General features: G+C 64.8%; 58 protein-coding genes (2 of these 58 only partly in view). 15 read left to right on the top strand and 43 right to left on the bottom strand.

Translation table 11 applies throughout. The annotated features are described in order from the left end of the window. Positions 1-740, bottom strand: the 5' portion of a protein-coding gene (locus JGU72_RS11795) for an oxygenase MpaB family protein (RefSeq protein ID WP_199684092.1). 190 nt of this gene lie to the left of the window's left edge; only the first 740 of its 930 coding nucleotides appear in the window; it begins with the start codon at positions 738-740; its stop codon lies beyond the left edge, outside the window. 78 nt (positions 741-818) lie between these two features. Between JGU72_RS11795 and JGU72_RS11790 the strand changes: the two genes are divergently transcribed. Continuing rightward, positions 819-1,457 carry a TetR/AcrR family transcriptional regulator gene (locus tag JGU72_RS11790; RefSeq protein WP_199684091.1) on the top strand — a complete coding sequence of 213 codons (639 nt, stop codon included), beginning with the start codon at positions 819-821 and terminating at the stop codon, positions 1,455-1,457. Here the strand turns inward: JGU72_RS11790 and JGU72_RS11785 are convergent. Next, entirely contained in the window at positions 1,447-2,088 is a 642-nt protein-coding gene (locus tag JGU72_RS11785) for a TetR/AcrR family transcriptional regulator (protein ID WP_307828395.1), read from the bottom strand. The two genes, JGU72_RS11790 and JGU72_RS11785, sit on opposite strands and share 11 nt — an antisense overlap. Before the next feature lie 107 nt (positions 2,089-2,195). On the opposite strand from JGU72_RS11785, the gene JGU72_RS11780 reads away from it, so the two are divergent. Then, the gene (locus tag JGU72_RS11780; protein WP_199684581.1) at positions 2,196-3,644 is read left to right on the top strand and encodes a cytochrome P450; all 1,449 of its coding nucleotides are present in this window, start codon (positions 2,196-2,198) and stop codon (positions 3,642-3,644) included. Between the two features lie 7 nt (positions 3,645-3,651). Here the strand turns inward: JGU72_RS11780 and JGU72_RS11775 are convergent, their stop codons facing one another. The 3 genes from JGU72_RS11775 to JGU72_RS11765 are packed head-to-tail and all read right to left on the bottom strand — an operon-like array spanning position 3,652 to position 6,591. Further along, on the bottom strand, positions 3,652-4,884 hold the full coding sequence (locus JGU72_RS11775; protein WP_233531884.1) for a hypothetical protein: 1,233 nt from the start codon (positions 4,882-4,884) through the stop codon (positions 3,652-3,654). Beyond that, the gene (locus tag JGU72_RS11770; RefSeq protein ID WP_199684088.1) at positions 4,881-5,096 is read right to left on the bottom strand and encodes a hypothetical protein; all 216 of its coding nucleotides are present in this window, start codon (positions 5,094-5,096) and stop codon (positions 4,881-4,883) included. The genes JGU72_RS11775 and JGU72_RS11770 overlap by 4 nt, the downstream gene beginning before the upstream one ends. A gap of 31 nt (positions 5,097-5,127) precedes the next feature. Further along, positions 5,128-6,591, bottom strand: a complete 1,464-nt coding sequence (locus JGU72_RS11765; protein WP_307828394.1) for a flavin-containing monooxygenase — start codon at positions 6,589-6,591, stop codon at positions 5,128-5,130. Positions 6,592-6,706: 115 nt separating this feature from the next. Here JGU72_RS11765 and JGU72_RS11760 point away from each other — a divergent pair, with 115 nt between their 5' ends. Then, positions 6,707-7,807, top strand: coding sequence for an LLM class flavin-dependent oxidoreductase (locus JGU72_RS11760; RefSeq protein ID WP_199684086.1), 1,101 nt, complete (start codon positions 6,707-6,709; stop codon positions 7,805-7,807). A gap of 4 nt (positions 7,808-7,811) precedes the next feature. Here JGU72_RS11760 and JGU72_RS11755 read toward each other — a convergent pair whose 3' ends face one another. Further along, complete coding sequence (locus JGU72_RS11755; protein ID WP_199684085.1) at positions 7,812-9,185, bottom strand: NADP-dependent succinic semialdehyde dehydrogenase; 1,374 nt, start codon at positions 9,183-9,185, stop codon at positions 7,812-7,814. Between the two features lie 59 nt (positions 9,186-9,244). On the opposite strand from JGU72_RS11755, the gene JGU72_RS11750 reads away from it, so the two are divergent. Both JGU72_RS11750 and JGU72_RS11745 read left to right on the top strand, forming a co-directional pair. Next, on the top strand, positions 9,245-10,891 hold the full coding sequence (locus JGU72_RS11750) for an acetolactate synthase large subunit (RefSeq protein ID WP_199684084.1): 1,647 nt from the start codon (positions 9,245-9,247) through the stop codon (positions 10,889-10,891). Between the two features lie 38 nt (positions 10,892-10,929). Continuing rightward, positions 10,930-11,658 carry a pirin family protein gene (locus JGU72_RS11745; protein ID WP_199684083.1) on the top strand — a complete coding sequence of 243 codons (729 nt, stop codon included), beginning with the start codon at positions 10,930-10,932 and terminating at the stop codon, positions 11,656-11,658. Between the two features lies 1 nt (position 11,659). Here the strand turns inward: JGU72_RS11745 and uvrC are convergent, their stop codons facing one another. After that, entirely contained in the window at positions 11,660-13,675 is a 2,016-nt protein-coding gene (gene uvrC, locus JGU72_RS11740; RefSeq protein WP_199684082.1) for an excinuclease ABC subunit UvrC, read from the bottom strand. A gap of 111 nt (positions 13,676-13,786) precedes the next feature. Between uvrC and JGU72_RS11735 the strand changes: the two genes are divergently transcribed. Further along, on the top strand, positions 13,787-13,981 hold the full coding sequence (locus tag JGU72_RS11735; protein ID WP_199684081.1) for a CbtB domain-containing protein: 195 nt from the start codon (positions 13,787-13,789) through the stop codon (positions 13,979-13,981). Here JGU72_RS11735 and JGU72_RS11730 read toward each other — a convergent pair. After that, positions 13,961-15,154: a sensor histidine kinase gene (locus JGU72_RS11730; RefSeq protein ID WP_199684080.1), complete on the bottom strand. Its 1,194-nt coding sequence runs from the start codon at positions 15,152-15,154 to the stop codon at positions 13,961-13,963. The genes JGU72_RS11735 and JGU72_RS11730 overlap by 21 nt on opposite strands. Further along, positions 15,151-15,837, bottom strand: a complete 687-nt coding sequence (locus JGU72_RS11725; RefSeq protein ID WP_199684079.1) for a response regulator — start codon at positions 15,835-15,837, stop codon at positions 15,151-15,153. Before JGU72_RS11725 ends, JGU72_RS11730 begins: the two co-directional genes overlap by 4 nt. Here JGU72_RS11725 and ggt point away from each other — a divergent pair, their 5' ends adjacent. Continuing rightward, complete coding sequence (ggt, locus tag JGU72_RS11720; protein ID WP_199684078.1) at positions 15,838-17,784, top strand: gamma-glutamyltransferase; 1,947 nt, start codon at positions 15,838-15,840, stop codon at positions 17,782-17,784. Between the two features lie 16 nt (positions 17,785-17,800). Here the strand turns inward: ggt and JGU72_RS11715 are convergent, their stop codons facing one another. The 7 genes from JGU72_RS11715 to JGU72_RS11685 form a co-directional block, all read right to left on the bottom strand. Continuing rightward, positions 17,801-18,244 carry a PH domain-containing protein gene (locus JGU72_RS11715; RefSeq protein ID WP_199684077.1) on the bottom strand — a complete coding sequence of 148 codons (444 nt, stop codon included), beginning with the start codon at positions 18,242-18,244 and terminating at the stop codon, positions 17,801-17,803. Then, the gene (gene ribH, locus JGU72_RS11710) at positions 18,241-18,723 is read right to left on the bottom strand and encodes a 6,7-dimethyl-8-ribityllumazine synthase (RefSeq protein WP_199684076.1); all 483 of its coding nucleotides are present in this window, start codon (positions 18,721-18,723) and stop codon (positions 18,241-18,243) included. The genes JGU72_RS11715 and ribH overlap by 4 nt, the downstream gene beginning before the upstream one ends. Next, positions 18,720-19,976, bottom strand: a complete 1,257-nt coding sequence (locus JGU72_RS11705; protein ID WP_199684075.1) for a bifunctional 3,4-dihydroxy-2-butanone-4-phosphate synthase/GTP cyclohydrolase II — start codon at positions 19,974-19,976, stop codon at positions 18,720-18,722. The genes ribH and JGU72_RS11705 overlap by 4 nt, the downstream gene beginning before the upstream one ends. 60 nt (positions 19,977-20,036) lie before the next feature. Beyond that, the gene (locus JGU72_RS11700) at positions 20,037-20,642 is read right to left on the bottom strand and encodes a riboflavin synthase (RefSeq protein WP_199684074.1); all 606 of its coding nucleotides are present in this window, start codon (positions 20,640-20,642) and stop codon (positions 20,037-20,039) included. A 4-nt stretch (positions 20,643-20,646) separates the two neighbouring features. Further along, on the bottom strand, positions 20,647-21,633 hold the full coding sequence (ribD, locus tag JGU72_RS11695) for a bifunctional diaminohydroxyphosphoribosylaminopyrimidine deaminase/5-amino-6-(5-phosphoribosylamino)uracil reductase RibD (protein ID WP_199684580.1): 987 nt from the start codon (positions 21,631-21,633) through the stop codon (positions 20,647-20,649). 78 nt (positions 21,634-21,711) lie between these two features. Then, entirely contained in the window at positions 21,712-23,418 is a 1,707-nt protein-coding gene (locus JGU72_RS11690) for an HNH endonuclease signature motif containing protein (RefSeq protein WP_199684073.1), read from the bottom strand. 44 nt (positions 23,419-23,462) lie between these two features. Beyond that, entirely contained in the window at positions 23,463-23,948 is a 486-nt protein-coding gene (locus tag JGU72_RS11685) for a MarR family winged helix-turn-helix transcriptional regulator (protein ID WP_199684072.1), read from the bottom strand. Between the two features lie 24 nt (positions 23,949-23,972). Here JGU72_RS11685 and JGU72_RS11680 point away from each other — a divergent pair, with 24 nt between their 5' ends. After that, the gene (locus tag JGU72_RS11680; protein ID WP_199684071.1) at positions 23,973-24,521 is read left to right on the top strand and encodes a pyridoxamine 5'-phosphate oxidase family protein; all 549 of its coding nucleotides are present in this window, start codon (positions 23,973-23,975) and stop codon (positions 24,519-24,521) included. Here JGU72_RS11680 and JGU72_RS11675 read toward each other — a convergent pair. After that, complete coding sequence (locus tag JGU72_RS11675) at positions 24,444-25,079, bottom strand: TetR/AcrR family transcriptional regulator (RefSeq protein ID WP_199684070.1); 636 nt, start codon at positions 25,077-25,079, stop codon at positions 24,444-24,446. The two genes, JGU72_RS11680 and JGU72_RS11675, sit on opposite strands and share 78 nt — an antisense overlap. Before the next feature lie 94 nt (positions 25,080-25,173). On the opposite strand from JGU72_RS11675, the gene JGU72_RS11670 reads away from it, so the two are divergent. After that, on the top strand, positions 25,174-26,463 hold the full coding sequence (locus JGU72_RS11670; RefSeq protein ID WP_199684069.1) for a glycosyltransferase: 1,290 nt from the start codon (positions 25,174-25,176) through the stop codon (positions 26,461-26,463). Here JGU72_RS11670 and rpe read toward each other — a convergent pair. Then, a complete protein-coding gene (rpe, locus tag JGU72_RS11665) occupies positions 26,450-27,130 on the bottom strand; it encodes a ribulose-phosphate 3-epimerase (RefSeq protein WP_199684068.1) in 681 nt (226 codons plus the stop codon). The genes JGU72_RS11670 and rpe overlap by 14 nt on opposite strands. Before the next feature lie 40 nt (positions 27,131-27,170). Between rpe and JGU72_RS11660 the strand changes: the two genes are divergently transcribed. Continuing rightward, a complete protein-coding gene (locus JGU72_RS11660) occupies positions 27,171-27,626 on the top strand; it encodes an SRPBCC family protein (RefSeq protein ID WP_199684067.1) in 456 nt (151 codons plus the stop codon). A gap of 2 nt (positions 27,627-27,628) precedes the next feature. On the opposite strand, the gene JGU72_RS11655 is transcribed toward JGU72_RS11660, so the two are convergent. Genes JGU72_RS11655 through def form a run of 4 tightly spaced genes read right to left on the bottom strand, consistent with a single transcriptional unit; the run spans position 27,629 to position 30,932 of the window. Then, entirely contained in the window at positions 27,629-27,973 is a 345-nt protein-coding gene (locus JGU72_RS11655) for an MmcQ/YjbR family DNA-binding protein (protein ID WP_199684066.1), read from the bottom strand. Between the two features lie 49 nt (positions 27,974-28,022). Then, positions 28,023-29,462: an RsmB/NOP family class I SAM-dependent RNA methyltransferase gene (locus JGU72_RS11650; RefSeq protein ID WP_199684065.1), complete on the bottom strand. Its 1,440-nt coding sequence runs from the start codon at positions 29,460-29,462 to the stop codon at positions 28,023-28,025. Beyond that, the gene (gene fmt / locus JGU72_RS11645; protein WP_199684064.1) at positions 29,459-30,382 is read right to left on the bottom strand and encodes a methionyl-tRNA formyltransferase; all 924 of its coding nucleotides are present in this window, start codon (positions 30,380-30,382) and stop codon (positions 29,459-29,461) included. Before fmt ends, JGU72_RS11650 begins: the two co-directional genes overlap by 4 nt. Position 30,383: 1 nt before the next feature. Then, positions 30,384-30,932, bottom strand: coding sequence for a peptide deformylase (gene def / locus JGU72_RS11640; RefSeq protein ID WP_199684063.1), 549 nt, complete (start codon positions 30,930-30,932; stop codon positions 30,384-30,386). Between the two features lie 186 nt (positions 30,933-31,118). Here def and JGU72_RS11635 point away from each other — a divergent pair, with 186 nt between their 5' ends. Continuing rightward, entirely contained in the window at positions 31,119-31,325 is a 207-nt protein-coding gene (locus JGU72_RS11635; protein ID WP_199684062.1) for a hypothetical protein, read from the top strand. Positions 31,326-31,420: 95 nt separating this feature from the next. Here the strand turns inward: JGU72_RS11635 and JGU72_RS11630 are convergent, their stop codons facing one another. Both JGU72_RS11630 and JGU72_RS11625 read right to left on the bottom strand, forming a co-directional pair. Continuing rightward, on the bottom strand, positions 31,421-32,416 hold the full coding sequence (locus tag JGU72_RS11630) for an esterase/lipase family protein (RefSeq protein WP_199684061.1): 996 nt from the start codon (positions 32,414-32,416) through the stop codon (positions 31,421-31,423). A gap of 68 nt (positions 32,417-32,484) precedes the next feature. Beyond that, entirely contained in the window at positions 32,485-33,156 is a 672-nt protein-coding gene (locus tag JGU72_RS11625) for a PadR family transcriptional regulator (RefSeq protein ID WP_374101105.1), read from the bottom strand. Between the two features lie 99 nt (positions 33,157-33,255). Between JGU72_RS11625 and JGU72_RS11620 the strand changes: the two genes are divergently transcribed. Then, positions 33,256-33,786, top strand: a complete 531-nt coding sequence (locus tag JGU72_RS11620; RefSeq protein ID WP_307828392.1) for a GNAT family N-acetyltransferase — start codon at positions 33,256-33,258, stop codon at positions 33,784-33,786. Here JGU72_RS11620 and JGU72_RS11615 read toward each other — a convergent pair. From JGU72_RS11615 to mihF, 6 genes are all read right to left on the bottom strand, one after another. Further along, positions 33,743-35,731, bottom strand: a complete 1,989-nt coding sequence (locus JGU72_RS11615; protein WP_199684060.1) for a primosomal protein N' — start codon at positions 35,729-35,731, stop codon at positions 33,743-33,745. The genes JGU72_RS11620 and JGU72_RS11615 overlap by 44 nt on opposite strands. 12 nt (positions 35,732-35,743) lie before the next feature. Continuing rightward, the gene (gene metK / locus JGU72_RS11610) at positions 35,744-36,958 is read right to left on the bottom strand and encodes a methionine adenosyltransferase (RefSeq protein ID WP_199684059.1); all 1,215 of its coding nucleotides are present in this window, start codon (positions 36,956-36,958) and stop codon (positions 35,744-35,746) included. Between the two features lie 109 nt (positions 36,959-37,067). Then, positions 37,068-38,312 carry a bifunctional phosphopantothenoylcysteine decarboxylase/phosphopantothenate--cysteine ligase CoaBC gene (coaBC, locus tag JGU72_RS11605; protein ID WP_199684058.1) on the bottom strand — a complete coding sequence of 415 codons (1,245 nt, stop codon included), beginning with the start codon at positions 38,310-38,312 and terminating at the stop codon, positions 37,068-37,070. Positions 38,313-38,333: 21 nt separating this feature from the next. After that, positions 38,334-38,633 (bottom strand): DNA-directed RNA polymerase subunit omega, encoded by a 300-nt coding sequence (gene rpoZ, locus JGU72_RS11600; protein ID WP_199684057.1) that lies wholly within the window; start codon positions 38,631-38,633, stop codon positions 38,334-38,336. A 57-nt stretch (positions 38,634-38,690) separates the two neighbouring features. Beyond that, entirely contained in the window at positions 38,691-39,272 is a 582-nt protein-coding gene (gmk, locus tag JGU72_RS11595) for a guanylate kinase (protein ID WP_199684056.1), read from the bottom strand. 49 nt (positions 39,273-39,321) lie between these two features. Further along, positions 39,322-39,642: an integration host factor, actinobacterial type gene (mihF, locus tag JGU72_RS11590; RefSeq protein WP_199684055.1), complete on the bottom strand. Its 321-nt coding sequence runs from the start codon at positions 39,640-39,642 to the stop codon at positions 39,322-39,324. Positions 39,643-39,969: 327 nt separating this feature from the next. On the opposite strand from mihF, the gene JGU72_RS11585 reads away from it, so the two are divergent. Then, positions 39,970-40,848: a TIGR03564 family F420-dependent LLM class oxidoreductase gene (locus JGU72_RS11585; protein ID WP_233531883.1), complete on the top strand. Its 879-nt coding sequence runs from the start codon at positions 39,970-39,972 to the stop codon at positions 40,846-40,848. On the opposite strand, the gene pyrF is transcribed toward JGU72_RS11585, so the two are convergent. Genes pyrF through pyrR form a run of 7 tightly spaced genes read right to left on the bottom strand, consistent with a single transcriptional unit; the run spans position 40,845 to position 49,549 of the window. Next, positions 40,845-41,675 carry an orotidine-5'-phosphate decarboxylase gene (gene pyrF, locus JGU72_RS11580; protein WP_307828391.1) on the bottom strand — a complete coding sequence of 277 codons (831 nt, stop codon included), beginning with the start codon at positions 41,673-41,675 and terminating at the stop codon, positions 40,845-40,847. The two genes, JGU72_RS11585 and pyrF, sit on opposite strands and share 4 nt — an antisense overlap. Beyond that, complete coding sequence (gene carB / locus JGU72_RS11575) at positions 41,672-45,004, bottom strand: carbamoyl-phosphate synthase large subunit (RefSeq protein ID WP_199684053.1); 3,333 nt, start codon at positions 45,002-45,004, stop codon at positions 41,672-41,674. The genes pyrF and carB overlap by 4 nt, the downstream gene beginning before the upstream one ends. Positions 45,005-45,006: 2 nt before the next feature. Continuing rightward, positions 45,007-46,143, bottom strand: a complete 1,137-nt coding sequence (gene carA / locus JGU72_RS11570) for a glutamine-hydrolyzing carbamoyl-phosphate synthase small subunit (RefSeq protein ID WP_199684052.1) — start codon at positions 46,141-46,143, stop codon at positions 45,007-45,009. Then, positions 46,140-46,667, bottom strand: coding sequence for a PH-like domain-containing protein (locus tag JGU72_RS11565; protein ID WP_199684051.1), 528 nt, complete (start codon positions 46,665-46,667; stop codon positions 46,140-46,142). The genes carA and JGU72_RS11565 overlap by 4 nt, the downstream gene beginning before the upstream one ends. A 1-nt stretch (position 46,668) precedes the next feature. Further along, on the bottom strand, positions 46,669-47,970 hold the full coding sequence (locus tag JGU72_RS11560) for a dihydroorotase (protein WP_199684050.1): 1,302 nt from the start codon (positions 47,968-47,970) through the stop codon (positions 46,669-46,671). Beyond that, on the bottom strand, positions 47,967-48,908 hold the full coding sequence (locus JGU72_RS11555) for an aspartate carbamoyltransferase catalytic subunit (RefSeq protein ID WP_199684049.1): 942 nt from the start codon (positions 48,906-48,908) through the stop codon (positions 47,967-47,969). The genes JGU72_RS11560 and JGU72_RS11555 overlap by 4 nt, the downstream gene beginning before the upstream one ends. Further along, entirely contained in the window at positions 48,905-49,549 is a 645-nt protein-coding gene (gene pyrR, locus JGU72_RS11550; RefSeq protein WP_199684048.1) for a bifunctional pyr operon transcriptional regulator/uracil phosphoribosyltransferase PyrR, read from the bottom strand. Before pyrR ends, JGU72_RS11555 begins: the two co-directional genes overlap by 4 nt. A gap of 156 nt (positions 49,550-49,705) precedes the next feature. On the opposite strand from pyrR, the gene JGU72_RS11545 reads away from it, so the two are divergent. Next, the gene (locus JGU72_RS11545) at positions 49,706-51,775 is read left to right on the top strand and encodes a serine/threonine-protein kinase (RefSeq protein ID WP_199684047.1); all 2,070 of its coding nucleotides are present in this window, start codon (positions 49,706-49,708) and stop codon (positions 51,773-51,775) included. Here the strand turns inward: JGU72_RS11545 and nusB are convergent, their stop codons facing one another. Genes nusB through JGU72_RS11530 form a run of 3 tightly spaced genes read right to left on the bottom strand, consistent with a single transcriptional unit; the run spans position 51,776 to position 53,977 of the window. Beyond that, positions 51,776-52,273: a transcription antitermination factor NusB gene (gene nusB, locus JGU72_RS11540; protein WP_199684046.1), complete on the bottom strand. Its 498-nt coding sequence runs from the start codon at positions 52,271-52,273 to the stop codon at positions 51,776-51,778. It abuts the gene before it with no gap. Further along, positions 52,274-52,837: an elongation factor P gene (efp, locus tag JGU72_RS11535; protein WP_199684045.1), complete on the bottom strand. Its 564-nt coding sequence runs from the start codon at positions 52,835-52,837 to the stop codon at positions 52,274-52,276. A gap of 36 nt (positions 52,838-52,873) precedes the next feature. After that, positions 52,874-53,977 (bottom strand): M24 family metallopeptidase, encoded by a 1,104-nt coding sequence (locus JGU72_RS11530; protein ID WP_199684044.1) that lies wholly within the window; start codon positions 53,975-53,977, stop codon positions 52,874-52,876. Between the two features lie 61 nt (positions 53,978-54,038). On the opposite strand from JGU72_RS11530, the gene JGU72_RS11525 reads away from it, so the two are divergent. Next, positions 54,039-54,572 (top strand): B-4DMT family transporter, encoded by a 534-nt coding sequence (locus JGU72_RS11525; protein WP_199684043.1) that lies wholly within the window; start codon positions 54,039-54,041, stop codon positions 54,570-54,572. A 15-nt stretch (positions 54,573-54,587) separates the two neighbouring features. On the opposite strand, the gene aroB is transcribed toward JGU72_RS11525, so the two are convergent. The 3 genes in view from aroB to aroC are tightly spaced (at most 26 nt apart) and all read right to left on the bottom strand, a layout consistent with a single transcriptional unit that may run on beyond the window. After that, the gene (gene aroB / locus JGU72_RS11520; RefSeq protein ID WP_463315438.1) at positions 54,588-55,700 is read right to left on the bottom strand and encodes a 3-dehydroquinate synthase; all 1,113 of its coding nucleotides are present in this window, start codon (positions 55,698-55,700) and stop codon (positions 54,588-54,590) included. Further along, on the bottom strand, positions 55,697-56,251 hold the full coding sequence (locus tag JGU72_RS11515) for a shikimate kinase (RefSeq protein ID WP_199684576.1): 555 nt from the start codon (positions 56,249-56,251) through the stop codon (positions 55,697-55,699). The genes aroB and JGU72_RS11515 overlap by 4 nt, the downstream gene beginning before the upstream one ends. A gap of 26 nt (positions 56,252-56,277) precedes the next feature. Continuing rightward, positions 56,278-56,718: the 3' portion of a chorismate synthase gene (gene aroC, locus JGU72_RS11510; protein ID WP_199684042.1), read on the bottom strand. 750 nt of this gene lie beyond the right edge of the window; only the last 441 of its 1,191 coding nucleotides appear in the window; its start codon lies beyond the right edge, outside the window — the gene reads right to left on this strand; the stop codon is at positions 56,278-56,280.

The raw sequence follows: 56,718 nt of genomic DNA, 5'->3' as shown, positions 1-56,718 counted from the left end.
GCAACCACGGCTTGGAATGCGGCCTCGTCCCGGCGCCGCCATCGCATCCCGTACAACTCCCTGATCCGCGGCGGCAGGCTGCCCTGGACGACGAGCGCATTGACGTTGGACACGACTTCGGGCTTCATCCGGAACCCTTCGGACCGCAGTCCCGCCAGGTAGGAACCCACCAACTCCGCCTCAGCAGTGAGAAACAGTTCGTCGGACTCCAGGTATGCGTCGAAGTACGCGCGGAACTCCGGATACGTTGCCGGCGCGGCGGACCGGGGCATGCCGAACAGTTCCGCCCACCGGACGTAGTCCTGCCACAGCTGCTCGCGCTCACGATCGGTCAGCCGACGTACCAGCAGGTCGTGCATGCGTTCCGCCGAATCGAACGTGAATGCCATCGTCATGAACATCAAATGCGGATCGAACGCGCTGTACGGCGTGCCTGCCGGGTGGTGCGCGCCGGCGTCCTCGGGTAGCGAGCCAACCACTTTCGTGTGCTTGCGGGCCGTGAAAGCAAGTGCCCGGTCGGCCTCCTCCTTCGTGCCGAGAAACACTGCCTCGAACATGTGACCGGTGATCGCGAGCCGCGTATACGGAGTGTCGCGATGTTCGGTGTGCGCCGCTGTGCCCACATACAACCGCGGATTCGCAGCGCCGATCACCAGTGCGCGCAAGCCGTAGGTGTACCCGACCGCGCGCTTGCTCATGACCCGCACAACCGCGGAGTCACGCTCGAAATAGCCCGACATGAGTTTGTCCTCTCGGTTCTGGCAAGAGTCTCCCCCAGAATTGGAATTGTGGCAAGACGCTATGCCAGAATGACGGTCATGGCTGCACAACGCGCATATGCGGGCGTCCCCGCGACCGAACGCCGGGCGTTGCGCCGCGCTGCCCTGCTCGAAGCGGCGCTGGAAATAATCGGTACGCAGGGTTTCGCGAAGTTGACCGTCGCCGGCTTGTGCGCGCAGGCGGGTCTGAACGAGCGGTACTACTACGAGAGCTTCGCGACGCGTGACAGCGTGCTGCACGAGGTGTTCGATTCGGTCGTCGCCGAGCTTGCGCAAGCCATCATGGCAGCCGTAGAACTCGCGCCCGATGACGCGGAAGCCAAGGCCCGCGCGGCAATTCGCGCAGCGGTCGAATTACTGACCGACGACCCCCGTAAGAGTCGCGTCGCGTTCGTCGAAGGGCTGAGCAACGAAGGTCTCGCAGCGCGCAGAACTGAGGTCATGACTACGTTCGCACATCTGGTCGCCCACGCCGGCCAGGAGTTCTACGGCCCGGAGGCAACGCTCAAGGCGGGTAAACGCGCCGAGTTCGCCGCGGTCCACCTCGTCGGCGGTCTCTTCGAAACTGTCACGGCGTGGCTCGGCGGCGGCCTCGACATCACAAAGGACGAGCTGATCGAGCAGTCGGCAGATCTCTTCGTGGCGATCGGCGACCACCTCAGGTCCGCTACGAACTGATGTCCTCGTCCGGCAGGTAGTACTTGCCGAGAATCGCACCGAAGTGCGAAACCTGCTCGACGATGTCGTCGGCAGACCCCTCGATGACGCCTGCACGCCACGCCGCGACGAGTTCCAAGAAACCGCCGACACCCATCAGCACCGACTGCCGGAATTCCCTCCGGTCGACGTCGGACTTCAAATACTGCATACCGATTTCGACCATCACATCGGCGACGTCGATCAGCAGACGGTGTCGCCGGTGCTCCAGATTCGCGCTCCCCGAATGGTCACCGAAGAGGATCTGCGCACGACTGGGCTCTTGGACGAAGCCGTCCAACACGCCGCGGACGGCCGACCGCAGCGCATCCAGCGGTGGCGCGCCGGCCTGTGCCGCCACCGATTGCAACATCGAACTCGTGACCCGATCTCGTGCGCGATCCCATACCGCGACCAGCAATTCGTCACGGTCGGCGAAGCTTTCGTAGAAGTAGCGGTCGATCAGGCCGGCTTTGGCACAGACGCCGCGCATCGTCACCGAGGCCCAGCCACCGTCCGCCCAGATCTCGGTCGCCGCAGCCATCAGGCGTTCGCGGCGGTCCGTTCGGCGCTCGTCGGCCGTCCGGCCACCCCAGGTCTGCGCGCGTGTCACTCCGCCATCTTGACAAACGATCGTCCATGGTGGGTAATTGAAGGCAGGCGCCATCAGTTGAGAGTGGCGTCACAGTGCTTCGCAACGACGCGAAAGGACATCTGCCGATGCTGTCGACGATTGCCCGCAAGGCCAAGACTTCCGCCTTCGAACTGACCACGCACTACCCGTCACCTGTCGAACCGCTGGCACAGCCGCCGGTCGGCAGTGATCTGGTTCCTGTCATGGGTCAACAGGGCGCCCCGATCATCGGCTACAGCCTTGTCGCGCTGATGGATGTCCTGAAATTCGCCCGCAAGAACTACGAGACGTACGGACCCGTCGGATGGGCAGGACTGATGGGTCGCAAGGTCGTGGTCGCGATCGGACCGGATGCAGCGCAAGCGATCCTGCTCGACAAGGAGAAGACGTTCTCCGCCGAAAAGGGCTGGATGTTCATGATCGGGCCGTTCTTCCACGGCGGCGTCATGCTCATGGACTACGACGAGCACATCTACCACCGGCGAATTCTGCAGCAGGCGTTCACCCGGACCCGTCTCGTCGGCTATCTCGACCTGATGACACCAGGCATCACACGTGGGCTCGACAGTTGGCAGCCAGGGCACGATTTCCCGCTTTACTCCAACACCAAGCAACTACTCCTCGAGTTGGCAACCGAGGTCTTCGTCGGCACCGAACTCGGGCCCCAAGCCAAGCGGCTCGAGCGCGCATTCGAAGATGCCGTGCGGGGCGGGCAGGCAGTGATCCGGACGAATGTTCCCGGCGGAATGTGGTCGAAAGGTTTGCGCGGCCGGAAGGTTCTCGCCGACTATTTCCGCCGCGAACTGCCGGCCAAACGCAACGGCGGAGGGAACGACCTTTTCAGCGTCCTGTGCCACGCGGCAAGCGAGGAGGGGCATACGTTCACCGACGAGGAAATCGTCGACCACATGATCTTCGTGCTGATGGCGGCCCACGACACGAGCACGCTCGCGCTGTCGATGATGGGTTACCTGTTGGGCAAGCATCCCGAGTGGCAGGTGCGACTACGCGCGGAATCGTTGGCCCTGGGGAAACCCACTCTCGACTACGACGACCTCGATCGGCTGCCGTCACTCGATCTGGTGTTCAAAGAAACGCTGCGCATGTTTGCTCCTGTGGGACAACAGCTTCGGGAAACTCTGCGCGACACCGAACTGCTCGGTCACTTCATCCCCGCCGGCACTCCGGTGATGTATGCCCCGTACCCGTCGATGCGGATGGAGCAGTGGTGGAGCAATCCGGACGTGTTCGATCCGGAGCGTTTCGCCCGCCATGAGGAGAAGAGCCACCGCTATGCGTGGTCGCCCTTCGGCGGCGGAGCCCACAAATGCATCGGTCAGCAATTCGCGAACATGACAGTGAAGGGCGTCATGCACCAGATGCTGCTGCGCTATCGATGGAGTGTTCCGTCCGGATATGAGCTGCCACTCGGCTGGGGAACCGGACCGACTCCGGTTGACGGTCTGCCGATCCATTTGAAGGCGTTGACCGCCGTCGAGCGTCGCCAGGCCGACACCGACAAGCAGACAGCGTAACCGCCGTTCAGTCGCGTGCAGCCAGGCTTGCCAGCAACGGCGCGACCTGTTCGGTCAGTCCGAGAGCGGCCGCGTGTTCATGGATGCACGCGCGGTCCGCGTCGGTGACCGTCGCCTGAAAGCGCGACGCCATCTGCGCCTGGAGGTCGGGTTCCTGCCCGGCAGCCAAGCGCAGAACCGACGGCCACAAACCGTGTTCGGTAGCCAGTGCGGCGACGCCGTCGAACTCGCTGACATCGATGTCGGTCAACATGCGGACAGCGCGGCTCTGCACGCCGGGCGCTGTCCGCTCGGCGACGTCGAGCATGCCGCGCCAGACGTCGGGATTCCGCTCGGCGACCGCCGTTCTGATGACTGCGAATAGCACGTCGTCGTCCTCGATCACCGGGTTGGTTGCTAGCGAGTCCAGTGCCGATGGGCTGAGATGGCCTGCGAAGGTGAGCAACTCGGGTGCTGCGCCTTCGTCGAGGTAGGACTTGAACAAGTCGGCGAGCACGAGCGGATCGGTCTCGGCGAACATGACGTCGCCGACAGTCGAGATGAGGTCGGCGTCGATGCGGAACAGGACCGACAACGCATCCAGGCGAAGGTCGGTCGGGCCCTCGGCTGCGGCCTGGATGATGTCGGAAACACGAGCCGGATTCGACTCGACGATTACGCGGAGGATGTCACTGATGATCGCGCCGTTGTGGACGAAAGCACCCGCACGCATCAACCCCTCGTTGTCGTCGATGCCCTGCTCCACAGCCCGGATCAATTCCGGCGTCGCAGCCTCGACGAACTGTGCTGCGGTGATGTAGTCCTTGCGGCGCAACACCTCCCGCGCGATGGCTACGACGGGAGCATGATCGTCGATCACCGGCGCGAGCTTCACGACTGCACGCGGATCGATGTACGGCGCAGCATCGGCTGCGTAGTCGACCTGCAGAAGAGCCAGCGCGGAGCTGGCCTTCTTCGGATGTGCGAGCCCGACCGCACCGGCGGCACGGCCGGCCATCGTCGCCGGCACGGTCTTCTGGACGATCGGGAGCGCGATCTTCAACGGCACGATCGGGACAAGCGCACTGATTCTTTTGAACACCTCGGCGTGCTCGTCGTAAAGCGTGTTCGCCATCCGATGCCGGATCGCGTCGACGTTCTCGGCGCCGAGCGACTCGAGATGCTTCACCTTCTCGACAGGGACATGGAGGGTGCGAGCGAGCATGACGACCGCAGCGCGTGTGATGAGGTCGGCCATCATTTGCCCCCGAACATGATCTTGCGCGCGGCGCCGCGAAACAGCCGCGGTAACGCGCCGAGTGTGGCGTCGATCGACTCGTCCAGCGTCTGCTTTTCCAGCTCGCGCGCCGCGCGGAACATGGTCAGCAGCTCCTCGCAATCCTGCTCGGACACCAACTCCAGAACCGGAAGATCGCCACCGAGTTCTTCCTCGAGGTCTGCCTTCGCGCTCATGAACCGCTCCCCTCCCCTTGTTGCCGTGCGGTCACACGTACTCGTACGCGGTTTCGTCGAAAGACGCCGTCCGCTTGCGGTATTCGGTCTGCAGGCCCGGCCAGTTCGTGCTGACCCGACCGCTCGAATTGCGATACCAACTGCTGCACTGCGACCACACACCGTCGACGAGGCGCTCCTGCAGTCCGGCGTCGAACTCCTCGGCCACGGACTCGCGCACCATGATCGGACGCTGCTTCTGCTGCGCGTGCGTGATCGCCTGACGAATATAGCGAGCCTGGCATTCGAGCATGAACACGATGGATCCCGAGCCGAGGTTGGTGTTGGGACCGTACATGAGAAACAGGTTCGGGAAGTCCGGCACCGAGACTCCGAGATACGCACGCGCACTGTCGGACCACTGCTCGCGCAAATCCCGGCCACCAAGTCCGGTGATTCCCATCGGTGCGAGAAAATCGCTCGCCGTGAATCCGGTCCCGAGAATGATCACATCGACTTCCCGTGTTGCTCCGTCGGCTGTCTTGATTCCGGTCGGCGTGATCTCGGCGATGCCGTCGGTGACCACCTCGACGTTCGGCTCGGTCAGCGACGGTAGATAGTTGCTGGAGAACAGTATTCGCTTGCAGCCGACCGGATAGTCCGGCCACAGCTTGGCCCGTAGCGTTTTGTCCTTCACCTGGTGCCGAAGGTGTGCGCGGCACAGTCGCTTGACTGTGGCGGAGAGTGCCTTCGAGTACAGGAACGCCGAACCGAGGGCTTCGGTCACGCCCCACCAGCCGCCGCGCTCGATGAGCTGAGTCGCGGGGACGCGCGTGAAGATCTTGTGATGCACCTTCGAGAACTCGGTGTCCATGCGCGGCAACACATATGGTGGCGTGCGCTGGAAGAGCGTCAATTCGGCCACCTGCGGCTGAATCTCGGGCACGAATTGAATCGCGCTCGCACCGGTCCCGATTACCGCCACCCGCTTGCCCGCGAGGTCGACGTCGTGGTCCCACTCCGCGGAATGGAACATCGGACCGGTAAAGCTGTTGCACCCCTTGATATTCGGAAAAGCAGGTCGCGAAAGCTGGCCGACCGCCGAGATCAGGACATCGACCTCCGTGATGTCGCCGTTGGTGGTGTGAACCGACCAGCGTCCCGTCGTTTCGTCGAAATCGGCTGCCTTGACCTCCGTTTCGAATCGCACGTGCGGCCTGACGCCGTACGTGTCGGCGGCTCGCCGCAGGTAGTCGAGAATGTCGGGCTGCGCCGAGTAGCGCCGCGGCCACTTCGGATTTCGTCCGAAGGAGAACGAATAGAACGGGGACGGGACGTCGCACGCCGCGCCCGGATAGGTGTTCTCCCGCCACACGCCGCCGACCTCGTCGCCGCGTTCGAAGATCACCAGGTCTTCGTAGCCCGCGTTCTTCAACTCGATCGCGGCCGCCAGACCGCCGAACCCTGTACCGATGATCGCGATCTTCGGCTCGTCAACGCCACCACTTGCCGGCACAACTACCTCCATCGCAGTGAAGCCCCGGCGCTAACCGTACGCGGCGGACCGACGGGAATACTGCAATACGAGTGCAGGTTCAAGTAGTTGAACTTTGAACTAGATGGAGGAAGTCATGCAGTTCGGAATCTTCACCGTCGGCGACGTGACGACCGATCCCACCACGGGCAGAACGCCATCCGAAGCTGAGCGCATCAAGGCGATGGTCGCCATGGCCCAGAAGGCCGAAGAAGTGGGGCTGGACGTCTTCGCGAGCGGCGAGCACCACAATCCTCCCTTCGTGCCGTCCTCACCGACAACGATGCTCGGGTTTATCGCTGCCCGCACCGAGCGCATCATCCTCTCGACTGCCACAACACTGATCACCACTAACGACCCGGTGAAAATCGCCGAGGACTTCGCGATGCTGCAGCATCTCGCCGACGGCCGCGTGGACCTCATGCTCGGCCGCGGTAACACCGGACCGGTCTACCCCTGGTTCGGCAAGGACATTCGCGACGGCATCGACCTTGCCATCGAGAACTACCACCTACTGCACCGCCTGTGGCGCGAAGACGTCGTCGACTGGTCGGGCAAACACCGAACACCGTTGCAGGCCTTCACTTCGACACCACGGCCGCTGGACGGCATCCCGCCGTTCGTCTGGCATGGATCGATCCGCAGCCCCGAGATCGCGGAGCAGGCCGCCTACTACGGCGACGGCTTCTTCGCCAACCACATCTTCTGGCCGAAGGAACACTTCCAGCGGCTGATCGAGCTGTACCGCACGCGGTACGCGCACTACGGTCACGGCGCTGCGGAGCAGGCGATCGTCGGGCTTGGCGGCCAGGTGTTCATGCGGAAGAACTCCCAGGATGCGATCGACGAGTTCCGGCCGTACTTCGACAACGCACCGGTTTACGGGCATGGCCCGTCGCTCGAAGAGTTCACCGCCGAAACTCCCCTGACCGTCGGCACCCCCGATCAGGTCATCGAAAAGACCCTCACCTTCCGGGAGAGCTTCGGCGATTATCAGCGCCAGTTGTTCCTGGTCGATCACGCCGGACTGCCGTTGCATACCGTTCTGGAGCAGATCGAGTTGCTCGGCAGCGAGGTCGTTCCGGTACTGCGTCGAGAACTGGACGCGAAGAAGCCCGCCCACGTTCCCGAGGCGCCGACGTACGCGAGCCAACTGGCCGCGCGCACCGCAACGAGGGTGGCGCGCGGCCGGAGCTGATCGGTCAGCCCACCCACACCGTCTTGATGTTGCAGAACTCGCGGATTCCGTGGGCTGACAGTTCGCGGCCGGTGCCGGACCGCTTGACGCCGCCGAAGGGCAACTCGTTGTAGGAAATCGTCATCCCGTTGATGAAGACGCCTCCCGCTTCGATGTCGTCGATGAACCGTTGCTGCTCGCCATCGTCGGTGGTCCAAGCGTTCGCACCGAGGCCGAAGGTCGTGGCGTTGGCGATATCGATGGCCTCGTCGATGTCGGCTGCTCGGTACAGCGACGCGACCGGTCCGAACACCTCAGCCGTGTACATCTCCATCTCCGGCGTGATGTCGCCGATCACGGTCGCCGGGTAGAACCAGCCCGGGCCGTCGAGGCGCTTGCCACCGCACATAACCGTGGCGCCGTCGGCCACGGCCTGGTCGACCAGTTCTTCGACATCCTTGCGGCCCTGCTCGGTCGCGAGCGGTCCGATGTCGGTGTCGGGGTCCTTCGGGTCCCCAACCCGCAACGCGTTCATCCGATCGACGAACAACTTCGCGAACTCGTCGTAGACGTCTGCGTGCACGATGAAACGCTTTGCCGCGATACATGATTGGCCGTTGTTCTGCACCCGTGCCGTCACCGCCACTTCGGCGGCCTTCGCGAGGTCCGCCGATGGCATGACGACGAACGGGTCGCTGCCGCCCAACTCGAGCACGGTGTGCTTGACCTCGTCGCCGGCGATGGCTGCGACGGAACGTCCGGCCGGCTCGCTGCCCGTAAGCGTCGCGGCGACGACACGTGGATCCCGCAGGATTCCCTCCACGGCACCCGACCCGATCAGCAGGGTCTGGAAGCAGCCCTCCGGAAAGCCGCCGCGCGCAATGACATCGGCGAGATAGAGCGCCGATTGCGGCACGTTCGACGCGTGCTTGAGAATGCCGACGTTACCGGCCATCAACGCGGGTGCCGCAAACCGGACGACCTGCCAGAGCGGGAAGTTCCACGGCATCACAGCGAGGACGACGCCCAGCGGCTGATACTGCGCGTACGCCTGCGACGCGCCGACCTTCGTCGCGTCGGTGACTTCGTCGGCCAGCATGGCCTCGGCGTTGTCAGCGTAGTGGCGAAAGCCCTTGGCGCACTTGAGCGCCTCGGCTTTCGCGGACTTCAGGGTCTTGCCCATTTCGAGCGTCATCAACGCCGCAACGTCGTCGGCTTCCGCCTCGAGAAGGTCGGCTGTCGCGTGCATCCACGCGGCGCGCTCCGCAAACGTGGTTTTGCGATAACTTCGCCACCGCTCGCTGGCGCGCGCAAGCGCAGCCTCGATTTCGTCGGAGGTGGCGGCGGCGAAAGTCTTCACCGTCTCGCCTGTGGTCGGGTCGATCGTGGCGATGGACACGCGTCAATCCCTTCATCTCGAAGATCGAACTACTTCCAGCCTGCCACTATCGTGGCACTATGACGACAGCCGCCGAACTAATGGTCCAGTGTCTGGAAGCCGAAGGCGTCTCGCTTGTCTTCGGAATTCCGGGCGAAGAGAACATCCGCTTCGTTCAGGCCCTGAGCAAGTCCGAGATTCGCTACATATTGACCCGCCACGAGCAGGCGGCGTCCTTCATGGCGGAGATGTACGGCCGAGTCACCGGACGCGCCGGTGTCGTCTCCGCGACGCTCGGACCGGGCGCGATCAACATGCAGTTGGGCGTCGCCGACGCCACCACCAACAGCACTCCGCTCGTAGCCATCTCGGCCCAGGTCGGGCAGGACCGCGAGTACAAGGAATCGCATCAGTACGTCGATCTCGTCACGATGTTCGCGCCGATCACCCGCTGGTCGGACGGAGTCCCGACGCCCCGCGCGATCCCCGAGATGTTCCGCAAGGCGTTCAAAACAGCCGAGTCCGAACGGCCCGCCGCGGTGTATCTGGCAATCCCGGAACACATCGATGTCGACCAGGAGGAGTACGACCTCGCTCCCCTGCCCCGCAACGTCGTCCGGGCCGAATCCCCGTCACCGAGCCAGGTCGACCGGGCCGTCGAGATACTTCGCTCCGCGCGCTGCCCTGTCGTATTGGCCGGGCACGGTGCTGCCCGCAACGATGCGGCCGCTGCGCTCGTGCGATTCTCCGACGACCATGACGTGCTGGTCGCCAACACTTTTCACGGCAAGGGCGTCATGCCCGACGATCACCCGAACAGCATGGGGACGATCGGTTTCATGCGGCGGGACTACGTCAACTTCGGATTCGACGAAGCAGACGTGATCATCGCCGTTGGCTACGAGCTACAGGAGTTCGATCCGGTTCGGATCAATCCGAACGGTGACAAGAAGATCATTCACGTCCACCGGTTTCCCGCCGAAGTCGATATGCACTACTCGGTCGACGTCGGAATCGTCGGCGACATCAGCGCATCGCTCGACGCCCTGAACAAGGGTCTCGGCGACAAGCGGTTCCAAGCCGGCACGGCCGCCCCCGGCGCCGGAATGCTGGCAGCCGAACTCGAACGCGGAGGGAAGGACTCGCGATTTCCGCTGGCACCGCAACGCGTTGTCGCCGACACCCGCGCAGCACTCGACCGAAGCGACATCGTGCTCGTCGATACGGGTGCGGCGAAGATGTGGATGGCCCGCCTGTACCCGACCTACGAGCGCAACACGTGCCTGATTTCCAACGGCTTGTCGACGATGGCCTTCACGTTGCCCGGCGCCCTGGGCGTCTCGCTGGCCCTACCGGATCGTAAGGTTCTGGCCGTGATGGGCGATGGCGCCTTTCTGATGAACTCCCAGGAAATCGAGACAGCGGTCCGCGAGCGGATTCCCTTGGTCGTGCTGATCTGGGAAGACAACGGCTACGGGCTCATCGAATGGAAAATGGACCTGGAACTGGGCGCCCATTACGACGTCGCCTTCACGAATCCGGACGTCGTCATGTACGCGCAGAGTTTCGGCGCGAAGGGATACCGCATCGAGTCCGCCGACGAACTGCTCCCGACGCTTCGGACCGCCCTCGCCTCCGACGGCGTGTCGATCATCGCGTGTCCCGTCGACTACTCAGAGAATCTTCGCCTGACCGAATCGCTCGGGCAGCTCGACGAGACGATCTGACGGGGAATTTCGCGGAAGTAATTGAACTTGCAACTACTATGGGCACACAGACAGACGTGCGGGTGATCAGGTCGGCGGATCGCGGCCACTGGTGGAATGAGTGGCTCGATTCCCGGCAATCGTTTCCCGCCACGGGCAACTTCGACTTGGCAGCCAACGCCCACGGTCTGCTCATGGTGCACAACGAGGACACGATCCAAGCCGGTGAGGGTTTCGACACACACCAGCATCGCGACATGGAGATCATCACCTGGGTGCTGGAAGGGACTGTGGTCCATCAGGATTCGGCCGGAAACTCCGGGCTCATCTATCCAGGTCTTGCGCAACGGATGAGTGCCGGAACAGGCATTCGGCACTCGGAGAAGAACGCCTCGAACCACTTGCAGGGCGAACGGGTTCGAGTCGTCCAGATGTGGATCTCGCCGGACACCACGGGCACAGCGCCAAGCTACGAAGAACGCGAAGTCGATGCCGGTCCGTTCGTCACGATCGCCTCCGGCATGGCTGCTCACAGGAACTCGTCGGCAATCCGGATCGGCAACAAGCACGCGGCATTGCATGTCGCCCGGCTCGACCCCGGCCAGTCGATCACCATTCCCGACGCGCCTTTCGGGCACGTCTTCGTCGCGAACGGCAGTGCTCTGTTCGAGGGCTATGGCCAGGTGAGTCAGGGCGACACAGTGCGCCTCACCAGCACAGGTGGGCACCGGATAACCGCGGCGGAACGTTCGGAGATCCTGCTCTGGGAAATGCACGCGAGCACCTAGGTCAGGCGTCCTCCGACAGAGCCGCGAGCACCGCCTTCGCCGTCGCCGGCCCGATTCCGGGCACCTCCGAGATTTCTTCGACCGTTGCCTTCTTCAAACGAGCGACCGAGCCGAAGTGCAAGACCAGTGCGGTCCTGCGTGTCTCCCCCAGCCCACGAACCGAATCGAGCGCGGATGCGGTCATCCGCCTGGACCGCTTGCTGCGATGGAAGGTGATCGCGAAGCGGTGCGCTTCGTCGCGCACCCGCTGCAACAGGTAGAGCGATTCACTTGTCCTGGGCAGAATCACCGGATCGCTCTCCCCCGGCACCCAGACTTCTTCGAGTCGTTTCGCGAGTCCGATGACCGCCACGTCGGTGATCCCGAGTTCGTCGAGCACCTCTGCCGCGGCAGCGACCTGCGGCGCACCGCCATCGACGACGAACAGATTCGGCGGATACGCGAACCTGCGCGGCCGGCCGGTCTGCGGATCGATGCCCGCCCCGATCGCAACTTCCGGGCCGACCTCGCCGCCCGCATCGTCACCGGTCAGCTCACCGGTCGTGAAGTCGCGACGCATTCTGAGGAAGCGTCGCCGGGTGACTTCGGCGATGCTGGCGACGTCGTCCGACCGCCCCTCGCCCGCAGCCTCCTTGATCGCGTAATGGCGATAGTCCGACTTGCGCGGTAGGCCGTCTTCGAAGACGACGAGAGAAGCGACCACGTCGGTACCCTGCACATGGCTGACGTCGACGCACTCGATGCGCAGAGGCGCGGAGTCGAGGTCCAGCGCCTCCTGAATGCCTTGCAGTGCAGCCGATCTCGACGTCAAATCGCTCGCCCGCTTGAGCTTGTGCTGCGCCAGCGCTTCCTGCGCATTTCGCTGGACCGTTTCGGCGAGTGCCTTCTTGTCGCCGCGCTGTGGAACTCGCAGTTGCACAATCGAACCGCGCAGTTCCGACAACCACTGCTGCACCTCGTCGGAGTTCGGCGGCAGCGCAGGAACCAGGACCTCACGGGGCACGACCGCGGCCGGCTCGGCCAGCTCGTCTTCCTGCCCTTCGACCAATGCGACCTGCTCGCCGTAGAACTGCGTCAGAAACTGTTCGACCAGCACCGGCAGATCACGCTCGGTGTCTGTGCCCGGATCGATCGCCTCACCGGCCTTTTCGACCACCCAGCCCCGCTGGCCACGCACTCGGCCACCGCGGACGTGGAACACCTGGACGGCTGCCTCCAGTTCGTCGGTAGCGAATGCCACGACGTCGGCATCGGTGCCGCTACCGAGAACGACCGCCTGCTTCTCGAGCGCTCGCCGCAACGCCCCGACATCGTCGCGCAGTCGCGCGGCCGTCTCGAAATCGAGTTGCTCGGAGGCATCCTGCATCCGATGCTCCAGATCGCGGACGAGCTTGTCGGTCTTACCCGCAAGGAAGTCGCAGAAGTCCTCGACGATTCTGCGATGCTGGTCGGCATCGACCCGGCCGATGCACGGCGCCGAGCATTTGTCGATGTAACCGAGCAGGCACGGCCGTCCGATCTGGTTGTGCCGCTTGAAAACACCAGCCGAACAGGTCCGCGCGGGAAATACCCGCAGAAGCAGGTCCAGCGTCTCCCGAATCGCCCACGCATGCGAATACGGACCGAAGTAGCGCACTCCCTTGCGGCGCGCGCCGCGATACACGAACAGCCGCGGGTACTCCTCGTTCAGCGTTACCGCAAGGACGGGATACGACTTGTCGTCCCGATAACGCACGTTGAACCGCGGATCGAACTCTTTGATCCAGTTGTATTCGAGCTGCAGTGCCTCGACTTCTGTCGACACAACAGTCCACTCGACGCTCGACGCAGCCGTGACCATCTGCCTGGTCCGCGGATGCAACGACGCAATGTCCGCAAAGTACGAATTGAGCCGACTACGCAGACTCTTCGCCTTACCGACGTAGATGACCCTGCGATGCTGATCGCGAAATCGGTACACCCCCGGTTCGATCGGAATCGATCCTGGCGCGGGTCGATAAGTAGAGGGGTCGGCCACGAATCCAGGTTAGTCGCGCCGTCCGACAGCGTTTTCGGTGGTCACTCTCGATCTTGAGAGGTACGCTCGAAAAGTTCGCGCCCCTGTGATGTCGATCACCACGGAGAAGCCATGGCACTCGTACATACCGCACCCTCCGCCGCCGAGGCGACCCGCGCAGCCCTGGTTGCCGTCGGCGTCGTGCTGTTCGCACTGCTTGCGCTGTACCTGGTCGGGTTCGACCAGGGCGCGATCTCACGAAGCGGCATGTACCTGCACGAGCTGATGCACGACGGGCGGCACCTTCTAGGACTGCCCTGCCACTAACGGCGCGCTGACCGAGACCCGGGTCCCGTCGGCGCCGGAGCTGAGTGCAACAGCCCCGCCCAGCGATTCGACGCGGACGAACACCGAAGCAAGTCCGATGTGCCCCTCAGTAATTCGCTGTTCCAATACCGCCGGGTCGAAACCGGCGCCGTTGTCGGAGACCGTCAGCGTGAGATCTTCTTCCGACATTGCCAGCTCGATGTGCACCGTCGTTGCATGCGCATGTTTGTAGACGTTCGACAGCAGCTCTCGCGCGACTCGATAGAGCAGCGACTGCACTTCCGGGCGGCCGACTTCTGCTAGCTCGGCACGTATCTCGAAGGCTCCACGCCGCTCGAAGTCGCGCACCAACTCCCGCAAGGCCTCCGTCAGACCCAGCTGCGCCAGCACCTGCGGGTGCAACGCCGTCACAATCGATCGCAGCTGCGCGGCCGTGCTCTGAATCGCCGCATCGACGGCATCCAGTGCCGAGTCGGGGTTGCGCTCCGCGGCCTCCTCCACACCGAGCCGGGCCGCGAACAGGTTCTGCAGCGGTCCGTCGTGGAGTTGCTCCGCCAACTCTTGGCGCTGCCGCTCGTCGGCCTCCATCGATTCACTCACCAGCCGCTTCCGAATGTCGAGCAGCGCAATCACGTTCGACGACCGACGGACGAGCACGAAGCACAGGGCCGTGGTCGCCATCGCGAGCCACAACAGGAAGCCGAAATACAGGTAGATCTCGTTGGGCAAACCCATCGTGTCGTCGCGCTTGGAGTAGACGATCCAGACCGAGAGATAACCGAAAGCTGTGCTCGTGCCGAGCAGGGCGGTCAGCTCGGGCCGCAGTTGGAACGCGACCGAAATCGGCAACAGGAAGAACACCGGCAGCAGCAGCGAGGTCGCACCACCGGACGTCAGGCACAGGGCCAGGATTGCCAGGACGTCGACCACCGTCGACACCCACGCGGCCCACGGGCGCACAGGCTGTCGCAACACGATCAGTAGCCAGAGCAGGGCCGCCACTGCGTAGGTGCCGAGAATGCTGCCGTAGACGACAGGCAGCCAATGCGATATTTCGGCGATCGGGCCGAGCAGGATGATGAGTCCGATGAGGGGCAGGCGCAGCACCGCGGTCAGCCGCACTGACTCGGTCGTGTAGTGCTCGACCACCCGCTCTCGTTGCGGGCGGGTCACTCCAGCAACCCGCGGCGCATGGCTTCGGCGACGGCGGCGGCACGGTCGCTGACGCCCAGCTTCTCGTACAGCCGCTGCACATGCGTCTTGACCGTCGACGGCGCGAGAAACAGCTCGCCGGCAATCGACGGAATGCTGTTGCCGCGGGCGATGAGGTTCAGCACCTCCAGCTCCCGCTTGCTCAGTGAGGGACCTGCCGTCTCACTGCGACGCCGGATCTCACCGGCCAAGCCGACAGCCATGCTGGGCGCCAGCACATCTCGCCCCTTGGCGCATTCGAGTACACCGGCAACGATCTCGGCCCTGGTCGATTCCTTCGGCAGGAACCCGGCCGCACCCTCCTGCAGAGCGTGGAACACGATTGCCGACTCGTCGTGCGCCGACAAGAGCAGCACCCGCGTCGCCAGTCCGTCCCGCCGGACCGCCGCCGCAACCTGTGCGCCGTCCAATCCCGGCATCCGGTAGTCGACCAAGGCCACCTGCGGCGCGTGCTCCTTGATCAGCGCCAGCGCCGCGAGCCCGTCGTCCGCCTCCGCAACCACGTCGATCACACCACTCGAAACCAGTGCTCGCACAACGCCGTCGCGCAACAACGGGTGATCGTCGGCGACCACCACCCGCACTTTTTCAGTCACGTTCTCGAGCTTGCCACGAAGCGCGCGTTCGCGAACTAGGTTGGACATATGAACCAGCGCGGACTGCGGGCCACCCTAGTTGCCGGCCTGGCCTTGGGAATGCTGACCGGGTGCTCGTCGAGTGACGACGAAGCAACGCGGGAACCATGTACGAGCGAACCGAACGGCACAGCCATATCCAAGGTCGCCGAGGCACCTGCGGGCAGCACGACGCAGAACCTGTCGACCAATCCGGAGATCGCCTCGGGCTATCGATCGGACATGGCCGCAGTTGAAACAGCGTCGTTCGCGGTGTCGACGGCGAACCCGTTGTCGACCGCAGCTGCATGCGAGGTCTTGCGCGACGGCGGTACCGCCGCCGACGCGCTGATCGTCGCCCAGACGGTGCTGGGGCTCGCCGAACCGCAGTCGTCCGGCATCGGCGGCGGTGCGTTCCTGCTCTACTACGACGCAGAGAAGAACACCGTCGACGCTTACGACGGTCGCGAAACTGCACCGGCGGCCGCGACCGAAAACTACCTGCAATGGATCAGCGACACCGACCGCACCCTGCCGAAACCCGATGCGCGCGCGAGCGGCCGGTCCATCGGTGTTCCCGGTGCCGTTCGGATGCTCGAGCTGGCCCATCAGGAACACGGCCGGAAGCAGTGGCGCGAATTGTTCGACCCGGCAATCTCACTCGCCGATCAGGGCCTGGAGATCAGCCCGCGGCTCGCCCAGCAGATCGCCGAGTCCGCACCGAATCTCGCGGTCGACCCCGCCGCACGTGACTACTTCCTGCTGCCCGACGGAAAGCCCAAGCCCGCCGGTGAAAAGCTGACCAATCCCGCGATGGCCAAGACACTCGGAGCGATCGCCTCCGACGGCGCCAACGCGTTCTACACGGGCTCGATCGCGCAGGCGATCGTCGATGCGACCGACACGTCGACCGGCGACCGCACGCCAGGCGAAATGACGCTCGAGGACCTCGCCGGGTATCAGGCCAAGAAACGGACCGCGTTGTGTACCGGCTACCGCGACCACGAGATCTGCGGCATGCCGAATCCGTCGTCAGGCGGCACAGCGGTCGCGTCGACGCTGGGAATTCTGTCGAACTTCGACCTGGGTGCGCTCATGCCCACCGATCTCGACCGCAACGGCGGCGTCCCCGATCCGAAGGCAGTCCACCTCATCGCCGAGGCCGAGCGGTTGGCGTACGCGGATCGAGACAAGTATGTCGCCGACTCCGATTTCGTTCCGCTACCGGGCAACTCGACCGAAACGCTGCTGAACGAGGCCTACTTGAAGCAGCGCGCGGCACTCATCGATCCGGGCAAGAGCATGGGGCAGGCGCAGCCAGGAGACTTCGGACCGGTCCCGCTCGGCATTCCCGGCCAGGTGCCGGAACACGGGACGAGCCACATTTCCGTCGTCGACAAGTACGGAAACGCCGCGTCGATGACGACGACCATCGAGTCTGCGTTCGGCTCGTTCCACATGGTCGACGGGTTCTTGTTGAACAACCAGCTCACAGACTTCTCCGCGGCGCCGACCAGCTCGGACGGCACGCCACTCGCCAACCGGGTCGAACCGGGCAAGCGCCCCCGCAGTTCGATGTCGCCGACCCTCGTATTCGATCGCAGCCCTGACGGCGTCCGTGGCCCGCTCGAGCTGGTCGTCGGCTCGCCCGGCGGTTCGGTGATCATCCAGTTCGTGGTGAAGACGCTCGTCAACATGCTCGATTGGGGACTCGACCCCCAGCAGGCGGTTTCGGCGGTGGCCTTCGGTGCCGCGAATACGCCGGTCACGGGCGTCGGCGGTGAGCATCCGAACATCGATGCCACCAACGACGGTGCGGCCGACCCACTTGTCTCGGCGCTGCGGGCGATGGGTGATCAAGTGTCTGTAGCGCCGCAGACCAGCGGTCTGAGTGCACTGCAGCGCACCGACTCGGGATGGATCGGTGGCGCAGATCCGCGGCGCGAAGGTGCTGTGACGGGAGATGTCACAGGCTGAGTCTCCAGATTCGCGACTAGCTCTCGGCGCTCGCGTACTTGTCGCCCAAGACGCGGAAACTTCGAACCGCGTCTACCGCGAGGCCGCGGTCGTTCGCCTGGATCGCCATAACCGGGATGTATTCGTCGTCGGGTAATTCGATCCGTGCCCATGCGGCACCGTCGGGAAACGACAGCCCCTGAATCAGATCCCAATCGATCCGCTTCTCCCCCGCCACGTTGCGTACCCACACACCAGAGTCGTTAGCGCGCAATCGCGGACGGGTGAAAAGCAGGGCGATTCCGGCGAGTCCGAAGCCCAGCAGCACCATCGCGACCTGATCGGCGACAGTGAAGTAGACACCGGTATCGGAGTTTCGCAGCAGCAAAGCGATGATCGCAAAGGCGAGCACAAGGAAAACGGCGGTACCGATCGCGTATCGCGTCGACCGTTTGGGCCGGATCTCGAGTTCGTAGGTCACGCCGACACTTTCTGCAGCGAACGCAGCGTCAGCGCGGCATCGATTGCCGCGCTGGCAGCCTGCTCGCCCTTGTCTTCCGCCGAACCAGGCAGACCAGCGCGATCCAGCGCCTGCTGCTCGGTGTCGGTCGTCAGGACACCGTTGCCGATCGGCGTGCTCTCGTCGAGCGAAACGCGCGTGAGTCCAGCGGTGACCGCATCGCATACGTACTCGAAATGTGGTGTGCCACCACGGATCACCACGCCCAATGCGACAACCGCATCGTGACTTCGCGCCAAAGCTTGTGCGACGACCGGTAATTCACCGGCGCCTGCGACGCGAACGACTGTCGCGTCGAGAATGCCGACCCCTTCCGCCGTCCGCAGCGCGCCCGCTACCAGCGCGTCGCAGATCTCGGTGTGCCAGCGGGCAGCAACGATTGCGAGCTTGACGTCCGCTGCACCGGAGAGGGCAAGGTCAGGTACACCCGTACCACTCATCGGACGTTTCCTCCATGGTCGAAATCGTCGAGCCCGATCAAGTCGTGGCCCATGCGGTCGCGCTTGGTGCGCAAATACGTGAGGTTTTCGGTGTTTGCGCGCACCGGCATCGGTACGCGGTCGGTGATGTGCAGGCCGTAACCGTCGAGACCGACACGCTTCGCCGGGTTGTTGGTCAGCAATCGCATCGAAGAGATCCCGAGGTCGACGAGGATCTGCGCGCCGATGCCGTAGTCGCGAGCGTCTGCCGGTAGGCCGAGCTGCAAATTTGCGTCGACGGTGTCGTGCCCGGAATCCTGCAGCTGATAGGCCTGCAGCTTGTGCAGCAGCCCGATCCCACGGCCTTCGTGGCCACGCATGTACAGGACAACGCCGCGGCCTTCCTGCGCAACCATGTCCAACGCCGCGTCCAGCTGCGGACCGCAGTCACAACGTAGCGAGCCGAAAACGTCACCGGTCAGACATTCCGAGTGCACCCGGACCAGAACGTCGTTCCCCTCGCCGTCGTCGCCGGGAATGTTGCCGCGAACCAGTGCCACATGCTCGACGTCGTCGTAGATGCTCTGGTAGCCGACGGCCCGAAACTCGCCGTGCTTGGTGGGAATCCGCGCCTCCGCGACGCGCACGACGTGCTTCTCGTGTTTGCGACGCCACGAGATCATGTCGGCGATCGAGATGAGCGCGAGGTTGTGCTCGTCGGCGAAGATCCGAAGCTCTTCGGTCTGGGCCATGTGGCCCTCGTCCTTCTGGCTGACTATCTCGCAGATCACGCCGGCCGGACGCAGGTCTGCCATCCGGGCGAGGTCGACCGCAGCTTCGGTGTGACCGGGGCGACGGAGTACGCCGCCCTCCTTCGCGCGAAGTGGAACCACGTGACCAGGACGGGTGAAGTCGTGCGCATTCGAATTGGGGTCTGCCAAGAGGCGCATCGTCGCGGCGCGGTCGGACGCCGAAATTCCGGTGCCGATGCCTTCGCGCGCATCGACGGTGACCGTGTAAGCCGTGCCGTGCTTGTCCTGGTTCGTCGCGTACATCGGCGGGAGCCCGAGGCGGTCGCAGTCGTCACCGGCGAGCGGGACACAGAGATACCCGGACGTGTAGCGAACCATGAAGGCGACGAGTTCGGGAGTTGCCTTTTCCGCAGCGAAGATGAGGTCGCCTTCGTTCTCGCGATCCTCGTCGTCGACCACGACAACCGCCTTACCTGCGGCAATGTCGGCGACAGCCCGCTCGATGCTATCGAACCTGGTCACGTCTGGGTTCTCCGCTCATTCTTGTATCGGCACTCGATTGTTACTTAACACTACGACTGCTCAACCGCGTTGCTGCAGGCGCTCGACGTACTTTGCGATCACATCGACCTCGAGATTCACCGGTGTACCTACCGGCGCGCGTCCCAGCGTCGTCAGTTCCAGCGTCGTCGGGATCAGCGAGACCTCGAACCAGTCGCCGTCCGTACCCGCTCCCAGCGCGGAGACCGTCAGCGAGATTCCATCGATTGTGATGGAACCTTTCTCGACGACGTACTTGGCGATCTGGTCGGGCAGCGCGACCCGGACGACCTCCCAATGCTCCGACGGCGACCGCGAGATAATCGACCCGGTGCCGTCGACATGCCCTTGGACGAGGTGCCCGCCGAGTCGGCTGTTCAGCGCCGCCGCACGCTCCAGATTCACGGAGCTTCCGATGTGCAACGCGCCCAGGCTCGAACGGTTCAGCGTCTCGGCCATGACGTCCGCGGTGAAGCTCGTGCCGTCGAGGACGTCGACGACCGTCAGGCACACACCGTTCACGGCGATCGAATCACCGTGACCCGCATCGGACGTGACGAGCGGTCCGCGGACGGTGAATCGCTGGGAGTCCCCGAGGTCTTCCTTCCCCGTGATTTCGCCGAGCTCTTCGACTATTCCTGTGAACAATGCGTCACTCCTCCGGTACCAAACTCAGCATCACGTCAGTTCCAATGGGCTCGATGTACTCACGTCGAAACCGCAGGGCTTCACCGATATTCCCGACTCCCACATCCCCCAGCGCCGACTGCCCGGCTCCGAGTACGACCGGTGCGATGTAGGCGACGATTCGGTCTATCAGCCTGGCCTGCAGAAATGCGCCGGCGAGAGTGGGCCCGCCCTCGAGCAGGACGTCGGTGTGGTCGGCGAGGGCGGCCACAACTTCTCGCGGATCGTGTGTCCGGACGAGCAGCGTCGGAGCGGCGTCGTCGAGGACTCTGGCAGACGCCGGGATCTCGGTTCGACCGACAACGACCCTGGTCGGCTGGTTCGGAGCGAGATTGCCGTCGGAAAGTCGCGCGGTGAGCCACGGGTTGTCTGCCTCGACAGTTCCGGTGCCGACGATGATCGCGTCGAGCTTTGCTCGTTCGGCGTGGACGTGGGCCCGCGCCTCGGGTCCGGTGATCCACTGGCTCGAGCCGTCGCGCGCCGCGCTGCGACCGTCGAGGCTGGCGGCGTATTTCCAGGTGATGTGGGGTCGGGCGTGCTTCTGCTTGAACAACCAGGCGCGGAGCGGCCCCTGTGCGACTTGGTCGGCCATGAGTCCCTGCTCGGTGCGGATCCCCGCCCGCTCGAGCGCCTCGGACCCGCCCGCGGCTGCAGGGTTCGGGTCGGCAATCGCGAAATGGACGGCGCTGATCTCCGCGTCGATGAGCGCCTTCGTGCACGGCGGCGTGCGGCCGTAGTGATTGCACGGCTCGAGGGTGACGAATGCCGTTGCGCCGCGGGCTTTGTCGCCGGCTTGTTGCAGCGCGATGACTTCGGCGTGCGGTCCGCCGGTTGGCTGCGTGGCACCGATACCTACAACTGAGCCGTCCGGGTCGACAATGACCGCGCCTACCGGCGGGTTCGGGTACGTGCGGCCGCGCACTGACTCGGCAGCATCGATGGCCAGCCGCATCGCCGCGGCGGGCGCGGTCGGAGAAGACGGCACGAGCAGAGTTTATGTCGACGTGGTCGAGCGGCGGTCGCCGCACCATCAGAACGGTGGGGGTTCGTCGGGGTCGGGTGGGTCCTCTGCCGGTGTAGGTGGTTGGGGCTTTACGCGTGTGCGGCGCACCTGCACCCCCGCCACCTCCAGGATGAACCGCAGCTGCTCCTCCACGGTGATCCCGGTCCGGTTCATTTCCTGCAGCAAGGTCGGGTCGGAGCACACGACCCAGCCACCCTTGTCGGTCGACTCCGGCACCTCGACTGGTTTCGGGCAGACCTCACCAATCTCTGTTGTCGGCCAGAGAAACCCGGCCCCGGTCGGTTCGGTCGCAATCAGTTCACCGGTCGGGGTCCTCCACTCCAACCGACCGTCACCGAGTTGACGGACCCGCCACCCGTTACCCCCGTTCTCACCCGCGGTCTTCAACCGATGATGACGACGACACAAACACGCCCCGTTGCTGCGGATCGTGCGACCACCCGCGCGAGGCCGACGGTGGTTGTACCGCTCGCAATGATCGATATCGCACCGCGCCGCCGCCACCACGCATCCCGGGAACCGGCACGTCCCATCGCGGGCCCGGATCCAGCGAGCCAACCCGGCACTCCACTCGTACCGCAACGCCCCCGGCGACTCCGGGTCGTCCCACACCCCCGACCCCGCACACGAACCGACCGCCGCCACCGCCCGGCCCGCAGCGGTCCGGCCCGCAGTGGTCCGCGGACGTGCTGGTTGCGGAACCCGATCAGTCGGTGCGGCGGGAGTCGCGTCCTGCACAACCCGCTCGGCGGGAACCTCCGTGGCACCGTCCTGACTCGCGTGGCGTTCCTGCTCCACCGCCGCGTCGATGGCCGCCATCACCCATTCCCACCGCCCGTCCACAGCCAACATCCGGGCCAGATCCGCATCCACCACACCCAACCCCGCGACATACCCCGGCCACTCCCGCAACCCGAGCAACGTCTCCACCGACACCCCCACCTGAATCAACGGCTTCCGCACCGGACACGGCTCGACCCCCGCCACCGGACACGACACCCCCTGCCCACACCCACACACCAACCGGCCCGACCCGTCCGCCAACACCACCAACGCATCAGCGCGCCGCTGCGCAAACGACCGCGGATCCTTCCCACACACCTCCTGTGCCAGCTCCACCAACCGCGCCGCCACCGTCTGCGCACCCCCGACCGGTAACAACCCGTCCAGAAACGCCATCCCATCCGCCGTGGCCCGCACCCGCACATCCCGATCCTCGACCCGCCGCTCCCGGCGACCCTTCTCCCCCGACGGATCCGCCGCCGCGATCCAACGCCGCCCGTTGACCCGCAACCGACCCGGATTCGACGACCGCGCCGCATCCACCAACCGGCCCTCCAACCGGGCAATCAACTCCACCGACAGGTTCATCGTCAACTCCACCAGCACCCGCACCCGCGCCAGATCGATATCCCCCACCGCGAACGCTGCCCGCGTCAACGGCAACCCCTGCAACGCCAACCCGACATCGATGAACGAATTCGCCACTCCCTCCGTCACCCGCAACGCCGCCGCCGCTTCCACCCCCGCCGTCTCCCCGGCATCGCGGGCGTTCACCCCACGGTTGCGGTCCCACACCACACGACGCCGATACAGCTCGGTGACCGCGTCCACCTCACCGCACTGAGCCACCGCCGCCGACCGGTGCCGATCGCGCAGGACATCCAGCAACTCCACATCCCGCACCGCCCCCCACACCCCACCCTCGCTCATGTGTTCGATACTAAACCGACCCACCGACACAAATGCCGACCCGATCAATCCCCCTCACGAACCTGCCGCTCGCGGTAGGACTGCGCCCGATCCACACCCTCGACGACTGCCACCAATCCCTGCCGAACGCCAGCAATATCGATTCCCAGCCCCCCGAACTCAGCCTCGAGCTCGGCACGAATCTCGCGGGTCCGCGAGACCATTCCGACACCCCGCGACGTGAGACGCGTCAGCGTCTGCCGCCGATCGACAGGGTCGGGCACTCGTTCCACATAGCCGCGCTCCTCGATCTCCCGCACCCGCTTCGACGCGGCCTGCTGCGAAATGCCAAGGCGTGCAGCCAGAACCGAGGGCGTCTGCGGACCTCCGATAAGGTGCTGCACCAAGTAGCCGTCGCTCTCCCGAACGCCGTCGTACCCCGCGGTGCGCAATCGCGCCAGTACTTGTTCGTTGACCAGTCGGGCCGCAATCGAGATGAGCACCGGCAGGTCGAGCGTCGAGAGATCGACCAGAGCATTGTCATCCGCCATAATCCACAACTATAGTTGTGCACTATGAAATCCGCATACGAACACGTAGTTCCGCGAGCGCAACGAATCATCGACGAGGTCGTCTACGCGACCGTCACGACCGTCAACGGGAACGGCGAACCCCGTTCGCGGATCGTGCACCCGGTCTGGCGCCTGCCGTCGAACCCCGGACAGGCGCTGGGCCTCGTCACGAGCCGGCCGACCGCACTCACGCACAAGCACCTGACTTCGAATGCAAACGTCAGCTGCTCGTACTGGTCCCCGGCGCACGACGCGGTCTACCTGGACTGCCGCGCGCGCAGCGCGACGCAGGAGGAACTGCAGTCCGCGTGGGACCTCGTACTGGCGACTACGGGCCCGACCGCATTCGACCCCGAGCCGATCTATCGAGAGCCTTCGCCTGCGAGCTTCTCGGCAATCCTGTTGCAGCCATTCCGGATTCGCGTCGTCGAAGCTGTCAACCTCGCAACCGCCGGACCGTATCCCTACTGGAGCTCAGCCACGATCGAGCACGGCGTCGCACATAGCCTCACCGATCCAGTCGACGGCCTCCGTGTGGGACCAGCCGCGTAGGCCGGTCAGCAGGTTCCACACCTCGAGGCTGTTGAGGGTCCAAATCCGGTCACGCGCACGGTCGACGTCGAGACCTCGCCGCAATGCGCCGAGGTCGCTGATTCGTTGCGCGACCATGCCGGTCCCGACCAATCGCTCACCATTGACCGTGACGATGTGCGCGGCCAAGTCAGGATCGCTCCCTGCTCCGTTCGCGATGACGACGAGCAGTGGCCCGAGCCGTTCCATCACCGCCCCGCCCAGCGTCGCGTATCCACGAAGGAATCGCGCCGCGTCTTCTTCCGTATAGAGCGCCCGCACGTCGGGCCGGTCCTGCATCGGAATCGGTTCGTCGTCGCCCACCAGACGGACGTCGTAAACATGCTTGAGCAGAGCGGGTTTGGTGCCGAAGACGTTGTACACGGTCTGCGCCGACACACCCGCAGACGCCGCTACCGCGGCAATCGTCGTGGCCGTGTACCCACGTTCGAGAAACAGCGCGTGGGCTGCATCAGTGATGCGGCGGCGCGTCAGTCGGACCTGCTCTGCGCGAATCGGGCTGACGTAGGGACGATCCAAATTAATTTTATCCTCACTAAATTGAACCGACCTTGACTACAACCAGTACACCTCAGTACAACACCCGTCCGGTAGTAGTTCAAGGAGTTCCCGCATGGCCACATTCCTGTTCGCCTCGGTCGCCATCGAGGCACACACCACCAATCCACTGCCGATCGCGGCGCGTCTCGTGGAGCGCGGCCACACCGTGCTCTGGTACTCCGGCAAAGCCTTTCACGATCGGATCGCCGCAGTCGGCGCAGTCCCGATGCCGTACGTGGACGCACTCGACTTCAGCGGCGGAGACCTGTTCGATTTCTTCCCTGAGTTCGTCGGCCAAGCGGGACCGAAAATGATCGGGAAGGCTTTCGCCGACATCTTCGTCGGACATGCACCGCAGCGCGTCGCGGACCTACGCCGAATCACCGCTGCGCATAAGGTCGACGCGATGCTCACCGAAGGATTGAGCTTCGGCGTCGGCATGCTGTCCGAGCTGGACGGCATTCCATGGGCAACCTTCGCGGACGGCCCGCTCACCTACGGCGACGCCGACACGCCACCGTTCGGCCCCGGCTTGCTTCCCATGGGCGGACCCGTTGGGCGTCTTCGGAATCGGCTGATCAAGACGGTCGCAGCAAAGACGATCTTCGCGGACGCCGAACGCGCGTACCGTCGCATCCGAACCGACCTCGGACTCCCCCGCGACCGTCGCACGGCGCTGGAATCGCTCAGTTCACCGATGCTGCATCTGCAGGCGTGCACGCCGTCCTTCGAGTATCCACGGAAAGCTCTTCCGGCACATGTGCATTGGATCGGCGGTCTGCGCCCTGACCCCAAGGAATGGCAACGTCCCGCGTGGTGGTCGAGGCTCGAGCGGTCCGACCGCCCTGTCGTTCACGTCACTCAGGGCAGCCTGCGCCCCGACCTGACCGAACTGATCGTGCCCACGCTCCGCGCGCTAGCGAACGAGCCGGTCCTGCAGGTCGTCACCACCGGCGGTGCATCCGTTGCGGACGTGGAAGCGGCGCTCGGCGGTCCGCTTCCAGCGAATGCCATTGTGGTGCCATGGATTCCGTACGACGAACTGTTGTCGAAAGCGCAGGTCTTCGTCACCAACGGCGGCTACACGGGTGTCACGCTCGCCCTGGCCCATGGCGTTCCGATCGTGCAGGCAGGTACCACCGAGGAGAAGGCCGAGAACGCGGCACGAATCCAGTGGTCCGGCGTCGGGCTGCGCCTTGGCAAGACGCATCCGTCGCCGGACAAGGTTCGTGGTGCGGTTCGCAGAGTGTTGTCCGAGCCGTCGTTCCGCGACGCGGCAGGCCGGATTCAGGCCGAGATGGCGCAGCATGACGCCGCGAACGAAGCCGCGGACCTCCTCGAAGGACTCGCTAGGCGAGCGTGAGGTGCGGCGAGGCCGCAGCAGCCTTCTGCCGCAATGCGCGGACGGCTGCTGCGGGATCGCTCGCCCCGTAGACGGCGGAGCCTGCGACGAAGCAGTCGACGCCTGCCTCGGCCGCCGCTTCGACGGTGTCTTCGTTGATCCCGCCATCGATCTCGACGATCAGGCGCAGCTCCCCGGAATCGACGAGCCGACGTACTGTCCGCGCCTTGTCCAGGACCGAGGCGATGAACGACTGACCACCGAAGCCGGGCTCGACGCTCATCACCAGGAGCGTGTCGAAGTTCTGGAGAATCTCGAGATAAGGCTCGATCGGGGTGTTCGGCTTGATGCTCAAACCAGCTTTCGCGCCCGCGGCCCGAATGTCTCGTGCGACGGCAACTGGATCGTCGGTTGCCTCCGCGTGGAACGTGACGTTGTATGCGCCCGCTTCGGCATACGGTGGCGCCCAGCGACCTGGGTTATCGATCATGAGGTGGCAATCGAGCGGAATATCGGTTGCCTTGAGCAGGCTCTGCACGATCGGAAGGCCCAGCGTCAGGTTCGGTACGAAATGCGCGTCCATCACATCGACGTGAAGCCACTCGGCCCCCTCGACGGCCCTCGCTTCGTCGGCAAGACGAGCGAAGTCGGCGGACAGAATGGACGGCGCGATCATCGGTGCAGGCACGCGGGAAAGTTTAACGTCAGTGTTCGATAGCCTGTCGGGCATGGGTCACGTCAGCCACAGCGCCGAAACGAAGGCACCGATCGAGGTCGCATTCGAGTACTGCTCCGACTACAAGAACGTTCCGAAATGGATGTTCGGCGTCAAAGAGTTCGTTCCGGTCACCGAGTTGACCCGCGGCGTCGGCGCGGCCTTCGACACAGGTATCAACCTCGGGCCGACGACGTTGCACGTACGAATCGAGACGACGAGGTTCGAAGAGAACTCGTTCATCTCCTTGCACACGGTCAAAGGCATCGAGGCGACGACGACCTGGAACTTCGAGGCCGTCGACGACGAGACGACGAAGATCAACGCAGTCGTCGACTACAAAGTCGGCGGCGGCTTCGCCGGAAAGGCGCTCGATCGTGTCATTCAGGCGGTCGTCGGGCCGGCAATTCGCCACGTGGACAAGCACCTTCGCGAGCAGATCGTGAAGCACTACGCGACAAAGAAGTAGGCCTAACTCCCGTCGAGTTCTTTGACCAACTTCTTCGGCGCTTTGATCCGCCACGCCTCTTCGACGAGCTCGGCGACCTGGTCAGGTTGCGCATGCTCGAGGTCGACGAGGATCGAGCCGTATCCGTCGTAGTGCGGAGTTGTGTAGTAGGCCTTGTCGCCAGAGGCCAGCAAAGCCTCTTTCTCCTCGAGGCTGCACATGAGCACAACTCCGCCCTCGGCTTCGGATCGCAAGCGCGCGAAACCTTTTCCACTCACCTTGAGTGATGGCGTGTTGTACCAGGCCGCTTCTTCGACACCGGGCAGTTCGCTTGCGATCCGCACGACGTCGTCCCATGTCATTCCCATGCGCCAAGTCTTACGCACACAGTGCGTGCACGCTTGCACGAATGGGAACTCAGACCGACGGCTTACGCAACGCAGCCATGAACATCGCATCGGTGCCGTGCCGGTGCGGCCACAGCTGCACACTCGGTCCGTCGCCCAGGTCGGGGACATCGCCCACCAGCGGCCGCGTATCGAGTTCGACGACGCCATGCCGGCGGACCGCGTCGGCGACCACACCTACCGTCTCCGAGAGATGCGGCGAACAGGTCGAATACAGGACGACCCCGCCCGGACGCACCAGTTCGATAGCGGCGCCGAGCAGTTCACGCTGCAACCGGACCAGTTCTGCGACATCGGAAGAAGTTCTGCGCCAGCGGGATTCGGGGCGACGCCGCAGCGCGCCGAGTCCGGTGCATGGTGCGTCGACCAAGATCCTGTCGTAGCCGGGCGTGAGCCCCGAGGACCGACCGTCGACGACATGCACATCGACCGGCAGTTCCCGAGTGGTCTTCCGGATCAGTTCGGCGCGATGCGCGGCAGGTTCGACCGCGTCGAGCCGGAAGCCGTCGATCCCAGCGAGTGCTCCGATCAGGGCGGCCTTGCCACCCGGCCCCGCGCACAGGTCGAGCCACCGACCCGCGTCTGTGCCTTCAACGGGCGCAACCGTCAGTGCCCGCGCGACGAGCTGACTGCCCTCGTCCTGCACGCCCGCGAGGCCATCGCGGACCGGCTCCAATGCGCCAGGGTCACCACCGTCCAGGTACACCGCGTACGGCGAGAATTTGCCTTGCTCACCACCTGTGATGAGCGCAAGCTCTTCCGCCGAGATCTCCCCCGGTCGTGCGACGAGGTGCACCACGGGTCGCGCGTCGTCCGCAGCGAGAACGTCGCGCAACTCCCCCGCGCGAGTGCCGAGAGCATCGGCGAAGGCCTGCGCGATCCACTTCGGATGCGCGAATTCGAACGCCGCGTTGCCGATCGGGTCCTTCGTAGCATCGGGTGCAAGCGCGAGTGTCCACTCGTCGGCGGATTTCTCGCTCGCACGACGCAGGACAGCGTTGACGAAACCTGCTTTCCCACTTCCGGATTCGACACGGACGAGGTCGACCGATGTCGCGACCGCTGCGTGCGCGCCGATGCGCGTCCGCAGCAGTTGGTACACCCCGAGTCGCAGAACGTCGAGCAACGGACCGTCGATCTCGGCGACCGGTCTGCCCGCACACTTCTCGATCACCGCGTCGAGGAACCCCTGGGCCCGACACGTGCCGTATGCGAGTTCGGTGGCGAGCGCCGCGTCGCGGCCAGAGATCCGCCGCTCACGCAGTAGCGCCGGCAGAACAAGATTCGCGTAGGCGTCACGCTCACGGACTGCGCGCAGAACGTCCCGAGCAGCGAGGCGAGGTTCGTCGCGCGCAACGGCGGCATTGGGACTGACCGGCTTCTTCGGTCTCCGGGTGCGGTCACCGGGCCGCGAGCCCGATCCTCGCGACGGCCGTCGCGACTCGTTCACTCCGCCACCGCGTCCGTGCCGAGCCGTGCTCCACGTATCCAGTCCAATGCCTTCATCATCTTCTTCCCTTGGGGCTGAACAGCATCCAGTCGGACGGCAGTGGTGCCGGTGCCGATGAACACGCCCGCCTTTGTCACTTCGATCGTCTGCGCCGGCAACGAATGTTCGGCGACGGTCACGGGTCCCACCTTGACACGCAGGTCAGCAATCGTCGTCCAGGCACCCGGTGCGGGCGTGACGGACCGAACATGCCGGTCGATCGCGGATGCCGGCTGATCCCATCGGATTCGCGCAGCCTCCACGGTCACCTTCGGTGCGTAGGAAACCCCATCGCTTGGTTGCGGAACAGGTTGCAGTGCACCGACTTCGACACCGTCGAGGGTTGACTCGAGTAGGTGCGCGCCGCTGTCGGCAAGCCTCGCCAAGAGGTCGCCAGCGGTGTCGTGTGCCTTGATTCGCTCGGTGACGACGCCGAAGACGGGACCTGTATCCAGTCCTTCCTCGATCAGAAATGTTGCGGCACCTGTGAACTCGTCGCCGGCTTGGACGGCGGCCTGCACAGGTGCCGCCCCGCGCCAGGCTGGTAGCAGCGAGAAGTGCAGGTTGATCCAGCCGTGCTGGGGTAGGTCGAGAACCGACTTCGGGAGCAACGCCCCGTAGGCCACCACCGGGCAGCAGTCGGGCGCGAGCTGCCGTAGCTGGTCGACGAAGTCCGGCTCCGACGGCTTCCGCGGGGTAAGCACCGGGATGCCGTGCTCGTCGGCGAGCAGTCCGACGGGTGACCGCGTCACCTTCCTGCCCCGGCCTGCAACTGCGTCAGGTCGAGTTACGACTGCGACGACCTCGTGACGCGACGATTCGATCAGCCGTCGCAACGACGGCACAGCGGGTTCCGGCGTTCCGGCAAAGACGATTCGCACGTCACCGCCTGCCGTGCAGGCCGAGCGGATTCGCCTTGATCGTCGGCGGCTCTGCCACCCCGAACCACGTCGATTCCCGGATGAAGCGCATCGCTTCCTTGCGTGCTGCTGGATCGAGCCTGTCGACGAACAACACGCCGTCGAGGTGGTCGATCTCGTGTTGGATGCATCGGGCCAGCAGATCGCTCCCCTTCACCGTGATCGGCTCCCCGTGCATGTCGAACCCGCGGGCGACGATTTCGAGCGCACGCAGGCAATCTGCCCGCAACTCGGGGATGGACAGGCAGCCTTCCGGACCGAATTGCTCTTCGGCACCGACCACGTCGAATGTCGGATTGACCATGTGCCCACTGAAGTCTCCGACGTCGTAGGCGAAGACGCGCAGACCCACGCCGAGTTGTGGCGCGGCGAGGCCGGCGCCACCCGCCTCATGCATCGTGTCCTCGAGATCGGCAACCAGTTTGTGCAGCTCCCGATCGAAGTCGACGACGGCAACCGCCTTCGACCGCAAGATCGGATCGCCGAACAGGCGCACAGGTTGAACGGTCAAAACGGCTCCAGGGTCTGGCGGCAGGCACTGATGGACACGACCAGTCTAGGGACGCTGCTCGCGCCGGCAGCAGGCAACTCGCTGACCGAAACCGTGTACACGGCCAGCTGCGGCGTATTAACTGTCCAGTGGTCGCGCTAGACGAGCAACGGCCGAGTTCAGGTACGAGAACACATGGAGGTTCAGATGGCTGGAATTGCGGACAAGTTCGACAAGGCATACGAAGACAAGTCGGTCGAGGAATTGGCGAAAGCACCGGTTGCGGCCCTGCAGGGGATCAGCGATGCCAAGGCGGCATTACTCACCGAGGCGCTGGGCGTCAAGACCGTAGGTGATCTTGGTACGAACAAGTACTTCCTGTGGGCACAGGCTGTTGCAAAGCTCGCCGAATAACACCCCAGGTCGGAGTTGACCGGGTAAAACGTAAAAGGTGGTCGGGCGGGGTGTTGAAAACCCCCGCCCGACCACCTTTTTTAGCTCGATCCGAGCTACGAGTGTGCTGACGCAATAACTTCCGGAATTCCGGTACCCAAGGCCACCGGAACGCACACCGGCTCGACGACCCGGTCCGGGTCCATGGCATTCATGATCAACTGCAGTGTGAACGGGTCGTACACCAGCTGGAAATGCCCGGTCATATTCGGCGGACACAGGTCCTGGACAACGAGATTGGTGGCGCCCGGCCCGTGCAGGGCGATGTTTTCGAACGGCTGGATCACCTCGTCGACGCGCGATCCGATCGTTGTGTAGCGCACTCCGGGCGCGGTATCTCCTCCTGCGTTCAGCGCGACGAGGAAGTCCGAGCCCTGCATCTGCTGCACGACGGCTTTCGTGATGACCGGTGTCAGCGCGTCGACCAGACCCGGCATGGTCTGCGCAACGGGTCCGGCGCCGTACATCACCCCGCCGTAGCTCGGGGATGCGATGCCGATCCACTGTCCGACGTGTGCCGCGCCGCCGAGCCGGTTGATGTAGTAGCGAGCGATCGTCGCGCCCTGGGAGTAGCCGATCATGTCGACCGCCTGGGCGCCCGTCCTGCTCAGTACCAAGCCGACGAACTCTTTGACCTGGTACCCGCTGACTACCATGTCCTCGGTTCCGTAGGTGTCCTTCTCCGGATTCCGCCCGTAGTTCACGGCGAACACGCAGTAGCCGGCATCGACGAGCCGCGGCGACAGTGCCGCGTAATCGTTGTACGCGCTGGAATCGGTTCCGTGCAGGAGGATCACCGGACGAGGATGCGCTGCGGACGGTTGACAGGCGAAGTCGTTCGCGCCCGGCGGTGCCGCGTCGAAATGATGGTTCTCGTAGGTGGCCGCATCCCCGTGGACAGTCTGCACCGGGCCGGGCTCTGCCGGAATGGTCCAGATGCTCGCCGGATCGGCCGCAGCGATGCCCGACCACGTGACGGCGAGTGCCGTCACGAGAGGCGCGAGAACTGCTAGGCGGGAACGGAACCGCTTCCCCCGGAGCGCATGGACCATGATTGGGAATCGCTTCGCTTGTGAAAACGTTTCACTTTCGAGGTTACAGCTTCGTTACCGGATTCGGACTATTCGCCAGCGGTTTCTTCTGTGTCCTGACCTGCGTCGACGTCGTCCTCGGCGAGGATGCGGTACAACGCCCGCCGAGCCTCGATCAGCACCTCGCCCGCGCGCTTTGCTTGCGCCGGCGTGGCGACAGCGGCGACCTGAGCAGCCGCACCCATCAACTGGCCCGACAGCCCACGCAAGTCCAGCGCTTGATCGCCGACCTCCGCGTTGACGTCCGCCCACGGGTCGCCCAATTCGGTCCGATTTGCCTCGACGAACGCGGTGCCCGCATCGGTCAGCTTCGCCGTCTTGCGACCGGCAACCTTCTCGATGATGACGAGACCCTCGTCCTCGAGTTGCGCGAGTGCGGGATAGATCGAGCCGGGGCTCGGCTTCCAGACGCCATCGCTCTTGTCGCGGATCTGCTGAATCAGCTCGTATCCGTGCATGGGCTCGGACTCGAGCAGGAGCAGGATCGCAGCGCGGACATCTCCGCGTCGACCTCGACCCCCGCGACCACGGCCGCGACCGAAGTTTGCGTCCGGGCCGAATCGCGGACCGAAACCATGCGGCCCCCGCCGGTGATGTTCGTGCCGGCGCTGTTCGAATCGGTCGTGCATTTCGGCGCGGCGCTCTTCGAAGCGCTGGCGACGTCGATTCATATTTTCGTGCTCTGTGTGGTTCTGCTGCATTGTCAGCCTCCTTCAGGCTTGTTTGATTGACACTATCGACGATATATCGTCAATGCATCGTCGTCAATAAGAATTTTGCGCGTTTGCGAGAATGCTCATGTGATCGAGCCTGCGAGAGTTCACGACATCGCCCGCCTCCAGTCGATCGAAGACGCCGCGGGCGAAGCCTTTCGTGCGCTGGGCATGGACACAGTCGCGGACGACGACCCGCCAAGCGAAGCCACGCTGACGGAGTTCATCCGCACTGGGCGAGCGTGGGTCTACACCCAGTCGGGCGTGGTCTGCGGATACCTCATCGCGTTCGACGTCGACGACTGCACCCACATCGAGCAGGTATCCGTAGATCCGGACTACTCAGGTCGGGGCATAGGCGCCGCGCTCATCGAGCACCTCGAATCCGTGGCGCGCGAACGGCATCGCGTCGCACTGACGCTCACCACGTATCGCGACGTGCCGTGGAACGGTCCGTACTACTCGCGCCTCGGATTCGTCGAGGATCCCGACCCGAGTCCAGCATTGCTCGCAATCAGGGCACACGAAGCCGAGCTTGGCCTCGACGCGTGGCCACGGATAGTCATGCGCCGCGCTATAGCCCGATCGGATCCATCTGCACCCGCACCGGTGCGCTGATCTTCTTCGCGCTGCGGACGGCCTGAGCTGCCGTCAATGCGCGGGCAAGACCCGCACCCGCAGATCGCGGAACTCGCACCAGCATGCGGACCACATCGACGGGCTCACCATCCCCCGCGGCAGGCGGACGAGCGCCGTCGGGCAGCGGCACCGGACCCAATTGTTCTGCTTCCGTGGGCAATTCGGCACCGGTAAGGAGCGATTCGATCGCGTCGATGCCACCATCGAGTGCGGCGATGCGGACTGCGGGCGGAAATCCGACTTCTGCGCGCTCGGCGAGTTGACCGCTCGCGTGACCGATCGGATCCCAGCGCACCAATGCCTGCACAGTGGCGATGCCGGGCTCCGCGACGACAACCACCTGGCCGCCCGCGCGCGCCGAGCGCACCATCGCGGCCGCGTTCATCCAGCGCCGAAGCGCCTCTTCCTCGGCTCGCAGGTCCGCGCGACCGAGCAATGCCCAACCGTCCAGCAACAGGGCTGCGCCGTAGCCGCCCGCGACTGTCGGCTCCGCACCGACTGTTGCAACGACAAGGCCGGCTCCGTCGGGAACTGTTGCCAGCACGTCGGAACCGCCCGACTTGTGCACGGGGACACCGGGAAACGCCCGGCCGAGCTCCTCGGCCGTGCGCCCTGCACCGACCACCAACGCCCGCAAACTGCGCGAACCGCATGCGCCGCAGCGATAGTTGGGGTCGGCAGTGCCGCACCAGCGACACTCCGGTGCCGCAGCTTCGGCACCACCGGAACTGAGTGCAAGCGGGCCATGGCATTTTCGGCAACTGGCACGGGTCCGGCACTTCGCACAGGCCAACGACGGCACGTAGCCGCGGCGCGGAACCTGGACCAGCACCGGAGCGCCACCGTCGAGTGATCGACGGGCGGCGGCAAAGGCAATCGCCGGTAGTCGCGCTTTCTGCGCACTCGGGTCGCGCTCCAAAGCGATATCGGTGTCACCCGGAACGACGATGTGCGCGCAGCGATCCCGAACGGTCGGGCGCGGCGCTACGAGGTCGTGCGCCCAACCGGTGTCGGCGAGCGACTGCACCTCCGCCGTCCGAGCAAAACCGCCCGCGACGAATCCACACCCCGTCTCGTGCGCGCGCAGCAGTGCGACCTCGCGCGCGTGCGGGTACGGCGAGCGCGGATCCGCGAAGCTGTCGTCACCGTCGTCCCAGATTCCGATCAAGCCGAGACTGCGAACCGGCGCGAACACCGCGGCACGTGTCCCGACGACAACCTGGGCGCTCCCCCGTAGCCCCTTCAGCCAGCGCCGATATCGCTGCGCCGGGCCTAGACCTGCCGCGAGGGCGACCACGTGCCCGTCGCCGAGCAGGGCTGTGCAGGCAGCGTTCAGACGGTCGAGATCACGCTGATCCGGGACGACGAGGACGACGCTCTCGCCTCTGGCCGCAACTGTCGCGGCAAGCTCGGCAAGGCGGGTAGGCCAGTCTTCGCCGGGCACCGCTTGCCACGCGGCCCGCGGATTGCGGCCCGCGTGCAGTGCTTCGACGAAAGCCTCGCCGTGCACGTAGGTCGCCCATCCTGCCGGGTCCAATTCGAACTCGGGCACCGGCTCGTCTTCAGGCGCATTCTCGGCCTCGACCCGCGCGTGTCGCGGCGGTATTGCGAGCCGGAGGACGTCAGCGCGCGTGCCGGCATACCGCGCCGCGACCGCATCGACGAGTGCCGAGACCTCCGGGGTCAGCACCTGTTCGGCGGACACCACCCGTTCGAGTTTGCCCAGCTTTCCCGGGTGATCCGACGCCGCAATCCGTTCGACGACGAATCCGTCCACCAGCCGTCCGGAGAAGCGCACACGAACGCGAACACCCGGTTGGGCAGCGTCGTCCAGCTCGTCCGGAACGATGTAATCGAACTCGCGATCCAGGTGCGGAACTTGCAGCAGAGGCAGAACCCGCGCGATCGGTAGCGGGATTGTCACCCGTGCGCGCGGCTAGAGACCGGCGGCGCCACGCAACTTCTCGGCGCGATCGGTGTGCTCCCACGGCAGATCGATGTCGGTCCGGCCGAAGTGCCCGTAGGCAGCGGTCGGCGCATAGATCGGACGCAACAGATCGAGATCGCGGATGATCGCGCCGGGACGCAGGTCGAACACCTCGCTGATCGCCGTTTGAATTCTCGCCGGATCGGTGTGCTCGGTGCCAAAGGTCTCGACGAAGAGGCCGACGGGCGCAGCTTTGCCGATCGCGTACGCGACCTGGACCTCGATGCGGTCGGCGAGCCCTGCGGCAACTGCGTTCTTGGCAACCCAGCGCATCGCATACGCGGCGGACCGGTCGACCTTCGACGGATCCTTGCCGGAGAACGCACCACCACCGTGGCGGGCCATGCCGCCGTAGGTGTCGACGATGATCTTGCGACCAGTCAACCCCGCGTCGCCCATCGGTCCACCCAGGACGAATCGCCCCGTCGGGTTCACCAGCAGGCGCACATTCGACGTATCGAGGGTCGGCAGGTCGAGGTCGGCAAGAACCGAGCCGAGCACCTTGTCGCGGATATCCGGCGTCAGAAGGTTGTCGAGATCGATGTCGGCCGCATGCTGCGTCGAGATGACGACCGTGTCGAGACGAACCGCGCTGTCACCGTCGTATTCGATGGTGACCTGGGTCTTGCCGTCCGGTCGCAGGTACGGCAGCACACCGCTCTTGCGGACCTCGGTGAGGCGGCGAGCGAGCCGGTGCGCCAAAGCGATCGGCAGCGGCATCAGCTCAGGCGTCTCTTTGGTGGCGTAACCGAACATCAAGCCTTGGTCGCCGGCCCCCTGGCGATCGATCTCGTCGTCCTCGACGCCGTCGACGCGCGCCTCGTGCGACCGGTCGACGCCCTGAGCGATCTCGGGTGACTGTGCACCGATCGCGACGTTGACACCGCAGGAATTGCCGTCGAAGCCCTTTGCGGAGCTGTCGTAGCCGATCTCGAGCACTTTGTCTCGCACGATCTTGGGGATGTCTGCGTATGCGGTCGTGGTGACCTCGCCCGCGACATGAACCTGGCCGGTTGTCACCAGCGTTTCCACGGCGACCCGGCTGCGCGGGTCGGCGGCAAGCAGAGCGTCGAGAATCGAGTCGCTGATGGCGTCACAGATCTTGTCCGGATGACCCTCCGTCACGGACTCACTGGTGAATAGCCGGCTCCCGGACTTGCTCACAGATCTTCCTCTCGAACACTCGGCGGAGGGCCTAGAACCCCTGGCCCGTCATTATCAGGTACGGACGTACGTATTGGTGACCGTTGAAATCAGTATGGCCGCAAACGTCTCAGGCCGTCGGGCCGCGGTCCAGTAACGCGGTCAAAGCATCTAACACCCGGCTCGCCATCAACGCCTTGGAACCATGGTCGAGGGCAACTTCGCCGCCGTCGGCCGACAACAGCCAGCCATCGTTGTTGTCTACCTCGAAAGCCTTGCCGTCGCCAACGGGATTGACAACGAGCAGGTCACAGCCCTTCCGGGCGAGTTTTGCGCGAGCGTGGGTGAGGACATCCCCGTTTTCGTCCCCGGTCTCCGCCGCAAATCCGACGATGGCCGTCGACTTGCTCAGACGGCCGTCGCGGCGGGCGTCGACCAGGCCCGCAAGGATGTCCGCGTTCTTGGTCAGCGGGATGATGTCCGGTTCGCCGGCGCCCTTTTTGATCTTCGCCGTAGCTACCGTCGTGGGCCGGAAGTCTGCCACGGCAGCGGACATGATGACCGCATCGGCAGTCGTCGCGTGCTTGTCCACGGCCTCGCGCATCTGCTCGGCGGTCTGCACATTGACCACATCGACGGCGGCCGGCGGTTCGAGACCGGCGGTGATCCCCGAAATAAGCGTCACTGTCGCGCCGCGCTGCACAGCAAGGCGAGCGATCGCGTAACCCTGCTTGCCCGAACTGCGGTTCCCGAGGAACCGGACGGGGTCGAGTGGCTCGCGCGTGCCGCCTGCGGAAACCACGACTGACCGGCCCTCGAGGTCGCGCGGCAATGCGTCGGACCGCTCCAGCAACAGCGATGCGAGTCCGAAAATTTCATCCGGTTCGGGGAGGCGGCCGGCACCGGTATCCCGGCCGGTCAGCCGGCCGGAAGCCGGTTCGATGACCGTGGCGCCGCGCTCGCGAAGCAGCGCAACATTTGCGACAGTCGCGGGGTGCTCCCACATTTCGGTATGCATTGCGGGCGCGAACACGACCGGACAGCGCGCCGTCAGCAGCGTCGCGGTGAGGAGGTCGTCAGCGCGCCCCTGTGCGGCCCGGGCCAACAGGTCTGCCGTGGCCGGGGCGATGACGACGAGGTCCGCCTCCTGGCCGATCCGGACGTGCGGGACCGCGGGGACATCTTCGAACACGCCGGTGTGGACCGTGTTACCCGAGAGAGCCTCGAGGGTGGCGCGCCCGATGAACTCGAGCGCGGACTCCGTCGGAATCACCCGGACGTGATGCCCGTCCTCGGTGAACTTTCGGATGAGCGAACAGCATTTGTAGGCGGCAATGCCGCCGCCTACGCCAACGACAATCCGCTTTCCGGACATGTTCGCCTCGGTTCCCTACCCCTACTCGCCTTCGATGTGTTCGAGCAGGTCGGCGTGGATTTCGCGCAGTGCGATCGACAGCGGTTTCTCCTGGAGACCCGGCTCGACCAGGGGGCCGACGTACTCGAGGATGCCGTCACCGAGCTGGTTGTAGTAATCGTTGATCTGGCGCGCACGCTTTGCCGCGTAGATCACGAGCGCGTACTTGGACGACGTGCGGGCGAGCAACTCGTCGATCGGCGGATTCGTGATGCCGAGCGGGGTGTCGTACGCAGGCAGCGCTGCCTTGGCGTCGTCGGGCGCTGCTTGAATGCTGCTCACTCGGTTACTCCTGAGGGTCGTTCGGCTGCGGCGGAGCGCAAGAAATTGGAACGTGAACTATGGAACGACCGAGTCGTGCGGTCGTCCAACCAACAAGGATACCAACTCCGCGCAGGTCCTTTGCACATCGTCGTTGACGATCACCGCGTCGAACTCGTCTTTCGCCGCCAATTCGACTCTTGCGGTCTCGAGTCTGCGCCGCACAGCCTCGGGCCCCTCTGTACCGCGCGCCGTCAAACGCGCGACCAGTTCGTCCCAGCTCGGCGGTGCCATGAAGACCTGAAACGCCTCCGGCATCGTTGCACGCACCGAACGCGAGCCGTTCAGATCGACCTCTAGCAAGACCGGCCTACCTGCGGCGAGTGCGGCTTCGACCGGCAGAGCCGGGGTCCCCGACCGCTGCAGGCCGCCGTGAATATCGGCCCACTCGAGCAGCTCCCCCGCTTCGATCATGCGATCGAACTCGCCTGCCGAGACGAAGTAGTAGTCCCGGCCGTCCACCTCGCCCGGTCTGGGCGCACGCGTCGTGGCCGAAACGCTGAACAACAAGTCGCTCAGCCGTTCCCGCACACAGCGCACAACAGTGGACTTACCGACGGCCGACGGGCCGACCAACACGACCAGCCGGCCCCGTCTCACGTCGTCTTCGTCCTGCCGGGCCGCTGGATCCGTTGCGACCACTCTGAGATCAGGATTCGAAGTTGAACTTGGTAAGCAACGCCTTGCGCTGACGGTCGCCGAGACCACGCAGACGGCGCGTCGGAGCGATCTCCAGCTCGGTCATGATTTCTTGTGCCTTGACTTTGCCGACCTTGGGCAGAGCCTCGAGCAATGCCGACACCTTCATCTTGCCAAGGACCTCGTCGGAGTCGCTATCGGCGAGGACCTGCTTCAGGTCGGTGCCGCCACGCTTCAGGCGCTCCTTGAGCTCCGCCCGTGCGCGACGGGCGGCAGCCGCCTTCTCCAAAGCAGCGGCGCGCTGCTCTGCAGTCAACTGGGGAAGGGCCACGGTTCCTCCGTCTCATCGATTCTGTCAACCAACACAGTCTGGTTCGTCTACCGCCGCCAGTTTCCCGGCAGCGCTTGCGACCGTACCCACGCTACGGGGCGGTTGCGAACCCACCCCCCTGGTCAGGCCACATTTCCGGTGTGGTGGGCCAATGAAACGCCAGGGTTGCGGGCCGAATTATCGTACCTAAAGTTGGTTTTTCTGCGTCGCTCGAAACGCCGGGAGATCGCCGCAAAATTACGCTGCGACCTGCATATATGCCGTTGAACAGAGGGCGTTCCCGGTACGGTGTGTCGAGTCACCGCACGCGCCGCGCCGAAGGGTCGAATGATGCAGCTCGGAATGTTCGCGCAAGAAAATACGGTCGACGCGCTGGTCGGCCGGATTCGCGACGCGCACGAACGCGGCTTTGCCAGAGCATGGGTGCCGCAGATCTTCGCCGTCGACGCTCTGACCGTCCTGGCGATCGCGGGCCGCGAGGTCCCCGGGATCGGCCTCGGCACGGCAGTCGTTCCGACCTACCCGCGCCACCCCATGGCGCTCGCCACGCAGGCCCGGACCATTTCGCAGGTGTCCGACGGGCGGTTCACACTCGGCATCGGGCTGTCGCATCGCGTGGTGATCGAGAACATGCTCGGCATGAAATGGGGTGAAGTGCGGCATTTGCGTGAATACCTGAGCATCCTGCTGCCGTTGCTCGCCGACGAACCCGCAGATTTCGCAGGTGAGACGCTGACCGGCCGTCTGGCGCTCACTATCCCCGCGAAGCCTGTTCCGGTCGTGGTGGCTGCGCTGGGGCCCAAGATGCTGGACCTGGCGGGTCGGCTCACCGCAGGCACGACGACCTGGGTCACCGGGCTCGACACGTTGCGCGACTACGTCGTCCCCACGATCCGGGCTGCTGCCGAAGCGGCGGGGCGGCCCGAGCCCCAGGTGGTCGCAGCCCTGCCTGTTGCCGTCACCGACGACGCGGATACTGCGCGCAAGATCGCAGCCAAGGCGTTTGCCGTCTACGGCCAGTTGCCGTCGTACCGGTCGATGCTCGACCGTGAAGGTGCCGGTGGACCGGCCGACGTGGCGATCATCGGCGACGAATCAACCGTTCGGGCACGGATCGCAGCGTTCGCCGACGCCGGCGTTACCGAGTTCGTCGTCGTGCCGTTCTTCGAACGGGAACGCACACTCGACGCGGTCGCGACGCTCTAGCTCTGAAGGAAGGCGAAGCTGTCCGCGGCCGCTGCTGCGGCCGCCTGCATGGCCGAGACCGAGGGACCTGCACGCAAAATCTCGCGCGATACCGACGGCACGACGGCTTTGAGCTGGTCACCGACAAGTCGGCGCACATCGTCCGGTCCGCCGCCCTGAGCACCGATTCCGGGCATCAGAATCGGTCCGTTCAGCCGCGCCAGATTGGGCGCTGCGGTGAGGGTTGCGCCGACGACCACGCCGACCGAACCCAGGTGCTCGGCGTCCAGGTTGCGGGCGGCAACCTCGTCGACGATCGTCTGGCTGATCGTGCGACCGTCTGGACCCGTCGCGTGCTGAACCTGCCGGCCCTCGGGATTGGACGTGGCCGCGAGCACGAACACGCCGTGGTGGTTCTCGTGAGCAAGATCGAGCACGGGATCGAGCGAACCGAAGCCCAGGAACGGCGATACGGTCACCGCGTCGGAGCATAGCGGCGATTCCGGTGCGACCCAGGTCCGCGCGTAGGCGGCCATCGTCGAGCCGATGTCTCCCCGCTTGGCGTCGGCCAGCACGAGGGTCCCAGACGCCCGCAGAACGCTGATCGTGCGCTCGAGGACAGCGATACCCGCCGACCCGAAGGCTTCGAAGAACGCGACCTGCGGCTTGATCATCGCGATCCGGCCGTCGAACGCTTCGACACAGATCTCGGCGAAGTCCTCGAGGCCGTCCGCGGACACCGGTAGGTCCCAGGCACGCAGGAGCTCCGGGTGCGGGTCGATGCCCACGCACAGCGGTCCGCGGTGCGCCATTGCCGCGGCCAGCCGGGCACCGAACGACTTACTCACTGCACCTGCGGCTTTCGCAGCGCCGCATGCTGTTCCTGCAGTGACCGCACGCCGATGTCACCCCGAATGCTCGCTTCTATACCCTGCACGGCGGCAGCAGCGCCTTGCACCGTCGTGATGCAGGGAATGTTGACCATCACTGCCGCACTGCGGATTTCGTAGCCGTCGATCCGCGGGCCGGAGTTGCCGAACGGTGTGTTGAAGACCATGTCGACCTCGCCGCCCTTGATCTGGTCGACGATGTCGGGCATTCCCTCGGGCAGGTTGTCCGAGACTTTGCGGACGTTCTCACACGGAATCCCGTTGCGGCGCAACATCTGCGCTGTGCCCTCGGTTGCGAGAATGCGGAAACCCAAGTCCGCCAAGCGCTTCACCGGGAACACCATCGACCGCTTGTCACGGTTCGCGATGGAGACGAACACCGAACCCGAGGTCGGGAGCGAGCCGTACGCGGCCGTTTGCGACTTGGCGAACGCCCGGCCGAAGTCGGAGTCGATACCCATCACCTCGCCGGTCGACTTCATCTCGGGGCTGAGCAGCGAATCGACGTTGCTGCCGTCCGAGCGCCGGAACCTGTTGAACGGCAGCACCGCTTCCTTCACCGCGACCGGTGCGGACGCAGCGACCTCGCCACCGTCGCCGGTCGCCGGCAGCATGCCGCTTGCACGCAGGTCGGCGATCGTGGCACCCATCATGATTCGAGCCGCTGCCTTGGCCAACGGCACCGCGGTCGCCTTCGACACGAACGGAACCGTCCGGCTCGCGCGCGGATTGGCTTCGAGCACGTAGAGCACGTCGTCCTTGAGGGCATACTGCACGTTCATCAAACCCTTGACGCCGATCCCCTTCGCCAGCGCCTCGGTGGAACGTCGCACCGCATCGATATCGCTGCGGCCCAAGGTGATCGGCGGCAGCGCGCATGCGGAGTCACCGGAATGGATGCCCGCTTCCTCGATGTGCTCCATCACGCCGCCGAGGTATACCTCGGTGCCGTCGCAGAGCGCGTCGACGTCGATCTCGATCGCGTCTTCCAGGAAACGGTCGACCAGCACCGGGTGCTCGGGGGTGATCTCCGTTGCGCGGGAGATGTAGTCCTCCAGCGAGGCCTCGTCGTAGACGATCTCCATGCCACGGCCGCCGAGAACGTAGGACGGGCGCACCAGCACCGGGTAACCGATTCTGGACGCGATCTTCTTGGCCTGGTCGAACGTTGTCGCGGTACCGAACTTGGGCGCGGGCAGGCCGGCCGCAGTCAGGACCTCGCCGAACTCGCCGCGGTCCTCGGCCAGGTCGATCGCAGCCGGGCTGGTGCCGACAATCGGAACGCCAGCGTCTTCGAGCCGCTGTGCAAGCCCGAGCGGAGTCTGGCCGCCTAATTGCACGATCACGCCGACCACACCGGGTCCGCCCTGACCGGACTGGCTCTCCGCGTGGTAGACCTCGAGCACGTCCTCGAACGTCAGCGGTTCGAAGTACAGGCGATCCGCGGTGTCGTAGTCGGTCGAGACGGTTTCGGGGTTGCAGTTGACCATCACGGTCTCGTAGCCGACCTCCGAAAGCGTCTGCGCAGCATGCACACACGAGTAGTCGAACTCGATGCCCTGCCCGATTCGGTTCGGACCCGAACCGAGGATGATCACCTTGCCGCGCTCGGTCTGGGGCGCGATTTCGGACTCGGCCGCCGGATCCAGCTCGTAGGTCGAGTAGTGGTACGGCGTCTTGGCCTCGAACTCGGCGGCACACGTGTCCACGGTCTTGTAGACCGGCCGGACGCCGAGCCGATGGCGCAGGATCCGAACGCCGTCTTCGCCCGCGAGTTCGGAGCGCAGCGCGGCGATCTGCCGGTCCGACAGTCCGGCGTGCTTGGCGCGCCGCAACAATGCCTCGGTGAGCACCGGCGCGTCCATCAGCTCCTGGCGCAGGGCGACGAGACCGTTGACCTCTTCGACGAACCAGGGATCGATACCCGAAGCCTTTGCGACCACCTCGACCGACGCGCCAAGCCGCAGCGCTCGTTCGACCTGGTAGATGCGGCCCTCGGTGGGTGTCCGCAGATCCTCCAGAACGGCTTCGACGTCGGTCCACTCGCCGTCGTCGCGGGTCCAGAAGCCCGTGGCCTTGGTCTCCAGCGAGCGCAGGACTTTGCCGAGCGCCTCGGAAAAGTTGCGGCCCAGCGACATCGCCTCGCCGACGGACTTCATCGTGGTTGTCAGGGTCGGGTCTGCGCCTGGGAACTTCTCGAACGCGAAGCGGGGTGCCTTGACCACGATGTAGTCGAGCGTGGGCTCGAAACAGGCCGGCGTTTCCTTGGTGATGTCGTTGACGATCTCGTCGAGGGTGTATCCGACTGCCAGCTTCGCGGCGATCTTGGCAATCGGGAAACCGGTCGCCTTCGAGGCCAACGCACTGGACCGCGAGACGCGCGGGTTCATCTCGATGACGATGAGCCGACCGTCTGCCGGATCGATTGCGAACTGAATGTTGCAGCCGCCCGTGTCGACGCCGACCTCGCGCAGGATCGCGATACCGAGGTCGCGCATCTTCTGGTATTCGCGGTCGGTCAATGTCAGTGCCGGCGCGACCGTCACGGAGTCGCCGGTGTGAACGCCCATCGGGTCCACGTTCTCGATCGAACACACGACGACCACGTTGTCGCGGCTGTCGCGCATCAGCTCGAGTTCGAACTCTTTCCAGCCGAGGATCGATTCCTCGATCAACACGTTCGCGGTCGGCGACGCGGCGAGCCCGCCACCGGCGATCCGGTCGAGATCGGCCTCGTTGTACGCCATGCCCGAACCGAGTCCACCCATGGTGAAGCTCGGGCGCACGACGACGGGGTAGCCGAGTTCGGCAACCGTCGCGTGGACTTCGTCCATCGTGTAACAGACGGCCGACTTGGCGGACTCACCACCGACTTTCGCGACGATGTCCTTGAACTTCTGCCGGTCCTCACCGCGCTGGATGGCGTCGAAGTCTGCGCCGATCAGCTCGACGTTGTACTTCTCCAGAATGCCGCGTTCATGCAGCGCGACAGCGCAGTTCAGCGCAGTCTGGCCGCCGAGGGTTGCGAGGATCGCGTCGGGGCGTTCTTTTTCGATGACCTTCTCGACGAACTCGGCGGTGATCGGCTCGACGTACGTGGCGTCGGCGAATTCGGGATCGGTCATGATCGTCGCCGGGTTGGAGTTGACCAGTGAGACCCGCAGGCCCTCGTCCCGGAGGACCCGGCACGCCTGAGTGCCCGAATAGTCGAATTCGCAGGCCTGACCGATGACGATCGGACCTGAGCCGATCACCAGAATGTGTTCGAGATCTGTGCGCCTTGGCACAACTACACCTTCCCCTTCGCTTCGTTCGCCCCGGACCGCTCCATCAACGTGGTGAACCGATCGAAAAGGTATGCGGCGTCGTGGGGTCCCGCCGCAGCTTCCGGGTGGTACTGGACAGAGAAGGCACGCCCGTCGAGTAGCCGCACCCCCTCGACGACACCGTCGTTAGCGCAGGTGTGGCTGACAATCGCCCGGCCGAACGGGGTGTCGAACTCCTCCCCCGCCTCGCCCTCGAGCGCGAAACCGTGGTTCTGCGCTGTGATCGCAATGCGCCCGGTCTCGTGCTCGACGACCGGAATGTTGATGCCGCGGTGCCCGAATTTCATCTTGTAGGTCTCACGCCCTAGAGCGCGACCGAGAATCTGATTGCCGAAACAAATTCCGAACAGCGGAATACCGTCGCCCAGAACGGCTTTCGTCAGCGCTACCGCACCGCCGGCGGTTGCCGGGTCGCCCGGACCGTTCGACAGGAAGACACCGTTGGGCTTCAGCTCGCGAATGTCGTCGATGCTGGTGTTCGCCGACAGCACGTGCACGCGAACACCGCGTTCGGCGAACATCCGCGGCGTGTTGGTCTTGATACCGAGGTCGATCGCCGCGACCGTGTATCGCACGTCCCCGATCGGCTCGATCGTGTAGCTCTCGACCGTCGACACTTCACTCGCGAGGTCGGCGCCCAGCATCGAAGGTTGCTGGCGAACGCGATCCAGCAGCTTGTCGTTCGCAGCGATCGCATCGCCGGAGAAGATCCCGGCCCGCATCGAGCCGCGGGTCCTGAGGTGCCGCACGAGTGCGCGAGTATCGATGCCCGCGATTCCGACGACGCCCTGCCGGACCAACTCGTCCTGCAACGAACCGGTTGCCCGCCAATTGGATATCCGTCGCGTCACGTCGCGGACGGCGTAGCCCGCCACCCAGATTCGCGAACCCTCGTCGTCCTCGTCGTTCCAGCCGGTGTTGCCGATGTGGGGCGCGGTGGCGACCACGATCTGGCGGTGATAGCTCGGATCGGTGAGTGTTTCCTGATAGCCCGTCATCCCGGTCGAGAACACGGCCTCGCCGAGAGTCTCGCCGAGTGCACCGAAGCTTGAACCGGAGAACACCCGGCCGTCTTCGAGGACCAGTAAAGCCGCTGTCATTCGAGTTCTCCGTTCAGCACGATCGGATTGCGATCGGAAGGCTCGACCTTCAGCTCGGTCCAAATCGGGTAGATCGTCTTGTCGTCGGCACGGAAGCCGGTGTCTATTTCGAGGCCGGTCGGCAGGGTCCACCTGATGACCAGCAGACCGTCGGCAGTCATCACCTTGCCCGCAAGGCCACGCTCGGTCCGGACCACCACGATCGACTCCGTGGGAATCCAGACATTCGACGAGCCCGTGCGCTCCAGCAGGATGCCGTGCTCGAACCTCGTGATCTCGCCGGTGGCGCGAAACCCGAGCCCGTGCAATGCGATTCGGTTCTGCCAGCTCGGTGCAATCGTGCTGCCGACGTAGAGCCCGGTTGCCGGTTCGGTCAGCTGATCGCCCAGATCCGCAGGCGCGGCGGGCAATTCGCCGACCAGCGACTCCTGGCGTACGGCGCGCTTCTTCCAGCCGCGGTACATCAACCCGATGAGCGCCGCCCACAGCGCGATGCAGACGAGAACGAAAATCACGTTGACCATGTCACACCCTCTTTCGAACTTTGCCGCTGCGCGCGGTCACTCGGCCGCGCAGGAAGGTCGCGGTGACCGTCCCGGGGAGAGTCATCGCTTCGTACGGCGTGTTGTTGGAAATGCTTGCAAGCTCGGGTCCGCGGACCGTCCAGGTCGTGTCCGGATCCACAAGGACGAGGTTGGCCGGTTCGCCGACTGCGACCGGCCTGCCATGATCGTCGAGTCCGACGATTTCAGCGGGTCTTTCGCTGAGTACGCGCGCAACGCCGCGCCAATCCAGGAGTCCGGGTTTCACCATCGTTTCGACGACGATCGACAGCGCCGTTTCGAGACCGAGCATGCCGGGCCGGGCCGACGCGAACTCGCAGCACTTCTCTTGCTCCGCGTGGGGCGCGTGGTCGGTTGCAACGCAGTCGATCGTCCCGTCCGCCAATGCCTTTCGCAGCGCGGCGGCGTCGGAGGCCTCACGCAACGGTGGATTCACCTTGTTCACCGCGTCGTAGGTCGCCAGCCGCGAATCGTCGAGCAGCAGGTGGTGGGGCGTCACCTCGGCGGTGATCGAGATACCTTGCGATTTAGCCCATATCAGAAGTTCTACGGTGCCCGCGGTGGAGGCATGGCAGATATGGACACGGGATCCGGCGTCGCGCGCCAGGATCGCGTCGCGCGCGACGATGGACTCCTCAGCGGCGCGCGGCCAGCCGGACAGCCCGAGTCGGGCCGCGTTCGGACCCTCGTGTGCGACAGCACCGACGGTGAGTCGAGGTTCCTCGGCATGCTGCGCGATGAGCACACCGAGCGAACTCGCGTATTCGAGCGCGCGGCGCATCAGCAGCGGGTCGTCGACGCAGTGTCCGTCGTCGGAGAACATACGGACGCCGGCAATGCCTGCTGCCATCGTTCCCATTTCGGCGAGTTGCTTGCCGGCCAGTCCGACCGTCACCGCACCGACGGGGTGGACGTCGACGAGTCCGACTTCCTGCCCGCGCCGCCAGACGTAGTCGGTGACGACGACCGAATCCGCGACCGGATTGGTGTTCGCCATGGCAAAGACCGCCGTGTACCCGCCGAGTGCGGCTGCGGCCGAACCGGAATCGATCGTCTCGGTGTCTTCCCGGCCGGGCTCACGCAGATGGGTGTGAAGGTCCACGAAGCCGGGCAACAGCACCTGCCCGTCGGCCTCGATGACCTCTTCGCTGTCGTTCGCGGCGAGATCGGGACCGATCTCGAGAATCTGACCATCGCCGAGCCGAACGTCGACCGGCGAATCCTCGCCGTACGGTCGGGCGTTTCGAATGAGGACGCCGGTCATGCGACCGCCTCGTCCGTGCCGACCAGCAGGCGGAACAGCACCGCCATGCGCATGTGAACTCCATTCGTAACCTGTTGCAGTACGGCAGTCTTCGATGAATCAGCGACCGAGGACGCAATTTCCATGCCCCGCAGCATCGGACCGGGGTGCAGGACCGTGGCGTGGTCGGCGAGCAGGCCGAGGCGACGTTCCGACAGGCCGTACGCAACCGAATATTCGCGCGGCGACGGGAAGAACCCGCCGGTCATCCGCTCGGCCTGGACCCTGAGCAGGAGCACCGCGTCGGCACCGGGCAGTTCGGCGTCGATCGAATGCGACACCGTCACGGGCCAGGTTTCGACGCCGTTCGGAAGCAGGGTTCGTGGTGCAACCAGCACAACCTCGGCACCGAGCGTGGCCAACAGAAAGGCGTTGGACCGTGCAACGCGGCTGTGCAGGATGTCACCGACGATGACGATCCGCTTCCCTTCGATCTCGCCGAGACGCTGGCGGATTGTCAGGGCATCGAGCAACGCCTGGGTCGGATGCTCGTGCGTTCCGTCGCCGGCGTTGATGACCGCAGGTCCGTCACCGTTCGCGCCGGTCCATGCGGCAATTTGGTGTGCTGCGCCCGACGCCGGATGGCGCACGATCAGCGCGTCCGCACCCGCGGCGTGCAGCGTCATCGCGGTGTCACGCAGCGATTCGCCCTTCGACACCGAGGAACTGCTGGCGCTGACGTTGATGACATCGGCCGACATCCATTTGCCGGCGACCTCGAACGACACCCTCGTTCGCGTGGAGTTTTCGTAGAAGACCGTCATCACCGTGCGGCCACGCAGCGTCGGAAGCTTACGAACCTCGCGACCGAGCAATGCCTGTTCGAACCGTTCGGCATCATCCAGCAACGACGTCGCGCTCTCCCTCGTGAGATCGGAGACCGAGAGGAGATGCTTCACGCGCCGTCTCCCTTGGCGGCATGGATCAGCACTGCATCCCGGCCGTCGTGCTCATTGAGCAGCACAGATACATCTTCGGTGCGGGCAGTCGGCACATTCTTACCGACATAATCCGCGCGCAGCGGCAACTCGCGATGCCCGCGATCGACCAGGACCGCGAGCTGAACTGCCCGAGCCCGACCGAGGTCGCGCAGAGCGTCGAGTGCAGACCGGACCGTGCGACCGGAAAAGAGAACGTCGTCGACCAGCACGACAAGCGCATCCTCGATTCCGCCTTCGGGGACCGAGGTCCGCTCGAGCGGGCGGTGCGGTTTCTTCCGCAGGTCGTCGCGGTACAGAGTGATGTCGAGAGAGCCCAGGCCGGGTCGGACGCCGGAGAACTCCTGAATCTTGTCCGCAAGGCGAGACGCGAGAGATGTTCCCCGAGTCGGGATTCCGATAAGAACAACACGCGGCGCACCAGCTTCGTCCGCATCCAGCGCAGTCTTCTCGATGATCTGGTGCGCGATTCGAGCGATCGTTCGCGAGACGTCGGCTGCAGAAAGCAGCTCGCGCGACGATGCCGCCCATTCGGGGCTGTGCCGCTTGTTGGAATCAACGGCCCCGGCGTGCTCGGATAGGCCCTTCTCGGGCATACGCATACCTCCGACCTCCTTCTCCGCCTCTCTGGACGGATCGTTAAAGGATGTCTTATCTGACCTAAGCCTAACAGCGCGGGACCCCCGACTATGCATCCGGACACACGTCGCCACCTCCGCCGCCTAGGCTCACCGACAAAGACGAGACGAGGAGCCTGTGTGGAGGAAGTCCCGTTCGGCCGGTACCGCCTTCGGGAAATGATCGGTGAAGGCGGCATGGGCCAGGTGTACGAGGCCTACGACACCGTTACCGAGCGAATCGTCGCTCTGAAGGTGCTGCCCGCGAAGTCTGCCGATGACATCGAGTTTCGGGAGCGATTTCGTCGGGAAGCTCACGCCGCTGCCGGCCTTCGGGACCCGCATGTCGTGCCGATCCACGATTTCGGGGAGATCGACGGCCGGCTGTTTCTCGACATGCGCCTAATCGAAGGCGCAGACGTAGGTTCGCTGCTGCGCCGACGTGGTCCGATGCCGCCACGATTCGCGGTATCGATCATCGACCAGATTGCCTCCGCGCTGGACGCCGCCCACGGTGAACGCCTGGTACATCGCGACGTCAAGCCGTCGAACATCCTCGTCACCAAGAAGAACTTCGCGTACCTCATCGATTTCGGTATCGCCCGTGCCGCAACAGACACCAGCTTGACCAGCACCGGAATCGCCATCGGCACGGTGACGTACATGGCGCCCGAGCGCTTTACCAGCGGTCACGCTGATGCCCGCTCCGACGTCTACGCGCTTGCTTGCGTCCTGCACGAGTGCCTGACCGCTTCGCGGCCGTACGCAGGTCACAGCCTCGAGCAGCAGGTTGCAGGCCATTTGAACACGCCACCGCCACGGCCCAGCCGACTCAGGCAGGGCGTCCCGGCGGCGTTCGACGACGTCGTCGCCCGCGGAATGGCGAAGAATCCCGACGACAGATTCCAGTCGGCCGGCGCACTCGCTGCCGCTGCGTTCCGCGCGCTGACCTCCCTACCGGGCCCGAGGCTCCCACGGCCGACTCCCCCACCGGCGGAAGAGCCGACCGTAGATCTTCGGGAAACTCGGACTCGACGACCGAACCCGACGCTGGGTGTCGCTGCCACCGAGATGGCGCCGAGTTCGGCGCCCATTCGCAGCTACTCCCCGCCCCCGCAGTACGCCCCGCCCCTGCACAGCACAGCGTTACCGAACAGCACAGCGCTGCCGGCGCGACGTCGAAAAGGCCTCATCGCAGGTGCATTCGCGACGGTGCTCCTGCTCGCCATCGCGGTCGCATGGTGGGCCGTCTCGGGCGGGGACTCAAACGAATCAGGCGAGGACGCAGGCTCGCCCGGCCAACCCAGTGCCGGCGGCCCCGCCGTCGATGTTGTTGCCACCATTCAAGTCCCGAGAACACCCGTTGCCATCGCGATCGAACCCGGCACCAACAGCGTGTTCTCCGCCAACTCCGATCAGGACACCGTCTCCGTCATCGACACTGTGATTCGGTCGGTGACAGCGACCATCCCGGTCGGCAAAACGCCGGTCGGCCTGGCGCTCGACATGGACAACAATCGCCTCTACACAGCCAACATCGGTGACGGAACCATTTCGGTCGTCGACACCGCTAGCCGCGAAGTCGTCGACACGCTGAATGTCGGGAAAACGACGGCCCGCGTGGCCCTCGATCCAGCCACCGATTCGCTCTACGCCACCAATCCTGACAACAACTCGGTGACGGTGTACGGAACGGATACCGGCACCGTTCGGGCGAGCATCCCGGTCGGCTATTTTCCGTGGAGCGTCGTTGTCGACCCGGACCGGGGAGATGTGTTCGTTGCCAATTCACACGACGGCACAATCTCGGTCATCGACACCGAGAGCACGACGGTGACCACGACGATTCAGCTCGGTGACGACCCGTCACGCCTGATCGTCGACCCCACGACGCAACTCCTGTACGCGACCCACGAAACGACGAACTCGGTCTCCGTGATCGATCCGACCTCAGATTCTGTCGTCGCGACGATCCCGGCCGGAAACTCTCCGCTCGGATTGGCGATCGACCCACAAATTCACACGTTGTACGTAACCAACCTGAAAGACGGCACAATCACCGTCATCGACACCGCTACCAACGCCGTGACTACAACGGTGCCGTCAGGTGGCGAGGGCCCCGCCGAAATGGCTGTCGACGTCGCCGGGCATCGCCTCTACGTCGACAACGAGTACAGCGGGACGATCGCCGTGCTGGCACCGGCGCCTTGATCAGGAGGTTGCGCTCGGGGGTTCGGTACTCAGCGTGGCTGCGGCCGCCGCCCGGACCTGCGGAGCCACGAGCACGACCTGGCCGAGTACGCCGTTGATGAACGACGGCGAATCGTCGGTCGACAGCTCTTTGGCCAGCTCTACCGCCTCGTCGACTGCCACGACCGGCGGCACGTCGTCGGCGTGGAACAACTCCCAGACAGCGATGCGCAGGATCGCACGATCCACGGCCGGGAGCCGCTCGAGGGTCCAGTCCTGCAAATACGACTCGATCGTTCCGTCGAGCCGGTCGAGGTCGGCCGCGACTCCACGCAGCACGAGCATCGTGTACGGGTTCACCGGCGCGACCGTCTGGTCGGCGACCGCCAACTCGACCCGTTCGAGGGCCATGTCGACCGGATCGATATCGCGCGCTTCGGCCTCGAACAGCAGATCGACGGCGCGGCGGCGGGCCTTGTGGCGAGCGCCGAGCCTCTTCGGAGCGGGAGAACCAGCCACCTAGCTGTTCACGCGACCCAGGTAGCTGCCGTCACGCGAGTCGATCTTCAGCTTGTCGCCGGTGTTGATGAACAGCGGAACCTGGACCTCTGCGTCGGTTTCCAGCGTCGCCGGCTTGGTGCCACCGGTCGAGCGGTCGCCCTGCAGGCCCGGGTCGGTGTGCTTGACAACGAGCTCGACCGTGACCGGCAACTCCACGTACAGGGGCGCACCTTCATGGGTGGCGACCTGAACGGTCATGTTCTCCAACAGGAACCGCGCACCGTCACCGATGGTGGCCTCCTCGATGGAGATCTGATCGTAGGTATCGCCGTCCATGAAGATGTAGTCGGAGCCGTCGTGGTACAGGTAGGTCATGTCACGCCGGTCGACCGTGGCGGTCTCGACCTTGACGCCCGCGTTGAAGGTCTTGTCGACGACCTTGCCCGACAGCACGTTCTTGAGCTTGGTGCGCACGAAGGCAGGACCCTTGCCCGGCTTCACGTGCTGGAACTCGGTGATCTGCTGCAGGTGCCCGTCGATCTTCAGCACGAGCCCGTTCTTGAAATCGCTGGTATCCGCCACTCGACTCGTTCTCCTCTTTCGTAATGAGACCGCGTTTCAGAGCACGGTCAGGTCTTTGCTGGTGAGCGTGAGCAGTTCCGGACCCGCGTCGCGGACCACGAGAGTGTCCTCGATCCGAACGCCTCCGCGACCGGAGAAGTACACACCTGGTTCGACGGTCACTGCTTCGCCGCAGGCAAGTGTACCGGTGCCGGCTTTGCCGATTCCCGGCGCTTCGTGGATTTGCAGTCCAACGCCGTGCCCGAGACCGTGCAGGAACAGCGCACCATGGCCCGCTTCCTCGATGACGGTCCGGGCCGCGGCATCCACGTCGGCAACCGGCGTTCCGGGTAGCAGGGCTGCTCGACCTGCCGCCTGCGCACGCGCGACAAGGTCGTAGACCTCCTTGTGCCAGGCCGTCGCGGCACCCAGGACGAAGGTCCGAGTCATGTCCGAGTGGTAGCCGCCGACGAGCGCGCCGAAATCGAGCTTGACGAAGTCGCCGGTCGCCAGTTCGGCCGAAGTCGGCCGATGATGCGGGATCGCCGAATTTGCTCCCGTCGCAACGATTGTTTCGAAGGACACGCCCTCGGCGCCGTGGTCGAACATCAGCGACTCGAGCTCTCGTCCGACTTCGCGCTCGGTTCGTCCACGCCGCAGACCGCCCGTTTCGATCAATGCCGCCAGTGCCGAATCCGCTGCGGCGCATGCGGCGCGCAACAGTTCGATTTCGTGGTCGTCCTTGATCTGGCGTAGTTGCTCGACCAGTCCCGGCATTCGATGCAGCTTCAATGCCGGCGTGAGGTCCAGCCAGGCCCGATGATCGTCCACGGTGACGACGTGGCTTTCGAACCCGATCCGGCCGAGCCCGGTTTCATGCGCGAGTTCGAGTAGTCGGCGGCCGCTGGCCCGCGCTATCTCGGACCGGAGATCGGGCACTTGCTTGGCCACCTGGGCTAGATATCGCCCATCCGTGCAGATGACGGTTCGGTCCTCGTGCGCCGAAGAATCTCCGACGTGGACGAGTAATGCCGCGTTCGATCCGGTGAAGCCGGTCAGATACCGGATATTGATCAGATCGGTGACGATCATCGCCTCGCTGCTGTGCTCGATCAAAAGTCGGCGCAGCGCCTGGCGCCGGGCCCGATGATCTGCAGACATGGATCAAACCTACCGCCCAGACTTCGAACACAGCAGCGTCCTGGATGGCTAGTCTGGATCGATGAACAGTTGGCTGGTTCGTGGTCTGGCTTTGGCACTTGCACATGTGGTTATCAGGACGGTTCTCGGCTTCCTGATTGCGCAGTGGCCGTTGCACGGCACGATGCTGCGGTGGAGCTTGCTCACGGTTGTCGTGCTCATCGCGGTGGCATGGGGATTCGTCGATGGGCGCACCGACCGTCAGCAGAACCCCGACCCAGACGACGGCGAGGACCTGACGATGGTGTGGCTCAAGGCCGCACTCGTCGGTGGCCTGGTTGCCGGCGTGTTCAGCTGGGCGATCGGCAAACTGCCCAACTTCGATCTCGGTGGTCAGGACCTCATTTTCGAGCTCACGTCCGGCGCGGCGTGGACGGTTCTGCTGATATTCGTGTCCGCCATGATCGGTATCGGCATCGCCAGGTTCCTGACGTCGAGGCAGCAAGCAAAGCAGGAGTCGAATCGGACCCCTGTTGCTGCCGGATCCGTTCGCGACGACGAACCCGTCGAATACGGCAGCCACGCCCGTCAGGGCAACGTGCGCCTCGATAAATAGGCCGCACGAAACGAACTAGAGCAGAACCGCCCCACCGCGCGGAGTCTCGTCGCGCGCGACGGCCGAGTACGCGGCCGCCAGCAAGGACGGGTCCGGACCCTCCAGCCTGCCGGGCTTGGCCAAGCCGTCGAGCACGACGAAGCGCAGAATCCCCGCGCGGCTCTTCTTGTCCGTCTGCATGCCCTCGATGAGGTGGCTGAGCGCGTCGGCGTCGTAGGTGGTCGGCAAACCGACGCTTTCGAGAACGGCCTTGTGCCGATCGGCGGTCGCATCGTCGAGACGGCCTGCCAGGCGGCCGAGTTCAGCGGCAAAGACCAATCCGACGGATACCGCCGCGCCGTGCCGCCACCGGTATTTTTCCCGGCGCTCGATAGCGTGGCCGAGCGTATGCCCGTAGTTCAAGATCTCGCGCAAGTTCGACTCACGTAGGTCGGCGGCAACGACTTTCGCCTTCACCTCGATCGAGCGACGGATCAGTTCCGGCAGGACATCGCCAGTTGGGTCCAGAGCGGCCTGCGGATCACGTTCGATCAACTCCAGAATCACGGGATCGGCGATGAAACCGGCTTTGATGATCTCGGCCATTCCCGCGATGATCTCGTTGCGCGGCACCGTCTCGAGGGTCGCCAGGTCGACCATGACCGCCGCCGGCTCGTGAAAGGAGCCGACGAGGTTCTTGCCAGCATCGGTGTTGATCCCGGTCTTGCCGCCGACAGCGGCGTCGACCATGGCCAGCAGCGTCGTCGGGACGTGCACGATCTTCACGCCGCGCATCCAGGTTGCCGCCACGAAACCCGCGACGTCTGTCGCCGCTCCCCCGCCCAGGCTGACGATCGCGTCGCTTCGCGTCAGTCCGATCCGTCCGAGTACATCCCAGCAGAAGCCGACGACGGGCAGGTCCTTGCCTGCTTCAGCGTCCGGTATCTCGATTCGATGAGCATCGATTCCCTTGTCCGCCAACGCACTTCGCACCGTCTCAGCCGTCACGGCAAGCGGCGGCTGATGGAAGATCGCCACTGTGCGAGTGCCGTCGAGCGTGTCGACGAGGTCGCCGAGCAGGCCGCGCCCGATGATGACCGGGTAGGGATTCGCGGTGCGGACTTCCACGCGTACGGGTTCCGATGTCACTGTTGCTCCGATTCTGTGCTCGCGTTCGTCTGCTCGGGATTCGCACCGAGCTTGGCCAAGATCTGCTTGACGACCCGGCCGGGGCTGCGGCCATCGGTGCGAATCCGGATCGTGCTGACCTGCCTGTACAACGGTCGACGGCGACGCATCAACTCGCGATATTTCGCACCTGGGTCCGGTCCGGCGAGCAGTGGCCGGGCCTTGTTGCCGCCGGTACGCCGAAGCCCCTCCGCCACACTGATTTCCAGGTAGATCACCGTCCGGTCGCGCAACAGTTGCCGAGTGGGGCGCGAGAGTATCGCGCCGCCGCCCAGCGACACGATGCCCTGCTGCTCCAGGATCGCGCGGCGCACAATCTGCTCTTCGATCCTGCGGAACTCCACCTCACCGTCGTTGGCGAAGATGTCCGCGATAGTGCGGCCGGTTTCGCGCTCGATCGCAGCATCCGTGTCGAACAGGTCGACGCCGAGCGCGTTCGCGACGCGGCGGCCGATTGTCGACTTTCCGGCACCCGGCGGACCGACCAGCACTGCCCGTGGTGTCGGCGACAGACGGCGTAGGCGCCGGGGTTGGGGAATCAACGCGGTGGGAGGCGTGCCGAGGTCGTGCTGATGTACGACTTGATGTTCGAGACGGTTTCCGCGATCGAGTCGCCACCGAATTTATCCAGCGCAGCTTGCGCGACAACGAGCGCGACCATCGTCTCGGCCACGACTCCGGCGGCCGGCACGGCGCACACGTCCGACCGCTGATGGATTGCGACCGCTTCTTCGCCGGTGGCCATGTCGACGGTCGAAAGAGCCCGCGGCACAGTCGAAATCGGCTTCATCGCCGCACGCACACGCAGCGGCGCACCGTTCGTCATACCGCCTTCGAGGCCACCGGCGCGGTTGGTGGACCGCACGACGCCGTCCGGACCCGGGCGCATCTCGTCATGTGCCTCGCTACCGCGCCGGCGTGCGGTCTCGAAGCCGTCGCCGACCTCGACGCCCTTGATCGCCTGAATACCCATCAGTGC

This window comes from Antrihabitans auranticaus, from assembly GCF_016481275.1.
In the GTDB taxonomy this organism is placed as follows: Bacteria; Actinomycetota; Actinomycetes; order Mycobacteriales; family Mycobacteriaceae; genus Antrihabitans.
This window is presented reverse-complemented; position numbering and strand designations above follow the sequence as displayed.

What these genes read in the sequence shown, in the direction of transcription:
- JGU72_RS11685 (WP_199684072.1), bottom strand. Translation starts at nt 23,948, where the DNA reads ATGGCGGATGACAATGCTCTGGTCGATCTCTCGACGCTCGACCTGCCG.
- JGU72_RS11780 (WP_199684581.1), top strand. Translation starts at nt 2,196, where the DNA reads ATGCTGTCGACGATTGCCCGCAAGGCCAAGACTTCCGCCTTCGAACTG.
- JGU72_RS11775 (WP_233531884.1), bottom strand. Translation starts at nt 4,884, where the DNA reads ATGATGGCCGACCTCATCACACGCGCTGCGGTCGTCATGCTCGCTCGC.
- ribH (WP_199684076.1), bottom strand. Translation starts at nt 18,723, where the DNA reads ATGAGTGGTACGGGTGTACCTGACCTTGCCCTCTCCGGTGCAGCGGAC.
- JGU72_RS11680 (WP_199684071.1), top strand. Translation starts at nt 23,973, where the DNA reads ATGAAATCCGCATACGAACACGTAGTTCCGCGAGCGCAACGAATCATC.
- JGU72_RS11670 (WP_199684069.1), top strand. Translation starts at nt 25,174, where the DNA reads ATGGCCACATTCCTGTTCGCCTCGGTCGCCATCGAGGCACACACCACC.
- JGU72_RS11655 (WP_199684066.1), bottom strand. Translation starts at nt 27,973, where the DNA reads ATGGGAATGACATGGGACGACGTCGTGCGGATCGCAAGCGAACTGCCC.
- JGU72_RS11790 (WP_199684091.1), top strand. Translation starts at nt 819, where the DNA reads ATGGCTGCACAACGCGCATATGCGGGCGTCCCCGCGACCGAACGCCGG.
- JGU72_RS11630 (WP_199684061.1), bottom strand. Translation starts at nt 32,416, where the DNA reads ATGGTCCATGCGCTCCGGGGGAAGCGGTTCCGTTCCCGCCTAGCAGTT.
- JGU72_RS11565 (WP_199684051.1), bottom strand. Translation starts at nt 46,667, where the DNA reads ATGGTCAACGTGATTTTCGTTCTCGTCTGCATCGCGCTGTGGGCGGCG.
- JGU72_RS11725 (WP_199684079.1), bottom strand. Translation starts at nt 15,837, where the DNA reads ATGTCCAACCTAGTTCGCGAACGCGCGCTTCGTGGCAAGCTCGAGAAC.
- ribD (WP_199684580.1), bottom strand. Translation starts at nt 21,633, where the DNA reads ATGCGGCTGGCCATCGATGCTGCCGAGTCAGTGCGCGGCCGCACGTAC.
- JGU72_RS11635 (WP_199684062.1), top strand. Translation starts at nt 31,119, where the DNA reads ATGGCTGGAATTGCGGACAAGTTCGACAAGGCATACGAAGACAAGTCG.
- JGU72_RS11530 (WP_199684044.1), bottom strand. Translation starts at nt 53,977, where the DNA reads ATGTCTGCAGATCATCGGGCCCGGCGCCAGGCGCTGCGCCGACTTTTG.
- pyrR (WP_199684048.1), bottom strand. Translation starts at nt 49,549, where the DNA reads ATGCGTATGCCCGAGAAGGGCCTATCCGAGCACGCCGGGGCCGTTGAT.
- JGU72_RS11760 (WP_199684086.1), top strand. Translation starts at nt 6,707, where the DNA reads ATGCAGTTCGGAATCTTCACCGTCGGCGACGTGACGACCGATCCCACC.
- JGU72_RS11745 (WP_199684083.1), top strand. Translation starts at nt 10,930, where the DNA reads ATGGGCACACAGACAGACGTGCGGGTGATCAGGTCGGCGGATCGCGGC.
- JGU72_RS11560 (WP_199684050.1), bottom strand. Translation starts at nt 47,970, where the DNA reads ATGACCGGCGTCCTCATTCGAAACGCCCGACCGTACGGCGAGGATTCG.
- JGU72_RS11690 (WP_199684073.1), bottom strand. Translation starts at nt 23,418, where the DNA reads ATGAGCGAGGGTGGGGTGTGGGGGGCGGTGCGGGATGTGGAGTTGCTG.
- JGU72_RS11625 (WP_374101105.1), bottom strand. Translation starts at nt 33,156, where the DNA reads ATGCAGCAGAACCACACAGAGCACGAAAATATGAATCGACGTCGCCAG.
- JGU72_RS11735 (WP_199684081.1), top strand. Translation starts at nt 13,787, where the DNA reads ATGGCACTCGTACATACCGCACCCTCCGCCGCCGAGGCGACCCGCGCA.
- JGU72_RS11660 (WP_199684067.1), top strand. Translation starts at nt 27,171, where the DNA reads ATGGGTCACGTCAGCCACAGCGCCGAAACGAAGGCACCGATCGAGGTC.
- JGU72_RS11525 (WP_199684043.1), top strand. Translation starts at nt 54,039, where the DNA reads ATGAACAGTTGGCTGGTTCGTGGTCTGGCTTTGGCACTTGCACATGTG.
- JGU72_RS11750 (WP_199684084.1), top strand. Translation starts at nt 9,245, where the DNA reads ATGACGACAGCCGCCGAACTAATGGTCCAGTGTCTGGAAGCCGAAGGC.
- JGU72_RS11770 (WP_199684088.1), bottom strand. Translation starts at nt 5,096, where the DNA reads ATGAGCGCGAAGGCAGACCTCGAGGAAGAACTCGGTGGCGATCTTCCG.
- coaBC (WP_199684058.1), bottom strand. Translation starts at nt 38,312, where the DNA reads ATGTCCGGAAAGCGGATTGTCGTTGGCGTAGGCGGCGGCATTGCCGCC.
- ggt (WP_199684078.1), top strand. Translation starts at nt 15,838, where the DNA reads ATGAACCAGCGCGGACTGCGGGCCACCCTAGTTGCCGGCCTGGCCTTG.
- carA (WP_199684052.1), bottom strand. Translation starts at nt 46,143, where the DNA reads ATGACAGCGGCTTTACTGGTCCTCGAAGACGGCCGGGTGTTCTCCGGT.
- JGU72_RS11585 (WP_233531883.1), top strand. Translation starts at nt 39,970, where the DNA reads ATGATGCAGCTCGGAATGTTCGCGCAAGAAAATACGGTCGACGCGCTG.